Raw genomic sequence first — 57,671 nt, forward strand, 5'->3', positions numbered from 1 at the left:
CATCAGTAAATGATATTGAACGTGCAATTATGAAGTCTGATGTAGGTATGACACCTTCTAATGACGGTGGTACTATTCGTTTGTCAGTACCTATGCTAACTGAAGAACGTCGTATGGAACTTGTGAAAACAGCGAAAAAAATAGCTGAAGAAGCAAAAGTTGCCATTCGTAATATTCGTCGTGATGCTAATGATAGTATTAAGAAACTTGAGAAATCTGAGATTTCAGAGGACGAATCAAAGCGTTATCAAGATGATGTTCAAAAACTTACAGATAAATTTATCTCTGAAAGTGATAAAGTATTAGCTACAAAAGAAAAAGAAATATTAGAAGTTTGATGTTAGTGCCCCTCCATAAGGTGGGGTTCTTTCAATAAATGGACAAAATTCTTTGATTTTGTTGGAGGGGAACTATTTGATTAAGCGTCTTTGGTCCAGAAAAGAAGAGAAATCTTCTATTTCAGAAGATGCCCTGAAATCCGATAATATTCCAGTTCACATTGCTATTATTATGGATGGTAACGGACGATGGGCTAAGAAAAAGGGACTTCCTCGAATTGCGGGACATCGTTCCGGTATGAAGACAGTGAAGCGTATTACGATGGCAGCTAGCAGTCTAGGTGTGAAATATTTAACGTTGTATGCTTTTTCTACTGAAAATTGGAAGCGCCCAAAAGAAGAAGTTGAATTTTTGATGAAGTTACCTCAACAATTTCTCGAAAGTGAAATCGAAGAGTTAATGGAAAATAATGTTCAAGTGCGTATGATGGGTGACGGAGAAAACCTTCCTATTCATACAAGAACAGCTGTAGAAGAAGCGATGCGAAAAACGGCTAATAATACTGGACTAGTGTTAAACTTTGCACTTAATTACGGCGGAAGACTTGAAATTATTGAAGCTGTAAAACAGGTAGCTGCTCAAGTAGTGAATAAGGAAATTAAACTTGATGATATTGACGAGGAAATTTTCTCCTCATATATGCAATCACAGCTAATGCCAGATCCAGATTTGCTAATTCGTACTAGTGGTGAAGTTAGATTAAGTAACTTTATGCTATGGCAATTGGCTTACAGCGAATTTTACTTCACAGATGTATATTGGCCTGCGTTTACTGAAGAGCATTTCACTGCAGCAATACAAGAATATCAACGGCGCGCTCGTCGTTTTGGCGGTGTGTAGCCTCATCATTCGAGGTGGAATTTTGTAATGAAGCAAAGAATTGTTACTGGTCTATTATTTGGTGCTTTTTTTATTGGTTTATTAATTGTAGGTGGTCCATTATATTCATCATTAGTTCTACTCATGGCTATAATCGGATTATTTGAATTCAGTCGAATGAATAAAATCAGCTGGAGTAACCCCATACATCTCATATCAATAATAGCTCTCTTGGCATTTGTATTCCCATTTGAACATTATGGAGTGAAATGGATTAGTGAACAAACGATCATATGGTTACTGATGTTTATTTTATTTGCGTTTACGGTATTATCTAAAAATAAGTATACGATTGATGAAGTAGCCGTAGGTTTTTTAGGTACAGTTTACATAGGCTTCGGCTTTGCGTCGATGATCGAAGTTCGTCTGCTTGAATTTAATGGCTTGTGGTGGAGTATTCTAGCGTTTTGTGTAATATGGGCTTCAGATATTGGAGCGTATTTCTTTGGACGTGCATTAGGGAAACATAAATTATGGCCATTAATTAGTCCTAACAAGACAGTCGAAGGAGCAATAGGCGGTGTAATTAGTTCCGTTATTGTTGCTGTCATTTTTGCTGCTTTTGCTCCTGAATTAATTGAAATATGGCGTGCTGTACTGATTGGTATTGTCGCTGCCGTAACCGGACAATTCGGTGATTTGATCCAATCAGCGTACAAGCGTGTTCGAGGAATTAAGGATATGGGAAATATTATGCCAGGTCATGGCGGGATAATTGATCGCACGGATAGCTGGATTATTGTTTTTCCGATATTAGTGTTAACACAACTTATTCCTGTCTAATGTGGAGGTAATGTCTTGAAAAAAATTTCACTACTAGGATCGACAGGATCAATTGGTACGCAAACTTTAGATGTTGTAGAACAGCATCCAGATAAATTTGAAATTATTGCACTTTCTGCTGGTAGCAATATTGAAAGATTAATTACACAAGCACAAAAGTTTCAACCGAAAGTAATAAGCGTTGCAACGAAAGAACTTGCAGAGCAATTGAAATTACATATTCCTCCTCATATTAAAGTTGTGTATGGAGAAGAAGGCTTAATAGAGGTGGCGACAGTTTCGGATGCTGAAATCGTTGTTACTGCTATTCTAGGAAGCCGTGGGTTGCCTGCTACTTTAGCAGCGATAGAAGAAGGTAAGACAATCGGACTTGCTAACAAAGAAACGCTTGTAACGGCAGGACACATCGTTATGGAGCGTGCTAAAGAAAAAGGGGTTTCGATTTTACCGATTGATAGCGAACATTCTGCTATTTTTCAATGCCTTAACGGTGAATCGATAAGTAGCATTGATCATATTACACTTACAGCTTCAGGCGGCTCTTTCCGTGATTTCACTAGAGAGCAACTAGCGAATGTAACAGTGGAACAAGCATTGAATCATCCGAATTGGTCAATGGGTGCAAAGATAACGATTGATTCCGCTACTATGGCTAATAAAGGTCTTGAAGTCATTGAAGCTCACTGGTTATTCAATCTTAGCTACGATCAGATTAAAGTCATTATACATCCAGAAAGTATTATTCATTCTTATGTTGAATTCAATGATCGGAGTGTCATTGCTCAACTAGGAATGCCTGATATGAGAGTGCCGATTCAGTATGCATTAACTTATCCAGATCGGATTCCGACTCGTACTGAACGATTGGATTTAGCCTCTATAAGTAGACTTAATTTCCGCCAAATGGATTTTGAGCGATATCCAATGTTAAGATTAGCTTTTGAATGTGGAAGAGCTGGTTTATCTGCTCCTACTGTTTATAATGCTGCGAATGAAATTGCAGTTGAGCGCTTCTTACGTGGGGAAATATCGTTTATTGCCATTGAACATGTTGTTGAGTCTGTTCTCTCACAACATCATAGCTGCAAAGTTGATAGTATTGAGGCCATCATTGCTGTCGATCAAGAAGCAAGATTAATTGCCGCGCGAATTTAATTGTGATTGGTAGTTCTCTTGTATCTCGCAGTAGAATAATGATAATCTATGTACAGGCCGTAACAACGGGAGGCTATGATAAAGTATGCAAATGATTCAAACGGTGCTATTAACGGTATTAGTGTTTTTCGTAATTGTAACGATTCATGAATGGGGCCATTATTATTTTGCAAAGCGTGCGGGGATTTTAGTAAGAGAATTCGCGATTGGCTTTGGTCCTAAATTGTTCTCGTTCAAACGTGGTGAGACGAAGTTTACGCTTCGTTTAGTTCCTGCTGGTGGCTATGTTCGTATGGCTGGTGAAGATCCTGAAATCGTTGAAGTACAGACGGGGCAGACGATAGCTGTAAGGTTAAAAGATGGAGTAGTACATCGTATCTACCTTGATCGTCTAGATGAACGTAGTGAAGCCATTCGTGGAGAAGTACTTTCAGTGGATTTAGAGCGCCAACTTCATATTGATCTTGATATTGATGGTGAAGTAGAGAAATATAGCATTCATCCACAAGCATTAGTTATTGCCAGAGGTAATGAAACGCAGATTGCCCCAATAGATCGTCATTTTTCTAGTAAAACAGTAGGCAAACGTGCTATGGCTATATTTGCTGGGCCGATGATGAACTTTATACTAGCATTCGTTTTATTTCTAGTTTATGTTCAGATGGCTGGAATTAAGGATAGCATTTTAGTTGGCGATATTCCTATACAAGAATCGCCAGCTGCTAAGGCAAATTTGCATGTTGGAGATAAAATAATTTCCGTAAATGGTGAAGTTATTGGCGCTGATTTTAGTAAAATGATTGATATTATTGCTGTGAATTCTAATAAACCATTAGATATTCAAATTGAACGTGATGGTGTAGCACAAAATATTCAAGTGACTCCACTTCCTGATGAAGCTGGTGATGGTAAAATCGGTGTTATTCCAAGCTATGGCACACGTTCTGCTGGTTTTAGTGAAACATTTACAGAAGCAGGCACAATAATGAAAGATATGACCGTTATGATCTTTGATGGTTTAAAGATGCTGGTCACTCTTCAATTTGATTTAGATGATCTAGGTGGCCCAGTCCGAACAGCTGAATTTACGGCTGAAGTTGCTCAACAAGGAATTGTGCAGTTGACGAGTTGGACTGCAGTTCTTAGTTTATACTTAGGGATATTTAATTTGTTACCGGTCCCAGCATTAGACGGTAGCAGATTGTTATTTATAGGATTAGAAGCTATTCGTCGTAAACCAATTAATCCGAATAAAGAGGCTTTTGTTCACTTTATCGGATTTGCGATGTTAATGTTATTAATGCTAGTCGTAACATATAATGATATTTTGAGATTAATTCGAGGGGAGTAATTCTAGCTCATGGCTAAGGATAAACAATTTGTAACAGAGATTACACCTCAATCTGAGGACTTTTCTAAGTGGTATATTGATGTAATTAAAAAAGCTGAACTAATGGATTATTCTCCAGTACGTGGTTGTATCATTTTCAGACCTGAGGGTTATGAACTATGGGAGAATATTCAGAAGGATCTTGATCGTAGGTTCAAAGAAACAGGACATAGAAATGCTTACTTCCCATTGTTCATTCCGGAAAGTTTCTTCCAAAAGGAGAAAGAACATGTCGAAGGTTTCAACCCTGAATTGCCATGGGTAACAGAAGCTGCAGGTGAAGTGCTTGAGGAACGTCTAGCGATTCGTCCTACTTCTGAAACGATGTTTGGACATATGTATTCTAAATGGATTCAATCTTATCGCGATCTTCCGGTTCTAATTAATCAATGGGCAAACGTAGTTCGTTGGGAGAAAAGAACACTTCCATTCCTTCGTACAAGTGAATTCTTATGGCAAGAAGGTCATACTGCGCATGAGAATGAAGAAGAAGCACGTCAAGAAACTCGTCAAATGCTTGATATTTATACGGAATTTGTAGAAGAATTCCTTGCGATTCCCGTTATAAAAGGCGAAAAAACACCATCTGAGCGTTTTGCTGGTGCAGTAGATACGTACTCTATCGAAGCAATGATGAAAGATGGTAAAGCAGTGCAAGCAGGTACATCTCATTATCTAGGTAGCAAGTTCGCTGTTGCATTTGATATTAAATATTTGGATCGTAACAATGAATTGCAATTCTGTCATACGACATCTTGGGGTGTAAGTACAAGGTTGATCGGAGCGTTAATTATGGTTCATGGTGATGATCGTGGTCTTGCATTACCGCCAAAGATTGCACCTACACAAGTGATTATGCTTCCTATTGGTCCTGCCAAAACTAGAGATGCTGTCGTTGGACGAGTAGATGAGTTATATGCTGAATTGAAAAAAGCAGGAATTCGTGTTCGCGTTGACGATCGTTCCGATGTTAGTCCCGGCTGGAAATTTAATGAATATGAAATGCGTGGTATCCCTGTTCGTCTAGAACTAGGACCTCGCGATATGGATAATGGACAAGTAATGCTTGTTTCTCGTATTACAGGTGAGAAGCGTGCTGTTCTTCAAGTAGATTTAGTTGCTGAAGTTGAGAAATTACTTGCAGAAACACAACAAGCGATGTTCGATCGTGCACTTGCATTCCGTCAAGAAAATTCTTATTCTGTGGATACACTTGATGAGATGAAAGCAGCGATGGAGAAAAAACGTGGCTTTGTTGAAGCTGGTTGGTGTGGTTCTGCTGCTTGTGAGAAAACAGTAAAAGATGAGACTGGTGCGACAAGTCGTAACATTCCTTTCGAGCCTGATACTCATAAAACTACGTGCTTGGTTTGTGGTGACAAAGCGAAACATACAGTTATTTTTGCAAGAGCATATTAATACAAGTTCAAAAAGCGGGCTTTCGCAAGCCGAGCAGGTGAAGCGCTACTTGAGAAAGGCGGAAGCGCAAGTGTACTTTATTGGTACACGCGAACCGTACTTTCCAAGTTCGCTTTTTGAACAACCTCTATAATGATCTAACGTCAGGAGTGGATAATGATGAACCATGCCGACGGTAAGCGTCAGCGCTTTGAGATGTTGTTAGAACAGTCAGGGCTGCCGCAGGAACTCATTCAAGCTTATTTCGAAGATGGGTACATTGATCAAGTCATCGTGAATAAGCACAACAATGATTGGACGTTTTGCATTCGCAAAACGTCCTTAGTTCCTTTACAGGCATATAATGGCTTAACACATCAAGTTCGCAAAAAGTTTGCTCATATTGCGAGTACTTCTTTTCAGTTTAACTATGATTCGATTGTTGAGACTGAAAATATTGTGATGCAATATTGGCCAGTATTTCTTGAGTGGGCTCAAAAAAATGTAGCCTCCGTTAATGGGTGGTTACAGAGAGCTGATATTGTAGCAGCGGATAAGTTGCTAACGATTGGATTAATGGATCATACAGGTTTAGAGCTGGCTAAAAAGAAGAAGATTGATGAAGAAGTGAGTAACTTCTATCAGTCCTATTTCGCACGAGAAATCGTTGTGAAGCTTAGTTTATCTGAAAGTAAGCAAGAAATCTATGAGCAATTCCGTGATGAAATTCAGCAAGAAGATAGTGAAGAGATATCACGTCTTATGGCTGAGGTGCCTGTTGTAGTTGAAGAAGAAGAGACAACAAGCAACGCAAGTGAAGAGGTCATACGTCTTGCAATTGGCTATGATATTCGTGATGAAGCTATTCCACTTATGAATATTGTAGATGAAGAAAAGAAAATTGCCGTGCAAGGTTCTGTTTTTGCATTAGATATGAAAGAGCTTCGTAATGGAAGTACATTATTTACATTTAATCTAACTGATTTCACCGACTCTTTGGCAATGAAAGTTTTTGCTAAGACGAAGGAAGATGTCAAGATTTTAAGCAAACTTAAAAATGGTAAATGGATTAAAGCGCGAGGAAAAGTAGAGTACGATCGCTTTATGCAAGAACCAGAATTAGTCATGATTCCTAACGATCTTCATGAAGTGAACGCACCACCTACTCGCATGGATTACGCGAAAGAAAAACGCGTGGAATTCCATCTTCATACAACAATGAGTACGATGGATGCCGTAACACATATTAGTGATTATGTAGCTATGGCAGCAAAATGGGGACATAAAGCGATCGCTGTAACGGATCATAGTAATATACAATGTTATCCAGACGCAGTGAAAGCTGCTAAGAAACATGATATGAAAGTAATGTTTGGTGTGGAAGCAAATTTAGTTAATGATGCTGTTCCAATCGTTCTAAATGCGCAAGAATTATCATTAGCAGATACAACTTATGTCGTATTCGATCTCGAGACTACTGGATTATCTGTTATTAACAACAAAATCATTGAAATTGCTGGTGTACGAATGAAAGGCGGAGAAGAAATTGACCGTTTTGCTTCATTTATTAATCCTCATCAAAGAATTCCGTACAATATTCAGCAATTAACGAATATAACAGATGATATGGTAGCTGATGCACCTGAGCTTGAGCCGACTTTAAAGGCGTTTATTGAATATATCGGTGATGATGTACTGGTTGCTCATAATGCTCGCTTTGACATTGGCTTTATTCAAGCTAATTGTAAAACATTAGGTTTCCCAGAAGTGAAAAATCCAGTGCTTGATACGCTAGAACTAGCCCGTTTAATTTACCCAACTATGAAAAATCATCGTTTGAATACGTTAGCAGATAAATATAAGGTTAGTCTTGACAACCATCACCGCGCCATCGATGATACGATTGCTTTAGGTGGCATATTGAATGGATTAATTAAAGATGCATTAGAAAGAAATATTGTTAAACTTACTCAGCTTAATGATTATGTGGGACTTGATCTTTCTAATGTGAGACCATTCCATTCATCTGTCTATGCACTAAATGCAGTAGGTAAGAAGAATTTGTTCAAATTGATTTCTCTTTCACACACAGAACATTTCAAAAAAGTAGCTACTATCCCTAAAAGTAAGTTACTTGCACATCGAGAAGGACTACTCGTAATGTCCGGCTGCGAAAAGGGTGAATTTTTCGAGACGGTGCTTAATAAGTCCCAAGAGGAAGCTGAAGAAGTTGCTCAATTCTACGACGTTCTAGAAATTCAGCCATTAGATTTCTACATGCATCTTGTAGAAAAAGGCCTTGTAGGCTCACGAGCTGATATAGAACAAGCGTTAAGACGCATCTATCAAATCGGAATTAAACTGAACAAACCAGTGATTGCTACCGGTAATGTTCATTACCTTAATCCAATGGATAAAATATATCGAGACATAACAATTCTTGGTATTACAGGCTTTAGCCCACTGAAGAGTATGCGTAAGCCAGATGCCCATTTCCGGACAACAGATGAAATGTTGAAGGAATTTTCATTCCTAGGTGATGAGATTGCTTACGAAGTGGTCGTAACGAATACAAATGAATTGGCTGATCGTTTTGAATCGTACAGCATGTTCCCAAGTGAGTTATTTACTCCAAATATAGATGGCGCAGATGATGATATACGCAATATATGTTATGATACGGCCAAATCAATGTATAGCGATCAACTCCCACAAGTTGTTATTGATCGCCTAGAGAAAGAGCTTGTTCCGATTATTAAGTACAAGTTTTCTGCCAACTATTTGATATCGATGAAACTTGTTAAAAAGTCGAATGCAGACGGTTATCTTGTAGGCTCACGGGGTTCAGTAGGTTCTTCAGTCGTAGCGATGTTTCTCGGTATTTCTGAAGTTAACCCATTACCAGCGCATTATTTATGTCTCAATTCTGATTGTAGACATAGCGAGTGGTTTTTAGATGGTAGTATACCTAGTGGTTTTGATTTGGTTAATAAGGATTGTCCTCATTGTGGAAAACCAATGAAAGGTGAAGGGCAAGATATTCCTTTCGAAACTTTCTTAGGATTTAAGGGAGATAAGGTTCCCGATATCGATCTCAACTTCTCAGGTGATTACCAGCCGATTGCTCATAACTATACGAAAGAATTGTTTGGCGAAAAAAATGTATTCCGTGCCGGTACGATAGGTACAGTTGCGGAAAAAACGGCCTATGGTTTTGCTAAGAAATACGAGGAAGAGCATGGGAAGAAATGGCGTGGAGCTGAAGTTGTTCGTTTAGCAAGTGGTTGTACTGGTGTGAAAAGAAGTACAGGTCAGCATCCAGGGGGAATTGTAGTTGTTCCTGATTATATTGAAGTTGAGGACGTTACTCCTGTTCAATTCCCAGCTGATGATGTAAATGCTGAATGGAAAACAACACATTTTGACTATCACGCATTTGATGAAAACTTACTAAAACTTGATATACTTGGTCATGATGATCCAACGATGATGCGTATGTTACAGGATCTTACAGGTGTAGATCCTACAACGATTCCGATGAATGACCAGAAAGTTATGAGTTTGTTCAACTCAACAGATGCTATTGATGTTACCTCTCATCAAATTCGATCACAAGTGGCCACGTACGGGGTACCAGAGATGGGAACGAAGTTTGTTAGACAAATGCTTCATGAAACGCAGCCTTCAAGTTTTGCCGATCTACTCCAAATCTCAGGACTATCACATGGTACTGGCGTTTGGCTAGGGAATGCTCAAGAATTAATTAAAAATGGGACATGTAACATTAAGACAGTTATCGGCTGTCGTGATGATATTATGTTGTTCTTGATTTATAAAGCTGGTATGGATGCTTCGCTTGCCTTCAAAATTACAGAGAGTGTACGTAAAGGTAAAGGATTAACACCTGAATGGATTCAAGATATGAAAGATTGTAATGTACCTCAATGGTATATTGATTCTTGTCTACGAATCGAGTACATGTTCCCGAAAGCCCATGCGGCAGCGTATGTTATATCGGCAGTACGCACGGCATATTTCAAGATTTATTATCCTATTGAATTTTATGCTACTTACTTCACGGTTCGTGCTGATGATTTTGATCTTGAGTTGTTATGTCAAGGTTATGATGCCATTTTCAAGAAGATTGAAGAGATCGAAGGTAAAGGTTTTAGTGCAACACCGAAAGAGAAAAGTATGCTTTCGCAACTTGAAATGTCTCTTGAAATGACTGCACGTGGTTTTACGTACAAACCGATTGATATTTATCGTTCAGACGCGGAGAAATTCCAAATTGAAGGTAATTCACTAATTCCTCCTTTTGCAGCAGTTGGTGGTATTGGTATTAATGCTGCACGAAATATTGCTGCGGCAAAAGCTGATGGTGAGTACCTTTCAATTGAAGATTTCCAGATGAGAACAAAAGCTTCCAAGACGATTATTGAGTTATTAACGACGATGGGATGTTTTAGAGGGTTGCCTGAGTCAAACCAACTATCACTATTCTAACCTTGAATCCTCATTGTAATAGATAGTTAAAAGGATTACCTAGATAACGATGTTCTAGAGACATCTTATTCGGTGTCGAATAGTAAATGGGCTTGAGAAGTTGAGTACTTTCGAGCTATACTAAGTATAAATGAACGTTCTTATTCGATATGTAGCGCTTCATCTACTCGACTTTTACAAGTCCACTTGTGTACTTACACTGTAAGCAACTAGAAATCATTTCTTGTCACTAGTATACGATTATGATATAATTTTTGTGGCAATGATGTTGATAAGACATTTGTGATCAAAGAGTGGGGAAACCCACTCTTTATGTGTTGTTTAACCCAAAAATCATTTATTCGAGTAATTGAGGTATAGCTTCCAACAACATTATGTTTGTGGAAGTAATATTAGATTATAGATGAATATTTTTAGATTTCACATTAGATATGATAAGTTTTAGGAGGAACAATATTTGAGTACATCAGCGATCAACACCGCAATTGAGGCTATGGTATCACCTTTTCTCAATGAAAATGGATTTGAATTGGTCGATATTGAATACATAAAGGAAGGTGGCAATTGGTTTCTACGCATATTTGTAGATAAAGAAGGCGGCATCGACATCGATGAGTGCGTTCGTATTAGCGAATATGTGAGTGAGCAACTTGATACTCATGAACCAATATCAGGCGCTTATTTCCTTGAAGTCTCCTCACCTGGTGTGGAGAGACCACTTAAAAAACCTAAAGATGTTGAAAAATCAATAGGTAAAAATGTCTTTGTTACCACTTATGAACCTGTAGATGGTATGAAGGAATTTGAAGGTCAACTTATTGCATTTGATGGTGAAGAGCTTACAGTTCGTGTAGGCAAGAAAGAGTATACAGTACCATATGCGAAAGTTGCGAGCGCTCGCCTTGCAATTATTTTCTAATGGTTTATTAGATGAAAGGGGGAACAAGGTTCCAATGAGTATGGATTTTATTGAGGCGCTACAAGAGATTGCGAAAGACAAAGGGATCTCCCAAGAAGTGCTTTTAGATGCGATTGAAGCTGCACTTATTTCAAGTTATAAGAGAAACTTCAATACAGCACAGAATGTTAGAGTAGAGATTAACCGTCATAACGGAATCATTAAAGTATATGCACGTAAAAATGTTGTAGAGGATGTACTTGATTCCAGATTAGAAATTGCAGTAGATGCAGCACGTGAAGTTAACCCACATTATCAACTAGATGATGTTGCGGAGATTGAGGTTACCCCTCGTGATTTTGGTCGTATCGCTGCACAAACAGCTAAGCAAGTCGTTACACAACGTATTCGTGAAGCTGAGCGTGGACTAATCTATAATGCATTTATCGATAAAGAGGAAGACATCGTAACTGGCCTTGTACAGAGACAAGATACACGTAATTTATTTGTTGATTTAGGTAAAGTTGAGGCAGTATTGCCGCTGACAGAATTAATGCCGACAGATAAATTCAAGCATCTTGATCGTGTGAAGGCTTTTATTACGAAGGTGGAAAATACGACTAAGGGTCCGCAAATTATTCTTTCTCGTACACATCCTGGTCTTTTGAAACGTCTATTCGAACTCGAAGTGCCTGAAATTTATGATGGCGTCGTTGAAATTCGTTCTGTAGCGCGTGAAGCAGGCTTCAGATCTAAAATTGCTGTATACTCACGTAACGGTGAAGTAGATCCAGTAGGATCTTGTGTAGGCCCCAAAGGTTTACGTGTTCAAACGATCGTAAACGAGCTGAAAGGCGAGAAAATCGACATTGTACGTTGGTCAGATGATGTTGCGGAATATGTTGCTAACGCACTTAGTCCTTCTAAAGTCATTGAAGTGAACGTATTTGAACAAGAAAAAATGGCTCGTGTCATTGTTCCTGATTATCAATTATCATTGGCAATCGGAATTAAAGGTCAAAACGCTCGTCTTGCTGCAAAATTAACTGGTTGGAAAATTGACATTAAGTCAGAGACACAAGCAGAGCAAGAATATGGACGTCCAAAAACGACTCAAGATGTTATGCATCAAGATTCCGTTTCCATCGACTAATTGAATCAGAATGAATGGAGGGTGTGCGATGAGACCAAGAAAAGTACCGCTTCGCAAATGCGTTGCTTGTCAAGAAATGATGTCGAAGAAGGAACTGATTCGGGTCGTGCGGACACCGAATGATGAAGTTCTGATTGACCTAAGTGGAAAAAAATCCGGACGAGGTGCTTATCTGTGTGGAAAAGTAACTTGCTTCAAGTTAGCTAAAAAGAGCAAAGCACTTGACCGTGCATTAAAGCAACCGGTTGGAGAAGAAATATACGATCAATTAGAACAAGATTTTATTAAGCTAGAAGATGAGTTCATCGCGAATAAGGAGCTAACAATCGAATGAAAATAAATAAAGCCTTGTCTGCGCTAGGAATGGCGATGAGAGCCGGAAAGTTAGCTACTGGTGATGAAATTGTTCTGAAAGCTGTTCGTGCTGGAAAAGCAAAATTAGTTATAGTTGCTGGAGATGCTTCAGAAAACACGAAAAAGAAATTTTCAGATAAATGTGGCAGTTACGGTGTGAAGCTGGTTGAAGCTTACGATAGAGAAAGCTTAGGTAGAGCAATCGGAAAGCCTGATCGTGTTATTATTGCAGTTACTGACGTGCAATTTGCTCAATTGATTGCAGGTCATTTAAGCCAAAAAACGGAGGTGGATCTTACTTGAGTAATAAACTAGAGGGTAAGGAAAATAAAGACAAGCTGCGCGTATACGAGTATGCAAAATCCGTTGATATGAGCAGTAAGGAAATTATCACCATTCTTAAAAGGCTAGATTTACCTGTAAACAACCATATGAGTGTCATGGAAAACCAAATGGTATCTAAAGTTGAAGGTTTTTTCCGTGAAATCAAAGAAAATGCAGCAGTGAAACGATCGAATGCTGAGTCATCAGCAGCGAAGGTAAAATCGGCAAAAACAACAACAGAATCTACACAAGACAAAAAGGAATTCTCGCAAGAGAACAGACAGGGGACAATGAATTCTATTAATACTAACGATAATCAGAAACGTGAGGAAAAACCAGAAGTAACGAATACTCCTTCACGTCCAACACAATCAACACCATCAAATAGCCAAGGGGCTAGAGAGCAACAACCAAGAAGTCAAAGTTCAAGCCAAAGTAGACCACAAAGCAGCCAAAGTGGTAGTCGTCCACAAGGTAGCGGACAAAGCCGTCCACAAGGTCAAGGAAGTAGCCAATCTCGTCCACAAGGACAAGGTCGTCCACAAGGTAGCGGTCAATCTCGCCCTCAAGGACAAGGTAGCAATCAAAGTCGTCCACAAGGACAATCTGGTGGCGGAAATCGTCCACAAGGTAGTGGCCAAGGTGGTCAATCCCGTCCTTATAATAACAACGGAGGTCAATCCTCTGGTAATCGTCCACAAGGCGGAGGTCAATCTTCATCAAACCGTCCTACTAGTGGTGGCCAAAATCGTTCAAGCTCGAGTTCACCTGCACCATCTCGTGCATTTGAGTCTCGTTTTGATAGTTCTCGTACAACTACTGATCGTAACTCGAACTCAAATTCAAATTACAAGGGTAGAAATAGCAATAATCGTTTTGAAGATGGTAAATCAGGTTCTAACTTCAGAAACGGTCGTAATAACAAAGGTCGCGGTGGTAGAAATAATCATCAAAACCAACCTCCTCGTGAGAAAATTGATAACACACCTAAGAAAATTATCGTTCGCGGTACATTAACAGTTGGTGAACTGGCAAAACTATTGCATAAGGATGCTTCAGAAGTTATTAAAAAACTTCTATTCTTGGGCGTAATGGCTACCATTAACCAAGAAGTTGATATGGATGCAATTATGTTGATCGCTACAGAATATGGTGTAGAAGTAGAAGTGAAAATTCCGGTTGAGGAAGATAACTTCGAAACGTTTGAAGAAGTAGATGATGATGCTGATCTAGTATCTCGTCCACCAGTTGTTACAATTATGGGTCACGTTGACCATGGTAAAACAACTTTACTTGACTCTATCCGTAAAACGAATGTAACGACTGGCGAAGCAGGCGGTATCACGCAACACATCGGTGCTTATCAAGTTGAGATTAATAACAAAAAGATTACATTCTTAGATACTCCAGGTCACGAAGCGTTCACATTGATGCGTGCTCGTGGAGCTCAAGTAACAGATATTACAATTATCGTTGTTGCTGCTGATGACGGCATTATGCCTCAAACAATTGAAGCAATAAGCCATGCGAAAGCTGCTGGAGTTCCAATTATCGTTGCGGTTAACAAAATTGATAAACCAGATGCGAATATAGATAAAATTAAACAAGAGATGACTGAATATGAACTAGTTCCAGAAGAATGGGGCGGAGATACAATCTTCGTAGAAGTTTCTGCGAAACAACGTATCGGTATTGAAAATCTTCTTGAAATGATTTTGCTAGTTGCAGAAATGAATGAATTTAAAGCAAATCCTAACAAACGTGCTCGTGGTACTGTAATTGAGGCCGAACTTGATAAAGGTAAAGGTCCAGTCGCACGTATTCTAGTTCAATCTGGTACGTTAAAAGTTGGAGATGCATTTGTTGCAGGTAACTGCTTCGGTCGTGTAAGAGCAATGGTGAATGATAAAGGTCGTCGCTTAAAAGAAGCAGGTCCTTCGACTCCTGTTGAAATTACAGGTCTTACAGAGGTTCCTCTTGCTGGTGATCCATTCATGGTGTTCGAAGATGAGCGTAAAGCCCGTGCAATTGCTGATCGTCGTGCTATCAAACATCGTCAATCTGAAATTGGTGCAAACACTCGTGTTACACTTGAGGACTTGTATACACAAATTAAAGAGGGCGAGATGAAAGATCTTCACGTTATCATTAAATCCGATGTTCAAGGTTCTGCAGAGGCGCTGAAAGGTTCTCTTGCGAAAATTGATGTTGAGGGCGTTCGCGTGAAAATCATTCATAGTGGTGCAGGTGCGATCACTGAATCTGATGTTAACTTGGCATCTGCTTCTAATGCTATCGTTATTGGATTTAACGTTCGTCCAGAGCCACAAGCTGAATATGCAATTGAACAAGAAAAAGTTGATGTTCGTCTTCACACAATTATCTATAAGATTATTGATGAAATCGAGCAAGCAATGAAGGGTCTTCTAGATCCAATATACAAAGAAGTTATTACAGGTCACGCTGAAGTTCGTAATATCTTCAAAGTGACAAAAGTTGGTTCAATCGCTGGTTGTATGGTTACTGATGGTAAAATGGTTCGTAACGGAGAAGCACGCGTTATCCGTGATGGCATCGTAGTCTATACAGGTAAAATTGAGTCCTTGAAACGTTTCAAAGATGATGCTAAAGAAGTTACAACAGGTTTCGAATGCGGTATAACACTTGATCGCTTTAACGATGTTAAAGAATCAGATATTATCGAGTCATTTGTTATGGAGACAGTTGAGAGGTGATTAAGCAATGGCTAAAATTCGTGTAGGTCGCGTAAGTGAGCAAATCAAGAAAGAAATTAGTCAATTAATCCAGACTGAATTAAAAGACCCTCGTATTGGCTTTATTACAGTAACTGGTGTTGAAACGACAAATGATCTTTCACAAGCTAAAATCTACTTGAGTGTCCTTGGTAACGATGAACAGAAAGCAGAAACTCTAAAAGCACTTTCTAAAGCTACTGGCTATCTTCGCTCTGAGCTAGGTAAGCGAATTAAGTTCCGACATACTCCAGAATTGCATTTTAAGTTTGATAGCAGTATTGAGTATGGAAGTCGTATAGAGAATCTTCTTACAGAAATCAATCAGGATTCAGGAGAGAGATGAGTACATCTCTTTCCTATCATGAGCAATTAGATGGAGCTATAGCGTTTATACAGCGCTATAATTCCTTTCTAGTTGTTGCTCATGAACAACCAGATGGTGATGCGATTAGTTCTTGTTCTGCAATGAGTTGGTTGCTTGAACAATACAACAAGCAGGTAATTATTATTAATGAGAGCGAATTACCTGGTCGCCTTAGCTATCTTTATCAATACGATAATATTAAGCGATTCAATCGTGAAGCTTCATTGCAATTTGATGCGGTTATTGCGCTTGATTGTGCGGATTATTCTCGTCTTGGGGAAGTAAGAACTTTGTTTACTGCTGAAGTTACTCCGCTTCTCAATATCGATCATCATCCAACTAATAATGAATTCGGTACTTTAAACATCATTCGTCCACATGCAGCAGCAACTGTTGAAATTATATATGAACTTATTAAATACGCTAACCTAACTCCGAATTTACCTTGCGCTATTGCACTGTATACGGGGTTATTGACGGATACTGGCGGTTTTCGATATTCGAATACATCACCCGAAGTGATGGCGATGGCTTCTGAGTTACTTGCCCTTGGTGTTTCTGCATATGAGCTTGCAGATCATTTACTTGAAAAAATGACTTATGCAAGACTTAAACTACTTCAAACATTGTTAGCTCGTATTTCTTTCAGTGAAGATCAGCGTATTGGGTGGGTTTCTGTTATGCATGATGACTTAGCTATATGCGGTGCTGTTCCAGAAGATCTTGAAGGCATTGTAAACTATGTTTTGAATGTAGACAGTGTTGAAGTTGGAATATTATTCAAGCAAAATCAGTCGGGAATTGTGAAAGCAAGCATTCGTTCAGCTGGTAAAGTAGATGTGGCTACTATAGCACATAGCTTTGGCGGTGGTGGTCATGTTAGAGCTGCTGGTTGTAAAATGGATGAAGATATGAACAAGAGTATTGAAACTTTAGTTGGAGCCATACGAAAGGCGTTGACATAAGATGGACGGCGTACTAGCCATTTGGAAGGCTGAAGGTTGGACATCACATGATGTAGTGGCGAAAGCTCGCCGCCTACTCGGAATGAAACGAATAGGGCATGCAGGTACACTTGATCCGATGGTGACAGGTGTACTTCCGCTATGTCTTGGTAGAAGCACTCGAGTTGTTGAATATATTCAGGAGCGTCCGAAAGCTTATGAAGCAACAATACGTTTGGGAGTAGCAACAGATACAGAAGATATTTCAGGTGAAGTTATTGAAACTTCGGAAGTATCTAACATTAGAGAACAACAAATACGTGAAGTTCTCCATAGTTTTATTGGTGAAATAGATCAAATTCCACCCATGTTTTCTGCTATAAAAATCGATGGCAAACGATTGTATGAACTTGCACGCGAAGGGAAAACAGTGGAGCGTAAGTCTCGTAAAGTGACGATCTATTCTATAGAACTATTAAATCTTGATCTAGATGGGGAACATCCACAATTTAGCTTCTCCGTACAATGCTCTAAAGGTACATATATTCGTACATTATGTGTTGATATTGGAAAGGCATTAGGTGTACCTGCTACGATGGCATCATTAATTCGTACGATGTCAGGAGGCATAACGAAGTCGCAATGCTTAACATTAGAACAAGTAGAAGAATATATGAACAATGGTACTCTTGAGCAGATGCTAGTTGCTCCAGAACTTGCTATCGATCATCTGCCCGCTACTACAGTGCAAAGCATTAAACGGAGATATGCAATCCAAGGTCAAAAGCTTTATTGGACGGATATAACAGGACATCAATTGTTAGCGGATCATTCTTTGGTTCGTGTCTTTGATGAAGAAGATGTTTTCTTGGGTGTTTTCGAACTTGATAAACAAAATCATCTTGTGAAACCAATTAAAGTATTTTCTTGATCAAAAATGTTAATGATGAAATGTAGGTGTGTCAACTTTGAAAATCATAACTTTGACTTACCCTATATCACTTAGTGAGATAGAGTTGAATGATCAATCATTATCGATTGCAATAGGACATTTTGATGGTGTTCACAAAGGACATCAACAAGTTATTTCTAAAGCAGTTTCTACTGCAAGAGCAAATGGACACGCTTCTGCAGTCATGACATTTGATCCTCATCCAAAAGCGATTTTAGGTCAAGGCGAACAATATGTTCAATGTATTACTCCACTATCTACTAAAACTAATCTTTTTGAACAACTTGGTGTTGATTATGTGTTCATCGTCAAATTTGACAGTAATTTTTCGAAAATTACTCCAAATGAATTCGTAACTAATATTTTGCAAACACTTCGAGTAGTCAATGTAGTTGTAGGGTTTGACTTCCGTTTTGGTGTAGGTGGTTCAGGAAATGCTGAAATTATGAAGCAATTATGTGAACCGTCCATCCAAGTGGAAGTCATTGAAGCATATATCATTGACGGAGTAAAAGTAAGTAGCACTGTCATTAGAGAATGTATGGAAAGTGGAGATATAGAGCGAGCTAACCATTTATTAGGTCGTTATTTTGAAGTAGAAGGAACAGTTGTTCAAGGTGATCAGCGTGGACGTACGATCGGTTTTCCTACAGCAAATCTCAGACTTCATGCTCCGTATGTTACTATTCGCTTAGGTGTATATGCGATTATCGCATATCTAGGCAACAAAAAGTACTATGGGGTTATGAATCACGGTATGAAGCCAACCTTCTATGAGAAAGATATTATTCCAGTAATGGAAGCACATTTATTCGATTTCTCTGAAGATATTTACGGAGAAAAGATGACAATTGAAGTTGTCCAGTTTTTACGCTCTGAACGTAAATTTGATGGGATTACTGCATTGATTGAACAATTACATTTTGATTCAGATCAAGCTATGAAATTGTTACAACAAACATAATCTCGACAAACTTAATTCAACTATGCTATACTATGTACTGTTATTGCACTGTAGGTCTAGTATGTACAAGCAGCGATAACTGAACCTTGGCATGGTTATCGAGCTCACCGCCGATAACGAGGCTAATGGCGATTATGATAAGGAGGTGAAATCGGATGGCAATTACACAAGAACGCAAAAATGAAATTATCGAGGCTCACAAAACTCACGCAAGTGATACAGGGTCTCCAGAAGTACAAGTAGCTATCCTAACGGAAAACATCGTGACTTTGACAGATCATCTTCGTACTCACAAGAAAGATCATCATTCACGTCGTGGATTGTTGAAAATGGTAGGTCAACGTCGTAAATTACTTGCTTACCTTAAAAACAAAGATGTTAGACGTTATAGCGCATTGATTGAAAAATTAGGCTTACGCCGTTAAGATCAGTGTAATGAAAAGCAACCTGACAGTCCTTTAGCGGGTCCATTATTGGATCATGGAGGCTAAGGGTTGCTTTTTGTAATAGAAAAGGAGGGTTTGAATGCAACATCGTGTTGAAACGACGCTAGGTGGAAGAACACTTGTGTTAGAAACAGGTCGTTTGGCGAAGCAAGCTAATGCTGCCGTAATGGTAACATACGGAGAGACTGCAGTACTTTGTACTGTAACTGCTTCGACTGGACCAAAGGATTTGGATTTCTTCCCACTAACGGTAAACTATGAAGAACGTATGTACGCTGTAGGTAAAATCCCTGGAGGATTTATTAAACGTGAAGGTAGACCAAGCGAGAAAGCAATTCTATCTAGCCGTCTAACTGACCGTCCAATTCGTCCATTATTCCCAGAAGGTTTCCGTAATGATGTTCAAGTTGCTAACATCGTTATGTCAGTAGACCAAGATAATGCACCAGAGATTGCGGCTATGATTGGTACTTCAGCGGCATTAACAATTTCTGATGTACCTTTTGATGGTCCTATTGGTGGAGTAATTGTTGGTAGAATTAATGGCGAGTTCATTATTAACCCGACAATCGCTCAAACTGAAGAATCTGATATCTACCTTGTCGTATCTGGTACAAAAGATGCGATTATGATGGTAGAAGCTGAAGCTAATGAAGTTTCTGAGCAAGTTGTACTTGAAGCGATTATGTTTGGTCATGATGCGATCAAGGAACTTATCAAAGCAATCGAAGAGCTTCGCGTACTTGCTGGTAAAGAAAAAATGCAAGTTATTCTTCATTCTGTTGATGAAAAAGCTAACGAAGCTGTTCGTGCATATGCAAGTGCTCGTCTTGTTGAAGCAGTGAAAATCGCTGAGAAGCATGCTCGTCAAGAAGCAATCGATCTAGTTAACAGTGAAACTGTTGCTCATTTTGAAGAAGTATATGCAGAAACTCCTGAGTTAATTGCTGACGTGAAAGAAATTCTTTACGATATTGTAAAAGAAGAAGTTCGTCGTTTAATTACTCATGATAAAGTTCGTCCAGATGGTCGTGCATTAGGCGAAATTCGTCCAATTGAATGTGACGTTGCAATATTACCTCGTACGCACGGTACAGGACTATTTACTCGTGGACAAACTCAAGCATTAAGTATTTGTACACTAGGTGCAATGGGTGACATTCAGATCTTGGATGGTGTCTCTTCTGAAACTACGAAACGTTTCATGCATCATTATAACTTCCCTCCATTTAGCGTTGGTGAAGCTAGACCACTTCGTCCTCCAGGACGTCGCGAAATTGGTCACGGTGCATTAGGTGAGAGAGCATTATCTAAAGTTATTCCTTCAGAAGCTGATTTCCCTTACACAATTCGTCTTGTATCAGAAGTACTTGAATCTAATGGTTCAACTTCTCAAGCAAGTATTTGTGCAAGTACGTTAGCTATGATGGATGCTGGTGTACCGATTAAAGCTCCAGTTGCAGGTATCGCAATGGGTCTGATCAAAGACGGAGATCACTTCTCAGTTCTTTCTGATATTCAAGGTATGGAAGATCATCTTGGAGATATGGACTTTAAAGTTGCTGGTACTGCTGAGGGAATTACTGCTATCCAAATGGATATCAAAATTTCTGGTATCGACCGTGATATCTTAACTCAAGCTCTTGACCAAGCAAAAGAAGGTCGTCTACATATTTTGGGTAAAATGATGGAAGTTATGACGACTTCTCGTCCTAAATTATCTAAATATGCACCGAAAATTGTAAGTATGAAAATCAACCCTGACAAAATTCGTGATGTTATTGGTGCTGGTGGTAAAATCATCAACAAGATCATTGAAGATACTGGTGTGAAAATCGATATTGAGCAAGATGGTACAGTATTCATCGCTTCATCTGATGAAGAAATGATTCAAAAAGCGAGAGAGATTATCGAAGGTATTGTAAAAGTTGTTGTTGTTGGTGAAATTTACTTAGGTACTGTAAAACGTATCGAGAAATTTGGTTGCTTTGTAGAAATTCTTCCTGGTAAAGATGGATTAGTTCATATTTCACAACTGTCAACTGATCGTGTAGCCAAATGCGAAGATGTTGTTGCTATCGGTGATCAAATCACTGTTAAAGTAACTGAAATCGATCAACAAGGTCGTATTAACCTATCTCGTAAAGCGGTACTCGTTGCGGAAGAAGCTCCAAAAGCTTAGTTGAATGATATTTGAATATCAATACGATGAAGAGTCAGATTAGATCTGTCTCTTTTTTTGTGTTATGTACATATTTGCAGCATCTCACTCATAACATGTACTACAGATACGCTTGTACAAGTGTATGCAGTAAATGGTGCAGGAGTGAGAAAAGTGAAAATTCAGTGGTGGAAAAAGGCCTCTTTTATCGTAGCGAGTACGTTGGCGCTTGTCATTTTTATAAAAATTAATGGGAATCTGTCTAGTTTCATAAATCATGTACAGGAACAAGATGCGGTCTATACCTTCATGCAAGTGAACCGTTCTGAAGCAGAAAAGAAAGAACTATATGCTCAGATCGTGGCAGAAGCAGGCAATCATAAGGAAGAGCCGATTGATGCACGGATAGATCGAGTATTTCATGCCATTCCTGGTTACAACGGTGTTGAGGTAGATATTGAAAAAACATATGAGTACAATTTACAAATGGTACGTGGAGAAAAAATAAGATTTATATACAAAAATACGGTACCATCTATTAATCTTGAAGATTTAGGAAACCATCAAATATACAAAGGGAATCCTAATAAAAAAATGATTGGTTTTATGATTAATGTTGCGTGGGGTAATGAGTATATAGATTCTATATTAAGTTCACTAGAAGCAGAGCGAGTACATGCAACATTTTTTTTAGATGGGTCATGGCTTAGTAAAAACAAAGATATTGCTATAAAGATTCAAAATGCGGGTCATGAGCTGTCTAATCATGCTTATTCTCATCCGGATATGGCTAATTTATCTCGTTCAGAGCAAGAGAAACAAATTACTCGTACTGAGGAATTATTGAAAGAAATAAATGTTGATAATAAATGGTTTGCACCACCATCGGGATCATTTAATCAAGCAACGATACAAGTTGCAAGAGATCAAGGATTATTAACAGTACTATGGACGATTGACACCATTGACTGGAAAAAACCACCAGCATCGTTGATTGTATCTCGTGTCACATCGAAATTAGAACCAGGCGCATTAATATTGATGCATCCTACGGACTCTACGGCTACAGCATTACCTGAAATGATTAAAAGTATTAAGGCTCAAGGATACTCAATAGGTACTGTAAGTGATACGCTATCTTCTGAACGACTGCAGGATACAGTTGAGGGAGTAGATATATTCTGATATAGTTGAATCATTGATTATTTTTGTTTATGCTTACGAAGTAACTTTTCGTTACTAGTAGTCATTCAAGAAGAAACGAAAATTTTGCATATGCTTACGAAGTAACTTTTCGTTACTAGAAGTCATTAAAGAATAAACGAAAAGTTTTAGGAGGTTGCTTGGTGGAAAAGTACAAGCTTAGCAATGGCATGCGTGTCGTTGTCGAAAAAATTCCTACTGTTAGATCCGTCTCAATTGGTATATGGGTAAAAAATGGCTCGCGTAATGAGACAGAACTTAATAATGGGATTTCACATTTTATTGAACATATGATGTTCAAAGGTACAGAGCAACGAAGTGCGCGCGATATTGCTGATTTATTTGATGGTATTGGTGGTAACGTTAATGCGTTCACTTCGCGAGAGTATACTTGCTATTTTGCAAAAGTATTAGATCAACATCTACCTCTAGCTGTAGATGCGCTTTCAGATATGTTCTTTAATTCACAAATGGATGAAGAAGAACTTGCTAAAGAACGCAATGTAATATTAGAAGAAATCTCGATGTATGAAGATACTCCAGATGATCGTGTCCATGATGAAGCTGCTAAAGCTGCCTATGGTAATGATCCTTTAGCTTATTCAATACTTGGTACAGAAAAAACTTTGGCAAGTATGAATTCCAACACATTACTAGATTTTATGAAGGATCGATATACGATTGACAATATCGTCCTTAGTGTTGCTGGTAATGTTGAAGAAAACTCACTTTTAGATTTATTAGAAACTTACTTTGGTCATTACAAAAATAATGCACCAATCACAGATAGCATAGTAGTACCTACATTTGTTGGTGACTATTCTTTCTTTCAAAAGAAAACAGAACAGAATCATATTTGTATGTCATTCCCTGGCTGTGCATTAGGTGATCGATTGCAAAATGCGATGATCCTACTGAATAATGCATTAGGTGGTGGGATGAGTTCGAGGTTGTTCCAAGTCATTCGTGAAGAAAGAGGATTAGCATACTCTGTCTATTCCTATCATAGTTCTGCAGCTGATTCTGGTCTATTCACGATCTATGCAGGAACAGCACCTAAGCAAACAAAGGATGTTGTTGATCTAACAATGGAACTTATGTATGAGGTTGGTCAAAAAGGATTGACTGATGCAGAAGTTGCTAGGGGTAAAGAACAATTAAAAGGTTCATTAATTTTGAATCTTGAAAGTACTAGTAGTCGTATGAACCGCAACGGGAAACATGAGCTGATGCTAGGAAAGCATAATTCTGTAGACACTTTATTAACTCGCATTGATAGCATTACAATGGATGAGATCAAAGAAGTAACTAAAATGATGTTGTCGACTCCGTTTGCGATGTCAATGGTGGGGACTAATGATAAAGCAGTTGCTAAACTTAGGAGGGATCAGCTTGTTTCAAGTATTATTTAAGCGTCTAGAAGGTAATGAAGATTTGGCTATTCCAAAACGTATGACAGAAGGTTCAGCAGGATTTGATCTTCAAGCTTCAGTTGCAGAACCAGTTGTTCTTGCTCCAGGGGAACGCAAACTTATCCCGACAGGCTTTGCGATGGCAATGCCAATTGAATTAGAAGCGCAAATTCGTCCACGCAGTGGACTAGCTTATAAGCATGGGATTACATGTCTGAATTCACCTGGTACAATCGATGCTGATTACCGTGGTGAGGTTAAAGTATTGCTGATCAACCATGGCCAAGAGCCATTTACGATTGAACGTGGCGAGCGAATTGCTCAGATGCTATTCCAAATTGTTCCAAGCGTAACGATCGTTGAAGCAGATGAGCTTCCTGATACATTGCGCGGAGCTGGCGGTTTCGGACATACTGGCGTCTAAAGCTTAAATCGGACTTATTAGTCAAAACTTTCAAAGCATCTCTTTGTTACTTAATCAGTAGCGATGAGATGCTTTTTTATACTGAAGTATGATCGTAAATGTATAGTTTTGGCTTCGCTGCGAAAAATCATGAAGAGTGAAGTATCGAAGCGTTCGATAGATAATTTTTTATCGGACAAGATAGACCTTATTTCCCTCTGTGTATCTACTTTGTCTTTTTCGCAGACACCACAGCTCTTAATCGCTATTTTTCTGGCTGAAATGGTGCGCAAATGTACTAATAAGATCTATGGTGTCCGCTTAATTTACATAAGCCTTGAAAGTGGACTAGTAGCTGCATCTGTGTCCGCTGAAAGATTACTAGCTGTAAAATGCTCTACATTAATTAACATCAAACCATTGCAAGTATCACATTATGATTGCTCATTACATATAGAGGGGACTGCATCTGGAATATGAGTAACAATAACATTTATCTAAAACATTTTGAATTAATGGATGCGAGAGCTCTACTTGACTTAACACTCAGAAACCGAGAGTTTTTGCAACCATTTGATCCGCTTAGGGACGAATCCCACTTTACACTTGAAGGGAAAGAGATTGAAATAACAAATAGTATACAAGGGTCAAAAACTGACCAATCATACATTTTTGGCATATTTCTTGAAGGGACGAATGAACTTATTGGCAGAATAGCCTTAACTGGCGTAGCTCGAGGACCTTTTCAAAATGCATATTTGGGATATTACATTGATCAGAAACATAATGGGAAGGGCTATGCAACAGCAGCAGTTAAGTTATGCGTGGCATATGCATTTAGTAAATTAGGCTTGCATCGTATTCAAGCAGGGGTTATGCCTAGAAACTTGCCATCAATCCGAGTGCTAGAAAAGGTAGGATTTAGATATGAAGGACTAGCAAAAGCATATCTTAAAATAAACAATGTATGGGAAGACCATAATTTATATGCAATCACTGCAGCGGCAGACTAGGACACTATTTTTCGTCCTAATCTGCCGCTGTCTCTTTTATTAGGAGTATTCGAAATTACAAGTAGTAACAAAAAACCATCATGCATGGATATTCACCCATTAGCTAATAGACGCATACAATACCTTATATTTTTGAGCCAGAAAGGAGTGTGCCTAATGTTAACAGGCGTAAAAGTACTTCTACTTGGCGGCGATGCAAGGCAACTTGAAGTTATTCATAAGCTTTGTGAGCTGAATGCTCAAGTCACCGTATGTGGGTTTGATCAGAGAAAAGAGCTGAATCCACGCGCAGTAGCTGTAGATTTAGAGGTTAGTTCATTAGAGGACCTTGATGCATTGATCCTGCCAGCAGTTGGTCCTGATGATGATGGCTTTATTCAAACCGTTTTCAGCAGTGAAAGCTTACAATTAACAAAAGAATATTTGCTTGCCTTACCTAAGCATTGCACCATCTATACCGGAATTGCAAAATCGTACTTGAAACAATTATGTAATGATGGTGGCTATCAGCTTGTTGAGTTGTTTGAACGTGATGACGTAGCAATCTACAACTCTATTCCTACAGCTGAAGGTGCCTTGATGATGGCGATTCAGCATACAGACATTACGATACATCGATCCAACTCTATGGTGTTAGGTTTTGGGCGAACAGGAATTACAATGGCGAGAACACTGCAAGCATTGGGGTCAAATGTTTATTTTGGAGTTAGACGTTCTGAGCAATATGCAAGAGCGTATGAAATGGGCTTCAATCCTTTTTATACAAAGGATCTTGAGCAATTTGTAGGTAATATTGACTTGCTTTTTAATACAATTCCGACTATGATAATCACAGCGCAAATAATCGAAAAACTACAAAAAAGTACGGTAATTATTGATCTCGCAACAAAGCCAGGTGGAACAGACTTCCATTTTGCAGAGGAACGAGGCATGAAAGCTTTACTTGCTCCAGGCTTACCTGGCATCGTAGCCCCCAGAACTGCAGGTTTACTACTAGCAGATTGCTTAAGTCAATTGATACACACTGAATTGACGATGCGGAGGGATTTACGATGAATTGGGATGGATTAACAGTAGGTTATGCTTTATCCGGGTCACATTGTACATTGGAAGAAATAATGCCTCAAATACAGCGATTTATTGATGCTGGAGCTAACGTAATTCCTATTGTTTCTAATACTTTATTAACAATAGATACACGTTTTGGTACAGCAGAAAAATGGCGTAGTGAATTAACTCGTATTACTGGCAATGAGATTATTTCAACTATTGTTCAGGCAGAACCGCTGGGACCATCGAAAAAAATCGATGTGTTAACAATTGCGCCTTGTACAGGTAATACAACAAGTCGTTTAGCAAATGCAATTACTGATAGTGCAGTGCTTATGGCAGCCAAATCGCAAATGCGTAATGGTCGCCCAATCGTAATTGCTATATCAACTAATGATGGCCTTGGATTGAATATGGCCAACATTGCGAAACTTCTTGTTACGAAAAACATTTATTTTGTGCCGTTCGGTCAAGACGATCCTATCAATAAGCCTAATTCATTAGTTGCTAGAATGGATCTTATTATGGAAGCCTGTGAGTCTGCCCTAAAAGGTCAGCAATTGCAACCAATGCTAATCGAACGGCATTAATATATTAGCCATAGTATAGAGGGGAGAAGACATCATATGTCAAACCAAAAATTGTATAATTTAGCAGTAGTCGGAGCAACAGGAGCAGTAGGGGAACAAATTACTAAGTTGTTAGAGACAAGAGACTTCCCTATTAATGAAATTAAATTTCTATCTTCAGCTCGTTCCGCTGGTAAGAAACTAACATTCAAAGGTGCTGAATATATTATTGAAGAGGCAACACCAGATAGTTTTGATGGTGTAGAAATCGCTTTGTTCAGTGCTGGTGGCGATGTATCTAAAGTATTAGCTCCAGAAGCTGCAAAACGTGGCGCTGTATGTATCGATAATACGAGTGCATTCCGTATGGATCCTAATACGCCGCTTGTTGTTCCAGAGGTTAACCCTGAACATATTGCTGCTCATAAAGGTATTATTGCTAATCCTAACTGTTCTACTATTCAAATGGTTGCTGCATTGAAACCATTACATGATCGCTATAGTATTAAACGCGTAATTGTATCTACTTACCAAGCGGTTTCAGGTGCTGGAGCAAGCGCGATTCGCGAAACACTTCGTCAAACAAGAGCAGTTCTTGACCAAGAAGAAGTTAATCCAGATGTACTACCTGTAGGTGGATTACCAGTTAAGCATCAAATTGCTTTTAATGCGATTCCGCAAATTGATAAATTTACTGAAAATGGCTACACATATGAAGAAATGAAAATGACGAATGAAACGAAAAAAATTATGGGCGACGATTCTATTGAAGTTTCTGCTACTTGCGTTCGTATACCTGTAATTTATGGTCACTCAGAGTCTGTTTATGTAGAATTCAACAATCAATTTGAAGTTGAAGAAGTGAAGTCTTTACTTGAAAATGCTCCTGGTATTACTCTAGTAGATGACCCAACGAATCAACTTTACCCACTTGCTACAGAAGCAGCTGGTAAACCAGATGTATTTGTAGGTCGTATCAGACGTGATATTACAAGTGAAAAAGGTCTAAATATGTGGATTGTTTCTGATAATCTATTAAAAGGTGCTGCATGGAATGCAGTGCAAATTGCTGAGTATATTGCAAAAGGTTAAGCTACATCTTTCATCATCTTAGTCAGGCTTAATGTATTACGGAGGCGAAGTTATGCGAATCTTAGTTCAAAAATTCGGCGGCACTTCATTAGCAACAACTGAAGCAACAGCACGTGTGATTCATCATATCGAGCGCGAACGAGACAACGGCTATGCCGTTGTCATCGTTGTATCTGCGATAGGTAGACGTGGTGAATCATATGCAACAGATACATTGCTAGAATTGTTAGACCCTCATCAAGGCGGCGTAGACGCTCGTGAGACGGATTTGTTAATAAGTTGTGGTGAAATAATCTCTGCGACACTGCTAGGCGCTCAGATTCGCGCTGCAGGTATCGAAGCGGTTGTATATACAGGTGGGGAAGCAGGAATAGAGACGGATGAAGAATTTGGTGCTGCGAAGATAACTTCGATTAAACCAGAGAAACTGATCCAAGCATTAAAGCAGAATAAAGTGGTCGTTGTAACTGGTTTTCAAGGTAGAACAAGAGATAACGATGTAACTACTTTAGGAAGAGGTGGCAGTGATACGACAGCAACAGCACTTGGCGCTGCGCTACATGCCGAGTATGTTGATATCTATACAGATGTCAATGGTGTCCTAACTGCTGATCCTAGATTTGTTACTGATGCTAAACCTATCGCTAAATTGAGCTATGCAGAGATCTGTCATATGGCAAGAGAAGGTGCAAAAGTTGTACATCCTCGTGCAGTAGAGATCGCACAACAAGCTCGAATTCCCGTTCGAGTGCGTTCTACTTTTTCTGATGATGAAGGCACTCTTGTACAGGATGCGGCATGGGATCATAACGAACATGCAGTACTTGATCGACATGTAACGGGTATAGCTCATGTATCAGGTATTACTCAACTAACGGTACAAAGTGATTACGGTGATCATCGTGCTCCACAATTGTTATTTCAAACGTTAGCCCGCAATGGGATTAGTGTAGACTTTATTAATGTTACATTAAACGGTGCTGTTTTTACTGTTCAGACAGTTCAAGCAGAACAAGCGAAACAACTACTCGAAGCCGAGAAATTAACGGTGAAGCTTGAACCAAATTGCGCTAAGATATCAATCATCGGTGGTGGCATGAACGGTCAACCTGGAGTTATGGCTAATATCATTACGGCATTATCTGATATTGATGTCCCGATCCTTCAATCAGCGGACTCTAATGCTGCAATTTGGGTATTGGTGAAGGAACAACATATGGTTGTTTCACTTATGGCGCTACATTCAACGTTTGACCTTAATCGTTAAACGCTTTACAATAATAAAGTATTAAATTATTTATATAAATCATAATAGAACTTTTGATTTTGACTGAAATAGTAGGAGGAATTTCTGATGGAATTCGGAAGAATGATTACCGCAATGGTAACCCCTTTCGATACAGAAGGCACTATTGATTGGGCTACAGCTGAGCAACTTATCGAGTATTTAATTGTTGATCAGCAAAGTGATAGCATTGTTATTGCTGGGACGACAGGGGAGTCACCAACATTATCAGAAGATGAGAAAGTAGAGTTATTTGCTTTTGCTGTAGAAAAAGCTGCTGGAAGAGTGCGAATTATCGCAGGAACAGGCAGTAATAATACGAAATCTTCAATTAGCTTATCACAACGAGCGCAGCAATGCGGAGTAGACGGCTTATTGCTTGTTGTACCGTATTACAACAAACCAAGTCAAGAAGGTCTATATTTGCATTTCAAAGCGATTGCAGAAAATACCTCACTTCCTGTATTCTTATACAACGTTGAAGGTCGGACAGGAACTAACCTGTCGGTAGATACGACACTTAGACTTGCACAAATTCCAAATGTTGTTGCGACCAAGGATTGTGCTAACCTAGATCAACTTACATCTATTATTAGTGGAGCACCCGAAGGTTTCAGAGTTTACTCCGGTGATGATGCTGCAACACTACCTGCACTTTCAGTAGGTGCTTACGGTATTATAAGCGTTTCTGCTCATATCGTTGGACAAGAAATGAAATCAATGATTCAATCCTATGTAGCTGGCGACGTAACAAAAGCAGCTAAGCTTCATGGTCAATTACTGCCATTCTTTAAAGGTATGTTTGCTTGCCCTCATCCTATGTCTAATCCAGTTCCAGTGAAATATGCACTAGAAGTAATGGGAATCCCTGTTGGTTCAGTTCGTTTACCGTTGGCACCAATTACGGAATCAGAAGCTGAGTTTGTACGTAATTTACTTCAAATTAAAAATGAAATTTCTAAATAGAAATCCTTAAAAAGCCGGTGCTGAGAGGCATCGGCTTTTGTCGTTATTACATATATTTTGAAATCAGAACGAAAATGTTGCCTTTGACTTGTGTAATCGCTTTTTAATCATGTATAATGGAATTAAGTGAATGGGTGCGGCAATTAAATATTGAATTTGAACATTCCGTCAGAGCGGCATCTGACGTTTTTTGTTAATAGATAATTTTAGTACAACAAATTAAAGAAGGTATAACCTTTAGGAGGTATAGATTCACTTGTCAAAAAAGAATAACCAAGATAAGTTACTTGTCTTTGCACTAGGCGGAGTCGGCGAAATCGGTAAAAATATGTACGTCGTTCAATATAACGATGACATTGTAGTAGTAGATGCAGGATTGAAATTCCCTGAGGAGGACATGCTCGGTATTGATATCGTAATTCCAGATGTTGGATACTTAGTAGAACATCAGGATAAAGTACGCGGTATCATTATTACTCACGGACATGAAGACCACATCGGTGGTTTGTCATATGTATTGAAAAGCTTAAATGTTCCTGTGTATGCAACAAAATTAACACTAGGATTAATCGAAGTGAAATTAAAAGAAGCTGGAATACTAGGAGATACAAAACGTATTCTTATTAGTGCAGATAGTGAAATCCAACTTGGAACGATCACTGCAAGCTTCTTCAAAACGAATCACAGTATTCCTGATTCAGTCGGAGTATGTTTAGATACACCAGAAGGTACGATTGTACATACAGGTGATTTCAAATTTGATCACACACCTGTTAATGATCAATTTGCAGATTTGCAGCGTATTGCAGCGATCGGTAGCAAAGGCGTATTAGCTCTACTATCTGATTCTACAAATGCTGAACGTCCAGGATATACACCTTCTGAAAGCAATGTAGGTAATGAACTAGAAGATATATTCCGTAAATCAACGCAACGTGTTGTTGTAGCTACGTTTGCTTCAAATGTACATCGCATTCAGCAAGTAATTAATGCTTCGATTGCAACACGCCGCAAAATTGCAGTCGTAGGTCGTAGTATGGTAAATGTCGTTACGATTGCTAGTGAGCTAGGCTACTTGAATATTCCTGAAGGAATGATTATTGAGCCTGAAGAAGTAAATCGTATGGCAGCTGATCGTGTTGTAATCTTGTGTACTGGTAGTCAAGGCGAACCAATGTCTGCGCTTACTCGTATGGCACGTTCAACACATCGCAAAGTAGATATTTTACCTGGAGATACGGTGATCATTGCCGCGACGCCTATCCCTGGTAATGAACGTTATGTAGGTAGAACGGTAGATGAATTGTTCCGTCTTGGAGCACATGTTATCTACGGACCGGGATCTGTATCAGGTGTTCACGTATCTGGTCACGGTAGTCAAGAAGAATTAAAACTAATGCTTAATCTTGTTAAGCCTAAATACTTTATTCCTGTTCACGGTGAATATCGTATGCTTCGTCTTCATGCTGATCTTGGTGAAGAAGTTGGAATCCCTCCAGAAAACATTTTCGTATTAGATAATGGTGAAACTGTTGAGTTCCAAGGTGGCCAAGCTGCACGTGGACCTAAAGTTCAAGCAGGTCGTGTACTTATCGACGGATTAGGTGTAGGTGACGTAGGTAATATCGTATTACGTGACCGTAAACTACTATCTCAAGATGGTATTCTAGTCGTTGTTGTAACACTAAGCAAAGCAGATGGAACAATTCTATCTGGTCCAGATATTATTTCACGTGGTTTTGTTTACGTTCGTGAGTCCGAAGGACTTCTTGACGAGGCAAACCGTATCGTAACTTCTACACTTACTAAATTAATGAACGATAAAGTTAATGAGTGGGCTTCATTAAAAACAAACGTAAAAGATTCTCTAGGTAGATTCCTATATGAGCAAACACGTCGTCGCCCGATGATTTTACCAATTATTATGGAAGTATAATTTTATATTCCATTCACCTAAATTTACTAGCTAATATTACTCATTACTGAGTAGACATTAGCTAGTTTTTTTATGTCTTACGACCTATTTGTTGGAAATTCAATTGAATAACTGCTTGTATTGCATATAATAGAATAATAATCAGGTATTATTATCCAAATGTTAGTTTATTAACTCAAAATTATAACAAACGAGGTGGAGACAATGAGAGGAAATAAACTGCTTATAATTATCGCAGTAATTGTTTTTTTGAGTGGTGTCATTCCAATAAGTACACAACATGTCAATGCTGCAATGACAAATAAGGTAGATAACATCTTTAAAGATCTGCCTAACAACCATTGGGCAATGGACGCTATTAATTGGGGCTACAATGCAGGTATTGTTAAAGGCGATGCTAATGGCAATTTTAATCCGAATAGTAATGTTACTGAACCAGAATTTTTAGCGATGATTGCACGTGCGTATAGTGAAGATTTCACAGTTCGAAAAGCAGAGTCTGGAGAAAAGTGGTATATTCCATACTTTGACCTTGCTACGGATAATTTCTGGCACTTTAGTGGTCAAAATTCGGTATATCAACGTTATCAAGTGGCGAATATTGTTTATTCAATGCTACAAGGCAGTTACAAAAATGACGCAGCATCGATTCAATTTTTATTAGATACCAAGTTATCAACAGGTAAAATTAGCGCTACAGTTGAAGGATATTCACCTTATGAAAATTTGAATAGAGCGGAAGCTATCGTATTTATTAAACGGATGAAGCAATTGTATCCTTCGGTGAAAGAATATGTAGGAGCTAGTGTAAGCTATTCTTCCGGATTACGTGATATATCTATCGGTGATACAGAGGCAACATTAACTAGCAAGCTGGGCACGCCAAATCGTAAAGACTCGTCTGAATTTAACTTTACTTGGTATGTATATAATAAAGACTATAATAGATTCGTTATGTATGGAGTTTCTAGTGAAAAGAAAGTAGTAGCGCTCTATTCTAACTCAAGAAATGTTTGGGGTAAGGATAATGCAATATTAGTAGGTTCAAGTATTCAAAGATTGAAAAAATTTGTCGGTAATGAAGTTAAAGTAAATACCATTGGTTACTATCAAAATAAACAAAATGGAATTACTACTAATTATTACTTGGACAAGTTTTCAGATAATGTTGTAGATGGAATATTACAATATGATGCAATTTATAGTAAAAAAGGTACGGCAACACAAGAACTTATTGATAAAAGTTATGAACTACAAATATTAGATGTTACGAATGTTTTCCGTAACAAAAATAATGTTCAAACCATGTTAACTTGGAATGAAAAAGCTGCAAAAGCTGCATACTTGCACAGTAAAGAAATGTATACGAACAAATATCTTGATCATACAAATTTAGCAGGATTAGATCCTCAAGCTCGTTTGAAAGCTGCAGGGTTGACTAATTTTGGTGGTGGAGAAAATATCGCTTCAGGCTATGAAAATGCATTTGCTGTTTACACCGGATGGATTAATTCGTGGAATCATAGAGATAACATGTTATATTCTGAATATAAGGAACTTGGAGTAGGCGCATATCGGAATTACTATACACAAGACTTTATTATGCCTTACTAATAGTAAACTATAGTTATGTGATAGAGTGTGAGACTCCAATAGAGGGAAAGAGCGATATTGTTCTTTTCCTTTTTTGTTGTTTAAAAGATTTAGCATAAATTGTGCATAATTCTCCATACTAAGTATATAAATAATAAAGTTATGCTTTCAAAGTGACTTATTGTCCACCTAAGAAGTTACAGCACGGCATTACAAAAAGTTAGTTTATAGCTTTCGGAATGACTTTTTGTTTACATCAGAGGTTATTACACGAAGCAACAAAAAGTTTAGGAGGCATATGATGTATTCTTTTCCGAATCTGACTGGGGATCAATTACCTAATGAACCGAACAAGCTAGAGGAAACAAAGCCAACTGTGGATCAAACGATACAAGCCATACAACAATTAGGATCGGCAAATGTACCAAGCGTGCAAGAAAGTAACATTCATTGTATAACGATTATTGGTCAAATCGAAGGTCATATGATTTTACCACCTAATAATAAAACGACGAAGTACGAGCATATCATTCCTCAACTTGTCGCTGCTGAGCAAAATAGCAAAATTGAAGGTTTGCTAATAATACTTAATACAGTAGGCGGAGATGTTGAGGCTGGACTTGCTATTGCGGAAATGATTAGTACAATGTCAAAGCCAACAGTTACTCTTGTTCTTGGTGGAGGACATTCCATAGGTGTTCCAATAGCAGTATCTGGAGATGTAAGCTTTATTGCTGCGACAGCTACGATGACAATACATCCGATTCGTATGAATGGACTAGTTATTGGTGTTCCGCAGTCATTTGAATATTTAGATAAGATGCAGGAGAGAGTAACGCGTTTCGTCATTTCGCACTCACAAATAACTGAAGAGACATTCAAGGCTTTGATGTTTAAGACCGGAGAATTGGCTAGAGATATTGGTACGACAGTCATTGGTGGGGATGCAGTAACTAACGGTCTTATTGATAAAGTAGGTGGAATAGGAGATGCCCTAGCACAACTTCGTATGTTAATTAATAGTAATAAGGAGGAGCAAGTGTAATGTTATATTCTGTTGTACCTGTTGAATATGTGTATGGGGAACAAAAACCTAATGATCATCGATTAGATTATGTATACCAAGGAATGTTAATGGAAGTAAAGCCCTTAACAACAGGTAATGCCATGATCGTTCGCCTAATAAATCCACCGCTTGATTGTTATCTGGATGAGAAGTATGCCCCCGGAAGCATAATCCCTTATAGGTAGTTCAAAACATCCACTCGTGATCACGCTGAATAAGCTAACGTAGTTTATTCAGCGTCGAAGATGCCCCCATCGAAAGCCTGCGTGTGCTCGCGTACCAATAACGTACGCTGTGCTACTCGTTTTCGCTGTGGGGCATCTTCTTGGTGCTGACAAGCGAATGTTTTGAACCTTCATTTTAAGAGGTAGTTCAAAACATCCACTCGTGATCACGAGGAATATGCTAACGTAGCTTATTCGACATACTGTAAAAGACTGAGCAAATTCGTTGCTCAGTCTTTTTGTGCCTCCTTTATTACCTAATAAAATACAGCTAAATACTAACTGCTCATCTTTATTCGTAGATCACAATATTTTGATGTGATATAATGGAAGTTGGAGGGGAGCTTATTGGCCAAGAAAAGGAAAAAGAAGAGATCGTTTGGATCTCAACTGAAATATGAAGTATACGGTATTCTTATTATTACAATATCGATGATAGCTCTCTCAGGGGAAGCGACGGTTGGTCAAGCATTATCGAAATTGTTTGGTGTTTTTCTAGGGAAATTTTACTTCGCACTTGCAATTACAGGTGTAGTCTTTGGATTAGCAGTAATGGTTAAGCGTGCATGGCCTAGTGGTTGGAGTACGAGGAAAACAGGTATTGTCGTATTGCTATTAGCACTAACTTTAAGTAGTTCGATTTCTCATATTAATGCAAGGTATATGGGATTGGACAATAGTTCAATTACTGGATCAATGATTATGAAATCATTGGATCAGGAGATTCGTTCTCAGTTATTTGACACAGAAATGGCCCAAGGTACTTCCATTCGTGATTTATCTATAAGTGGTGGTTACGTCGGGGCGATTCAATACTCGCTATTATTTATGTTATTTGGCTATTACGGCGCTCTAATTATTAATATTGTAATGTATCTTATTTCTATTTTACTAATTACTGGTAGATCATATGTAGAGATGCTTCGTTTTATTAGAGTGAAGTTAACTCGTTTTATTAAATTAGTAGTAGCAAAAATCGGAGTAGTTCGGGCTAGACAAAAAGCTTTATCAAAAGTAAGCAAAGATGTGCATTACATAGACGATGATGATGATGAGCAAGAAGAAATTCAAGTTGAGATTACGAAACCGAAGCGTAAATCTTATTTCTTCCAGTGGAATCAAGATCAAACAGAAGTGCATGACGATGAATGGGAATTGAATCATCAAGAGAAGCTTGAAGCGAATGATCATGTACTTGAGCAATATGAAGAGATAGTTGAAGAGCAAGAAGAAATTTTCGCTGAGCATTCCAATGCGGCGCTACTTGGAAGAACTAGCAGTGAGTCTAACCGTCACCTACTAGATCAAGAAATTGATCATGATGTAGATTGGCAAGTGAATGAACACTCTGAGCTACAAGTCCCTCTTGATGAGTATCCTCAAGTTGATCAATTTGAAGATAGATCAGCAAGATTAGATCAACAAGATGAGCTGGTCGCACAAGAGGACGAATTACATCCTATGAACAGTGACGATAGTAATGACACTATCGATAGCAGTGATGATTATGATTATCCTGAGGGACAAGCAGTTACCTCTGATGTATTCATAACGGAGAACAATAATGGAGACAACGCGGGGAAAATAGAGGCAATTGCCGAGCCAGCAGCTATCCCTTATCAGATGCCACCATTTACCATACTCAATAAACCAGTTAATATGCAAAAGGGTTCAGATGGAGTAGAGATGTATGACTCGCGTCGTAAGCTAGAAGCAACATTAGAGAGTTTTGGTGTACGTGCGAAGGTGTTAGACGTTGTAAGAGGTCCCGCAGTCACGAGATATGAAGTCCAGCCTGCTACAGGAGTAAAGGTTAGTCGCATTGTTGGTTTAACAGATGATATAGCACTTGCACTAGCGGCTAAAGATGTCAGAATGGAAGCACCGATTCCAGGGAAATCTGCTATAGGTATTGAAGTTCCTAATGGTGAAATTTCCGTAGTCACTATGCGTGAGGTTATGGAAACTCCAGTATTCATGAATGCAGCATCTAAACTATCTATTGCATTTGGTCGTGATATTTCAGGACAAAGTATTGTTGGTAATCTAGCAAAAATGCCGCATCTACTTGTTGCAGGTGCAACAGGTTCTGGTAAATCAGTTTGTATTAATGGGATTATTGCTAGTATTCTATATAAAGCTAATCCTGATGAAGTGAAATTTTTGATGATTGATCCGAAAATGGTTGAATTAAATATGTACAATGGAATACCACATCTACTTGCACCTGTAGTAACGAACCCTAAACGTGCTTCACTTGCGTTAAAGAAAATCGTTGTGGAAATGGAAAAGCGTTATGAATTATTCTCCAAATCAGGTACTCGTAATATCGAAGGATACAATCAACATGTTAAAGATGATGCGTCATTATTTTTACCTTATATCGTCGTAATTGTTGATGAGTTAGCTGACTTAATGATGGTTGCTTCCAATGACGTAGAGGATGCCATTGCTAGACTTGCCCAGATGGCGCGTGCAGCGGGAATTCATTTAATAATCGCAACCCAGAGACCTTCAGTAGATGTTATTACAGGTGTTATTAAAGCAAATATCCCTTCAAGAATAGCGTTTGGTGTATCATCCCAAGTGGACTCACGTACTATTCTTGACGTAGCGGGTGCGGAGAAGTTACTTGGTCGAGGAGATATGCTCTTCTTGCCAATGGGGATGAACAAACCGATTCGTGTACAAGGGGCATTTTTATCTGATGAAGAAGTGGAAGCTCTCGTTTCCTATGTAAGTAGTCAAGGTGAAGTGAAATATAACGAAGAGATTGTTCCAGAACTTGATGATGAACTAGATGATTATGATGAAGTATATGATGATCTGTTCGATGATGCTGCCAAAATTGTTATTGAGAGTGGACAAGCATCTGTTTCATTGTTGCAACGTCGTATGCGAATTGGATACACTCGTGCAGCCAGAATAATTGATCAGCTAGAAGCCAAGTCAATTGTAGGGCCATATGAAGGAAGTAAGCCACGTTCTGTACTCGTTTCTCTAGAGCAATGGAATGCCAAGTAACCAAATAAATGTTAAATGTGTATATTAATTAGCTCCTTTTCTCATACTATGTGCAAGTCAAAAATGACTATTGATTATGCAATAGGAGAAAGGCGCAATGAACATGAAATTACGTAAAATAACTGTTTTCGTTATTGTAACAATGCTATTTACGACGCTATTCATGTACAACAAGCATAGTGAACAAGGTGTTATTCCGACTTTTAGTTCTGCAATATTGAAGGTTGGTTCATATGGTTCTGATGTGAGTGAACTACAGGGTAGATTGAAGTATTTAGGCTATTTTAACGGAACAGTTGATGGAGCATTCGGCTCACAGACGAAAAATGCTGTGACATGGTTTCAATGGGAGTTCGGTCTAACATCCGATGGTGTAGTGGGTAAGAGTACTAAGCAAAAGTTAGTCAAAGCAACTCCGAAGTGGAATGCCTCAATGACTGCTGGATCAGGTTCAAACTCAGGATCTAGCTCAGGTAACAGTGGAAATTCTAGTTCGACTAGTACTGGTCAATCAAATTTATTAGGATTATCAGAAAATGATATTCAGCTAATGGCGAATGCTGTTTACGGTGAAGCTCGTGGTGAATCTTATGAAGGTCAAGTAGCAGTAGCTGCAGTTATTTTGAACCGAGTGAAGCATCCTGATTTTCCAAATACGGTATACGGAGTAATTTTCGAACCAAGAGCATTTACTGCGGTAGCTGATGGTCAGATTTATCTGACACCTAATGAAACTGCGAAGAAAGCTGTTAGGGATGCCATTAATGGCAATGACCCTACATATGGCTGCATTTATTATTTTAACCCTGATACTGCAACTTCAGGTTGGATTTGGACTAGACAGCAGATTATGACAATTGGTAAACATATTTTCTGTAAATAATTATGCTGCAAAGAAGCAATCATTCAGAGCTTGTCTGGTGGTTGCTTCTTCCATTTCGCATAAGTTAGAATAATAAGGAAGGCTACTATAGAAAGGAGCCATAATAATAATGAATTTTGAAAAAGGAACTGTACAAAGTTTAAATGTACATGTATTACCTACAAATCGTTTCAAAACATTTACTATTACTTTATTCGCAGGTACACAATTGCAGGAGGAGACGGTAACTTCCACTGCTCTAATTCCATATGTTTTACGTAGAGGAACTGCTAATAAACCTGAGACAATTGCCTTGCGTGAACAATTAGATGAACTATATGGCGCTGGCTTTGGGTTTAATATTACGAAGCGTGGCAATACACAATTTGTACAATTTCGTATGGATGTTATTAATGATCGCTTTGTGAAAAGTGAGGTTTCCTTGCTATCAGAAGCAATAAAGTACATTGGACAAATGGTTACACATCCACTCGTGGAAAATGGGCAGTTTAGACCGGCTTATGTAGATGCAGAAAAACAGACTCTGCAAAAACAATTAGAATCCGTTATTAATGATAAAATTCGCTATGCATCTGAACGTTGTATGGAAGAGATGTGTGCGAATGAGCCATATCGCCTTAATGCAGCAGGTCGCTTAGAAGATTTACCACATGTTGATGCACGAACACTATTTGAACGTTATCAACAGTGGTTATCAGAAGCTCAACTAGACATTTATGTCGTAGGGGACACAACACTTGAGGAAGTTGTCGGCTATATTGAACAATATTTTACTCTGCCAGATCGTTCTCCTAAACCATATGAACGTGCAGATGTACAACATAACGTTGAAGAAGTGAAAACTGTTGTTGAACAGCTAGATGTGAATCAAGGGAAATTAAATCTAGGACTTCGAATGAATACTGGATATGCTTCGCCTAATTATGCCGCTGCATTAGTATATAATGGAATTTTAGGTGGTTATCCTCATTCTAAACTATTTGTTAACGTTCGTGAGAAGGAAAGCTTGGCGTATTACTGTGCTTCCAGATTAGATGGGCACAAAGGTATATTATCCATTCAATCTGGAATTGAATTTGCTAATTATGAGAAAGCATTGAACATTATCGAGCAGCAAATTTCCGAGATGAAAGCTGGTAATATCTCAGACGTTGAATTGTCTCAGACGATTGCAATGTTATCTAATTCATTACGTGAAATGTTTGATAGTGCGAATGATATGCTTGGTTTTGACTTTAATAATCGATATGCAAACACTAATCGTACGATCGAACAATTACTGACAGAAGTTCAAGCGATCTCGATTAGTGATGTGCAGACTGTAGCGCAACAAGTTGAACTGGATACGATCTATTTCTTAAGAGATCGTCAGGGGGTATAAAGATGGATATTTTGCAATATGATGCAGTAGAGGAAACATTATATCGTGAAGTTCTGCCTAATGGATTAGAAGTCGTTGTATTGCCTAAACCGGGATTTCAGAAAACATATGCCACCTTTGCGACGAAATATGGTTCTATTGATAATCATTTTTCAGTTGGTAACAATCCACCAATTAAAGTGCCAGATGGGATTGCCCATTTCTTAGAGCATAAAATGTTTGAAGAACCCGAAGGTGATATTTTTGCGACCTTTGCTAAGCAAGGAGCAGCTGCTAATGCCTTTACTTCATTCGATAGAACGGTTTATTTGTTTTCGGCGACAGAACAAATTAATGAGAATTTAATGACATTAATTGATTTTGTGCAAAATCCGTATTTTACGGAGCAAAATGTAGAAAAAGAAAAAGGAATTATTGAACAAGAAATTAATATGTATAGTGATAACGCAGATTGGCGTGTCTATTATGGATTATTTGAAGCCATGTATCAAAAACATCCAATTTCAATAGATATTGCTGGAACGGTTGAATCCATTTACAAAATTGATAAAGATACACTATATCGTTGTTACAACACATTTTACCATCCATCTAATATGTTGTTATTTATTGTTGGTGGAGTAGATGCTGAGCAAATGCTGGAATTAGTTCGAGCTAATCAAGCTGGTAAAAGTTTTACTCCAATTGAAAATATTAATCGTTTCTTTGAGCCTGAACCAGGTCCAATTAAAGAACCTAAAAAAATTATTCAATTGCCGGTTTCTTTACCTAAAGTCATGTTAGGCTTCAAAGAACCAGAAGTTACCTTGTCAGGTGAAGAACTTGTCAAGCAAGAAGTTGTTAGCAAAGTGATGCTTGATGTGCTTTTTGGTAGCAGTTCAGCATTTTATCAGCGTCTATACGATCAACAGTTGATTTATGATTCTTTTGGTTATGAATATAATTGCTCTGAACAATACGCATTTTCAGTAATTGGCGGAGACACACCTCAGCCAGATACATTAATTGAAGAGATTTCGCAATATGTGAAGCAAACGTTGAAAACGGGTATTAATGAACAGAACTTCAATCGTATTAAACGTAAAAAAATTGGTAGCTATCTAAGAATGCTCAATTCCCCTGAAGCGATCGCGAGTGAATTTACTAAATTCCGATTCCGTAATTGTGATATGTTCAATGTGCTTAAATATTATGAGGAGTGCACGTTAGCAGACGTTAATCAACGTTTGGTAGATCATTTCAATTTTGATCAACTTGCTATCTCTATCGTGGAATCACCAAAAGCTTAATGAATCGATCGTTTCAAGAAATGACGGTATTGATAACTGGGGGAAGCCGTGGTATTGGTGCTGCAATTGCTAAGCGCTTTGCTAAGGAAGGTTATCAGATCGTTATTCATTATCTAAACTCACACGAACAAGCGAATGAAACTGCTCGTGAATGTATGTCGTTTGGAGCGAAAGTTATAACGATTTCAGCTGATCTTAGCTCCAGAGAGCAGCTACATCGCATGAAAGAAAAATTAGATAGCATGAATGTCAAGCCTGATATTATTGTTAATAATGGCGGTATATCGCATTATGGAATGTTGATGGATGTGACAGAAGAGCAATGGGATTACGTAATGAATGTCAACTTAAAGGGTATGTTCCTTTGCACGCAACTCTTTATGCCACACATGACTTCGCAAAAGTACGGTCGCGTTATTAATGTTTCTTCTGTATGGGGGATGACAGGTGCTGCTTGTGAAGTGTTATATTCAACAACAAAAGGTGGAATGAACGCATTTACAAAAGCGTTAGCGAAAGAACTTGCTCCATCAGGTATTACTGTAAATGCAGTTGCACCAGGAGTTGTAGAGACGGAAATGATGAATGATTTCAATACAGAGGAAAAAGAAGCTTTGGAACAAGAGATTCCTGTCGGCCGTTTTGGATCGACAGATGAAATTGCTTCGCTCGTGTACTTCCTTTCCTTGCCGGAATCGTCTTATATTACGGGTCAAATTATTAGTCCTAATGGTGGCTGGTTAACTTAGTTACACAAAACTTCCTATGTTGGCATTATTGTCTCAGCATACTTATTGTGCAATTACACACAATAATATCTGTTGAGAACAATCAACAAATAAGTTTAGCATTCCTCTTTCGTTCATTGAAAAATAATTGTGCGGGAAGCTAAACAAAATTCTAGGAGGCGATTTGAATGTCATCAGTTCTAGATCAGTTTGAGTCTTGGAAAGATTTTTTGAAGGATCGTGTAGCGCAAGGGAAAACTTTAGGTTTATCTGAAGAAACGATTGCTAACCTTGCTTATGAGATTGGTTCATTTCTAGATGAACGAGTTGACCCAAAAAATAATGAACAAGCCGTTCTGAAGCAATTATGGGATGTTGGTGACGATTCTGATCGTCATGCCATCGCAAAATTGATGGTGAAATTGGCAGAAAAGTCGTAACTAGAACTCATTATTCACTTCAACAATTAAGAACTGCAGAAAGCCTCCTGAATTGGAGGCTTTTCTGTGATGTTTAACCACAATAGAATTTATTATTTTCCGACGTACCGATGGACAAATTCTATTTGGCGATAAATTCTACCTTATAAACGCGGTCGCTCATCCTTGAATGACTTCGATAAAGGTTTTCTCATAAAGTTTGCAGGAAAGTGTTGAATTTTGTAGAATAAATAATAGGTTATAAATATTTTTTTCTTAATGGCATAGGATGGTGACAGTTTTGGAACACAAACAATGGTATATGGAGTATACAATACATAAGAACAGACCAGGATTACTCGGTGATATTGCTTCTTTGTTAGGGATGCTCGAAGTAAATATTTTAACAATTAATGGTGTAGATCATCATACTCGTGGCTTACTTTTACAAACAGATGATGATGAAAAAATCGATCTTTTGGGCAAGCTATTAACGAAGGTCGATGACATTACTGTTAATAAATTAAGAACTCCAACCATTGTTGACATTTTGGCAGTTCGTCATGGTCGCTATATTGAACGCGACTCAGATGATCGTAAGACGTTCAGATTTACTCGGAATGAATTGGGTTTATTAGTAGATTTTCTAGGAGAAGTATTTAAGCGAGATGGTAATTACGTCATTGGGCTTCGTGGTATGCCTCGAGTCGGGAAAACAGAATCAATTATTGCAGGAAGTGTATGCTCTAATAAACGATGGACATTTGTTTCTTCTACATTATTAAGGCAAACAGTAAGAAGCCAACTTTCCGATCAAGAAATGGATCCTAACAATATCTTTATTATTGATGGGATCGTTAGTACCATTCGATCTAATGAACGGCACTACTCTTTAATTCAGGAAATTATGTCGATGCCTTCCACGAAAGTGATAGAACATCCAGACATTTTTATACGGGAATCAAATTATGATTACAGTCATTTTGATATTATTGTTGAATTGCGAAATACACCAGATGAAGAAATAACTTATGAAACTTTCACTACACACTATACTGAAGAATTCTAAAATTGAAAGGAGGATATAATGTGTCTGAATTAGGTGAAGTATTAAAAAAGGCTAGATTAGAAAAAAATATGTCTTTAGATGAGATACAGGATGTAACCAAAATTAGAAAACGTTATTTAGAAGCATTAGAATCTGGAGATTACAATGTATTGCCAGGTAAATTCTATATTCGTGCTTTTATTAAAAATTATGCCGAAGTAGTTGGGTTAGATTCTGAGGAAGTATTGAAATATTATCACGATGAAGTGCCTGCTACTGAAGCAGTGATTAATGAACCAATTCCCGCACGTAAACCGAAGAGAATGCGTTCTGCTTCATCTGAAAAGTTCGGAAAAATAGGATTTACAGTGCTCATGTGGTGTTTTATTGCATTAATAGCTTTTGCTATATGGTATTATTTCGCTAATAAGGAAGATGCACCTGAACCCGGTGGGAATGGTAAGCAGATTACCGATAATTCGGATATTTCTAAAATAACTCCATCACCGACTCCAACTCCAACTATAACGCCTACACCTACGCCTACTATTGCACCATTATCTATTTCGTTTGTAGAAAAAAGTGGTAGAGATGATGTGTTTTTAGTTAGTCCTAAGAAAGACACATACTCCTTAAAGTTAGTTGCATCGGGTGGTGCTAGTTGGATCGAAATATATGAAGGCGGTAAAAACGGAACGCGACTTCATTATGCTAGTATGCAAGATGGAGACACAATTAGCTATGATGTAACGAAAGATGTTTATATTGTTATGCGATATGCGGGTTATATTGAGGCAACTTTGGATGGTGTCGTTATTGAAGATAACGATATTGAAAAAGCAAGAATACTATTAAAACTAGACACAGCTGGTGTAGAAAATACGACGACAGCTGAATAGCTGTCGTCTTGTTTGTTAATGAGAGGGGATTATTATGAGTAACGAAAATTCATTTGATATTGTATCAAAAGTTGATCTTCAAGAATTAAATAACGCAGTAACACAAGCGGAACGTGAGATTGGAACACGCTTTGATTTCAAAGGAAGCAAAACGAAAATTACAGTCGAAAAAGAAGAGCTAACTATTTTAAGTGATGACGATAACAAACTTAAAAATACGATTGATATTCTAATCGATAAAATGGTGAAACGTAGTGTGCCTACGAAAAATTTAGACTATGGAAAAGTAGAAGGTGCATCTGGTGGAGCAGTTCGCCAAAAAATTAAAATTCGTCAAGGGATTGAACAAGATATTTCTAAAAAAATCAATAATCTAATTAAAGATTCTAAACTAAAAGTGAAGAGTCAAATTCAAGGTGATCAATTACGAATTACTGGAAAGAGCAAAAATGATTTGCAAGCCGTAATGAATTTATTACGTGGAGCTGAATTACCTATAGATTTGCAATTTACCAATTTTCGATAGATAATAAGATTACATACATACTGGTCGTCATGGAGTCTGGCCTACGATATTAGAAATAAGTGGGGCTGATTGGAGGGTTTTTTTTGAATTTAGCTAATAAAATTACAATAGCTAGAATATTTTTGGTGCCTGTTATTATGTTTTTCTTGCTTGTTAATGTGAACTTAGGCTCGTTCACTGTATCTGATTTCACGATTTCTTATACTCAACTAATTGCTTTGTTAATTTTTATTATTGCTGCTAGTACGGATGGCGTAGATGGTTATATTGCCCGCAAAAACAATTTAGTTACTAATCTAGGTAAGTTACTTGACCCATTAGCTGATAAATTATTAGTTGCTGCAGTATTGATCGCATTGGTTGAAATGGATAAGTTAAGTGCTTTAATAGCTATCATTATTATTAGTCGTGAATTTGCGGTAACTGGTTTAAGACAAATCGCTTTACTTGAAGGTAAAGTTGTTGCTGCGAGTACTTGGGGGAAATGGAAAACGGCTATTCAAATAACGATGATTATTGCTATTCTTTTGAATAATTTTCCCTTTGCGTTTATCGACTTCCCATTTGATGTTATTTGTTCTTGGGTTGCGGCTGCAATTACGCTCTATTCAGGTATCGACTATTTCTTGAAAAACAAATCATTAATTCCAGTGGAATAATGTAATGCACCTCTTCTGAACATAGAAGGGGTGCATTATTAGATTTTTTTACAACTATTTTACAACTATTAGAATAAACAGTTGATGAGGTGTATTGATGAAGGCTGAAATTATTGCAGTTGGTACAGAAATGTTAATGGGTCAAATTGTAAATACAAATGCGCGAGACATTTCTTTGAAATTAGCTGAATTGGGAATAGATGTGTACTTTCAAACGGTTGTAGGTGATAATGCCGAGAGAATTCGTTCAGCTATTGAAATCGGACGTACACGTGCAGATCTCCTGCTGTTTACTGGCGGCCTTGGACCTACTCAGGATGATATTACGAAGGACGTTCTTGCACAATATTTGGGTAGAGAACTTGAAATACATGCCCCATCAATGGCAACAATTGAACATCTATTTTCCTCACGAGGTTTAGAGATGGTACAAAGTAATGTGCGGCAAGCCCATTCGATTGTCGGAGCAACGCCACTTCATAACGCAGCAGGTCTGGCTGTTGGTAATGCTTTAATTGAAGATGGGACGATGTACGTCCTTCTACCTGGTCCACCTAAAGAAATGCGTACTATGTTGAATGGTCCAGTTGTTGAGTGGTTACGTACCGTATTGACAGATGAAAAGCCCTTATACAGCCGTCTTCTTAAATTTGCAGGTATTGGTGAATCTAATCTCGAGGCAAAGTTACTACCATTAATTGAGGTGCAGGATGATCCAACGATCGCTCCTTATGCTAAAGAAGGTGAAGTTTCTATTCGTGTCTCAACAAAAGCTGATAGTCTTGCTGAAGCAAACCGTAAGATCGATGAGACCGTTACTGAAATTGATAAACTCGTAGGAGAGTATTTATACGCTCAGGAAGATATTCCAATGGAAGTAGAAATTGTACACCTTCTTCAATCAAAAAAACTGACAATTGCCTCAGCTGAAAGTTGTACAGGTGGTTTATTCTCTTTATTAATGACGAAAGTGCCAACAAGCTCTGATTGTTTCGATGGCGGTATTGTAACGTATACGAATGATATGAAACAGAAATTGCTAGGGATACCAATGGAACACTTAGAAGGAGAGTCTGCGCCTGGAGCGGTTAGCACCTCGACTGCTGGGCTTATGGCAGAGCGCGTGCGCGAACTACTGGATAGTGATTACGGAGTGTCTACAACAGGCGTAGCGGGCCCTGGAACTACAGAAGGCAAGCCTGTCGGTATGGTTTTCATCGGAATAGCTGCACGCGGCAGGGAAACAAAAGTATTTCAATTATCTTTAAGTGGAGATCGAGATTCCATTCAATTGAAAACAGTGAAAAATTTGCAATATCGATTATGGCAAGCGATTAAGGAACATGTGTAATAATTGAAATTAAATAGCTTGTTCCAAAAACTGTAAACGTATATAATAGAGATAGTTATGGAAGAACCGTAGCAAAGATCATTCTTTGCCACGGTTCTTTTTCGTTCTAGGGAGCTTAAAGAAGTGGCTATGAGGAACGAGGTGAAAAAAATACGAATGTGTGTTCGAAAAAAAGTGTTGGCAAGTGGGCAGAAAAAGGTTATCATGAAGATATAAATATTGAAGGATGTGAATCTAGTGAGTGATCGTCGTGCAGCATTAGATAACGCTTTACGTCAAATTGAAAAGCAATTTGGTAAAGGCTCTATTATGAAGTTGGGTGAATCTACACATATGCAAGTGGAAACCATATCAAGTGGTGCGCTTGCTCTTGATATTGCATTAGGAATTGGTGGTTATCCACGCGGACGTATTATTGAAGTTTACGGACCAGAGTCTTCTGGTAAAACAACAGTAGCGCTACATGCGATTGCAGAAGTTCAAAAAAAGGGTGGACAAGCCGCATTTATTGATGCTGAGCATGCACTTGATCCTTTGTACGCTAGCAAACTTGGCGTTAACATTGATGAACTATTACTTTCTCAACCAGACACTGGTGAGCAAGCGTTAGAAATTGCTGAAGCACTTGTACGTAGTGGTGCAGTTGATATTATCGTAATTGACTCGGTAGCAGCGCTTGTACCGAAAGCAGAAATCGAGGGTGATATGGGTGATTCTCATATCGGTTTGCAAGCTCGTCTAATGTCGCAAGCTCTTCGTAAACTTTCTGGTGCGATTTCAAAATCGAAAACTATCGCTATTTTCATTAACCAACTTCGTGAAAAAGTTGGCGTAATGTTCGGTAACCCAGAGACTACACCAGGTGGACGTGCTTTGAAATTCTACTCTAGCGTTCGTCTAGATGTTCGTCGTATTGAATCGTTGAAACAAGGTAACGATATCGTTGGTAACCGTACTCGTATTAAAGTTGTTAAAAATAAAGTTGCTCCTCCATTCAAACAAGCAGAAATTGATATTATGTATGGTGAAGGTATTTCTAAAGTAGGAAGTATTATCGATATCGGTGTTGAAATGGATATTGTTCAAAAGAGTGGAGCATGGTTCTCGTTCAGTGGTGAGCGCTTAGGACAAGGTCGTGAAAATGCTAAACAGTATTTGAAGGATCACCCTGAAATCTCTCAAACCATTGAAACTCAAATTCGTTCAACTTATGATTTGAATGGAGATACTGGGACAGACTTGGCACATTCAGAAGATGATGACGACGATTTTGAAGAAGAATTTTAAGCATAATTGATGAAATCGCCGTTCTATTGTAGAACGGCGATTTTTATATACTATGAGTTAAGTTGTAAATGAAAAGTTTTAGGAGGATATGTTAGCGATGAGCGAATTACATTCTGCTCACAATCAATTGGAGCATTGTATTACTGCTGTGAAAGTAGATCGGAAAAACAATAAAGAATACATTTTGTTCGTCGAACATATCGAAGAACCTATTGTTGTGCACGAAGATATGTTCATAAAGTATAGATTAATGAAGGGGGAATGTTTAACTTCTTCATTAATTGCCGAGATTATAGAAGTGAATGGCAAATATATGGCATATATTAAAGCTATTCGTTACCTTGGAACAAAAGCTAGATCGAGTAGACAAATTGCAGATTATTTAAAAAGACATGAATTCAACGAGGAGCATATTTCACATGCGCTGGAACGTTTGCAAAGTGATGGCTATGTCAATGATGAGCAATATGCGATTGCTTTTGTACAATCGAAAACTAGAATTCAGGGTAAAGGTCGAGTGAGAATTGCTCAGGATTTGAAAAATAGAGGGATTTCACAGAACGCTATTGATATGGCATTGCTACAACTTGATGAGGAAGATGAGTTTGAAGCTGCATGTCGCGAAGCAATGAAGAAACTTCGAAATTTGTCGGGTGAGGATCGCGAAATAAGAAGAAAGCTGCAACTTTTTCTTCTTCGCAAGGGATATACTAGTGGATTAATAAGAAAAGTCATGCATTTTGTAGAAAATGAGCGAAAAAGTAATATAGATGAGTAGATTAATAGGGAATTGCTTGACAATTGAATTTGTGAACAGATAAAATGAAATAGTATTCCTTCAAATTTTGTTTCAATTTAACTTCCAAGAATTGATACAAAATGTTTATTTATTCGTCAAATGACGTAATTGAGACGGTATGGAACCGGTTTAAAACACAATAACATCCCAAGCAATGCCTTGGTGTATGCAACAAGGAGGTGAACAAGATGAATGATTTAATCTGGATCTTGATTTGTATCCTTGTTGGCGCAATTTTCTTTGGGATTGGTTACATGATACGAAAGTCGATTGCTGAGGCTAAAATTTCTAGTGCAGAGCAAGCCGCAGTTCAAATCGTTGAACAAGCTAAAAAAGACGCGGAAGCTGTTAAAAAAGAAACGGTGCTAGAAGCAAAAGACGAAGTCCATAGAGTACGTACTGAGGCTGATAAGGACATTCGTGAACGTCGTAACGAAACACAACGTTTAGAAAGAAGATTGCTTCAAAAAGAAGAATCTCTTGATAAAAAGTTAGAAGCACTTGAACGCAAAGAAGAGACTGTAGCCAGCAAGGAGAAACGAATTGAGGAAACACAGGAACAGATCGATTCGCTTTACAAGCAACAGCTCAGTGAATTAGAACGTATTTCCAACTTAACGATGGAAGATGCAAAAGCAATTATTCTATCTAATGTTGAACAAGAGGTACGACATGAAACAGCACAAATGATTAAGGATATTGAACAACAAGCCAAAGAAGAAGCTGATAAGAAAGCTCGTAATATCATTTCTCTTGCTATTCAACGTTGTGCTGCGGATCATGTCGCTGAAACGACAGTATCTGTAGTAACACTTCCGAATGAGGAAATGAAAGGGCGTATTATCGGTCGTGAGGGCCGTAATATCCGTGCTTTAGAAACATTGACTGGTATCGATCTAATTATCGACGATACACCGGAAGCGGTCATTTTGTCTGGCTTTGACCCGATCAGACGTGAGATTGCTCGCACATCACTTGAAAAACTTGTCGCAGATGGTCGTATCCATCCTGCTCGTATCGAAGAAATGGTCGAAAAATCTCGTAAAGAAATTGACGATCGTGTTCGCGAATATGGTGAACAAGCTACATTTGAAGTTGGTGTACACGGATTACACCCTGATTTGATCAAAATTCTTGGTCGCTTGAAATATCGTACAAGCTATGGTCAAAACGTATTGAAACATTCAATGGAAGTTGCTTATTTGGCTGGCTTAATGGCTGCTGAACTAGGTGAAGACGTTACTCTTGCGAAACGTTCTGGACTATTACATGATATTGGTAAAGCACTTGACCATGAAGTAGAAGGCTCACACGTTGAAATTGGTGTTGAGTTAGCTAAGAAATACAAAGAACATCCAGTCGTAATTAACAGTATTGCTTCGCATCATGGTGATACAGAAGCCACTTCAGTTATAGCAATGTTAGTCGGCGCTGCTGATGCTTTATCAGCTGCAAGACCAGGTGCACGACGTGAAACGTTAGAAACTTACATTAAACGTTTGGAAAAACTAGAAGATATTACTGAATCCTTTGAAGGTGTTGAAAAATCTTATGCCATTCAAGCTGGACGTGAAGTTCGCGTCATGGTACAGCCTGAAAAGATTGATGACACAGAAGCATTCCGTCTTGCTCGCGATATAACGAAAAAAATCGAGAGTGAGCTAGACTATCCAGGACATATTAAAGTAACGGTTATTCGTGAAACACGTGCCGTAGAATATGCAAAATAACGATGAATGTTAATAGAGAAGTGGCTGATTTCAGCCACTTCTCTATTTTTCAGCTTATAAATGAAAGTTGTTAACATACGCTTCATACTCGATGTCGATTAAGCTACGTAAGCATCACATCATTATCACAAGCGTTGAAAAAAAGCCTAGCAACGTGTACGATACTTGTACACAAGCGGTCAAATTCTCGAAACTTCAAATAAAGGTTCAAAACATTCAGTTGTCAGCACCAAGAAGATGGCTCACAGCGGAAACGAGTAGTACAGCGTACGTATTGTGTACGTGAGCACACGCAGGCTTTTGATGGGGGACATCTTCGCCGCCGAGTATGCTACGTTAGCATACGCATCGTGATCACAAGCGGATGTTTTGAACAACAAAGGAAGGTACACAATGAAAGTCTTATTTATCGGTGACATCGTAGGCAGTGTAGGCAGAGAAGCAGTTCGTCAAGTATTGCCAGCACTAAGAGACAAGTATAATCCACATATTATAATTGCTAATGGTGAAAATGCAGCAGCAGGTAGAGGGATTACTAGAGCTATTGCGAATGACTTCTTTAATTGGGGAATTCATGGCATTACGATGGGGAATCACACTTGGGATAATAAAAATATTTTTGAGTGGATTGATGATGAACCTCGAATCGTTCGACCAGCGAACTTCTCAGAAGTAGCTCCAGGTAGAGGTATGGCAATTATAAATGTACATGGTAAAAAGCTTGCTATAATCAATATACAAGGACGTACATTCTTGCCTCCGATCGATTGCCCGTTCCGTACGGCAGAAGCATTGATTGAAGAGGCTAAACAAATTACTCCACATATACTTGTTGATTTCCATGCAGAAGTAACATCTGAAAAAATAGCAATGGGTTGGTATTTAGATGGTCAAGCTTCTATCGTCGTTGGTACGCACACGCATGTACAAACAAACGATGATACAATCTTACCGCAAGGAACTGCATATTTAACTGATGTAGGTATGGTAGGGTCCAAAGAAGGGGTACTAGGTATGGAGAAGGAAGCAGTCTTGCATCGCTTCTTAACTCAAATGCCTACTCGTTTTGTCGTTGATGAAGGCAAGTGGCATCTTCACGGAATCATCGCTGATCTTGATGATCAAACGGGTCGAGCTACAAAGATTGAGAAAATCCGCTTAACAGAAGAATCATGGCTACTTATGCAATAAGTAGCTTTTTCTTTACATTGAAAAGTCTGAATCTTTAGAATAATTAAAATACAATTTGCAGGAATTAATCTTCTTAACTCGAATAGTATTAGTAAAGTAGAGTCTATCAAACATTCTAGGGGAGGTACTTATCATGGATGTATTAAAAGTATCAGCGAAATCTAATCCTAATTCAGTAGCAGGTGCACTTGCTGGTGTTTTAAGAGAACGTGGTGCAGCCGAGTTACAAGCGATTGGTGCTGGTGCGTTGAACCAAGCCGTAAAGGCTGTTGCTATTGCAAGAGGGTTCGTAGCTCCAAGTGGTGTAGACTTAATTTGTATACCTGCTTTTACAGATATTGTAATTGATGGCGAAGACCGTACTGCTATTAAACTAATTGTTGAACCGAGATAGTTTGCTTCTGACGGTCCATACGAAAAATACTTATGAGCTATTATTGGACCTGTTTACTACGTAAACAGGTTATTTGCTATTATAGATGCGATTTGTATATGAAAAGTTTGGCGTATGCTTTCGAAGTAACTTTTCATAATCGAGAAGTCACTTCATGATGTATATGAAAAGTTTTTAGGAGGGTGCGATGTGAGGAAGATTGATTTTCATTGTGATGTACTTAGTAAGATGTTGGTAGATCATACGATTGAGTTTAATGAGGCGGAATTTTCCACTAAGTTAGATGTAACGTTGAATCGTTTACTGCAATCAGACTATATGCTCCAAGTTTTCGCGATTTACATCCCATCTGAACGAAGCAAAGACATTTTAACTATTCTCAAATGTGTAGAAATATTTTATGAGAAAATAATTAATCATCCCAATGTTATATTTGTTGATTCAGCGATTGATGTAGAAAGGTGTAAAGCTACGAATAAAGTAGGCGCTATACTGTCGATAGAAGGCGTAGATGGGTTGCAAGGGCATGTGTATCTAGCTTCTATTCTACATCGCCTTGGTGTGCGCTTTGCAGGTCTTACGTGGAATGCTATGAACTGGGCAGCTGACGGTGTATTGGAGCCTCAAGGGTCTGGTCTTTCAAGTTTGGGTCATGATTTTGTTCGCAAATGCAATCAGTTGGGAATTACGATAGATGTATCGCATCTGTCTGAGAAAAGTTTTTGGGATGTTTATCATACGAGCACAGAACCAATCATTGCATCTCACTCTAATGTAAGAGCAATATGTAATCATCCACGCAATCTGACAGATGAACAAATTAAAGCAATTATTGAACGGGGCGGCCTCATAGGCCTAACATTTGTGCCGTGGTTTGTTATAGAGGAAGAGATGGCTACTATTGATGACCTCATTCCACATATTGATCATATATTAAACCTTGGTGGAGAAAATCACCTTATGTTTGGCTCTGATTTCGATGGGATTGATAAGTACATAGATGGGCTAACGAATCCATCACATTTGGTACATCTGGAAGAAATACTCCATCAGCATTATGATCATGAATGTGTTGAAAAGTTGATGTGGAGAAATGCTTATCAATTTTTAATGAAACAATGGTAAACAGAATGACTAAATATTTACAAATTTATAACAGATTCCTTCTATAGCTTGTTCCATTAAAGCGATAAGTGTTATGATAAAGACATGCGATAATAGTCGTATGTCTTTCTTCATGATTTAATCATAAGAGAGAAAAACATAATATTGGAGTGTGCAAGAGAAATGGAAAAAAAAGTACCTGTAGGCGTATCAGCAAGACATATTCATCTATCCCAAGAACACGTAGAGGTGTTATTCGGTAAAGGTTATCAACTGACTGAGTTTAAGCCATTATCTCAACCTGGACAATTTGCTGCTAATGAGACTGTAGCAGTAGTTGGAGCAAAAGGATCATTTCCAAAAGTAAGAATTTTAGGACCTGCTCGTAAAGCAACTCAATTGGAAGTTTCTCGTACAGATTCTTTCGCACTAGGAGTTAAAGCTCCACTACGTGAATCAGGAGATACTGCTGGTTCTGCAGGAATTACAATTCAAGGACCTGCTGGAGAAGTAACTATTGAAGAAGGCGTGATCATTGCAGCACGTCATATTCACTTCCATACATCAGATGCTGAGAAATGGGGCATTGCTGACAAACAAAAATTACGTGTTCGTGTTGGTGGCGATCGTGGCGTTGTTTTTGAAAACGTCATTGCACGCGTTTCACCTGACTTTGCACTAGATATGCATATTGATACAGATGAAGCAAATGCAGCAGCTGTTAATAATGGAGACATTGCTGAGATTATTGACTAAATTCTTTGCATTTGATTCAATCATGTTCAATAAGTCTGCTTTTTGAACAATCTGTATTAAGCGAAATATGTTGTTATACTATATCGTTAGAATTACACCTTCAAGTGGAGATGCGAGCAATTATACTCGTCTAGCTTGAAGGTGTTTTTATTTGCTAGATCAGATTTTTTTCTACTCAGAAGACATCATAGGCTCAAACAAAATAGATTACTGAACCCTAAAGTGATATAATTGTATAATTAAGGTTTTATACCCATTTATATTTTTGTTGCAGAAGAGGGAGTGATTGTTAATGTCTAATGAACCGAAAGATTACTCGCAATATTTTAACTTTTCTAATGCTAAACTTATCAGTGAAAAAGACGGTACACAAACGATTCGTATGAATGGACGTAATATTCAATTACATGCAGCTCCAATCTATACTGATGGTAAAAAACGTGGTAAAGAAGATATAAAAGTTCATTATGATTTCGATATTCCAGAAGAGCTGAAGACGGTAGGTATTGGTAGGCACTATCTCATTTATACATACGGATGCCAAATGAACGAACATGATACAGAAGTAATGAAGGGTATATTCGAGCAAATGGGGTATACTGCTACTGAAAGTCGCTCAGAAGCTGATGTTATTTTACTTAATACTTGTGCTATTCGAGAGAATGCAGAAGATAAAGTATTCGGTGAACTTGGTCATTTGAAATCATTGAAGGCTAAAAACCCGAATCTAATTTTAGGTGTTTGTGGTTGTATGTCGCAAGAGGAATCTGTTGTTAATCGTATATTACAAAAGCACTCATTCGTTGATATCGTATTTGGAACTCATAATATTCATCGTCTACCACAACTATTGCAAGAAGCTTATTTCAGCAAAGAGTTGGTTGTAGAAGTATGGTCCAAAGAGGGCGATATAATTGAGAATATGCCTAAAAAACGAGATGGTTTACGAGCTTGGGTAAACATAATGTATGGGTGTGATAAATTCTGTACATATTGCATCGTACCATTTACAAGAGGGAAAGAACGTAGTAGACGTCCTGAAGATGTTATCGCTGAAGTTCGTCAACTAGCTGCTGAAGGCTATAAAGAAGTTACGTTGTTAGGGCAAAATGTAAACGCTTATGGTAAAGATTTTGATGATCTAGATTATCGCTTTGGCAACTTAATGGAGGATATATCTCGAATAGATATTCCAAGAATCCGATTTACTACAAGTCATCCGAGAGATTTTGATGATCATCTCATATCTGTTCTCGCTAAAGGTGGAAATCTCGTAGAACATATTCATTTGCCTGTGCAATCCGGTAGTACAGATATGTTAAAACGAATGAGCCGCAAATATAGTCGAGAACATTACTTAGCTTTAGTCGCTAAAATAAAACAAGCGATACCTAACGTCGTATTAACAACCGATATTATTGTTGGTTTCCCAGGAGAAACAGAAGAACAATTTCAAGATACATATTCGCTAGTGAAAGAAGTAGGATTTGATTTCGCATATAGCTTTATCTATTCCCCGAGAGTAGGCACTCCTGCTGCAGCGATGGAAGATAATGTTGCATTAGAAGTGAAAAAACGTCGATTATATGAGTTAAATGAGTTATTGGGATTGATCTCAAGGGAACGACATGAGCAGTTATTAGGACAAGAAATTGAGGTTTTAATCGAAGGTGTTAGTAAAAATAATGAAAATGTCTTGTCTGGTCGAACAAGATCGAATAAGCTAGTACATATAGAAGGTCCGAAGGAATGGATTGGATCACTTCTTAAAGCAAAAGTTACAGTAGCTCAAACGTATTATATTAAGGCAGAACCAATAGTTGAACCGCAATTAATACATTAACCGATAGGAGAGAATTTACACAATGAAACTTGATAAGCAGTTAGATGATAAATTATTCCAACATGGCGGGGATGCAGCTGGATCGTGTAGTCATACAGGAATTAAGGCAGATATCCCATCTCATACAATTACGGAGTTACGTGTGAAGGAAGATATTCAAGAAAAAGCTAGAGAACTTGCAGATTTATTAGCACAATCTGAAGAAGTTAAGCAATATCGTCAAGCTGAATCGAAAATTCAAAATCACGAACGTGTGCAACAATTAATTACGACAGTTAAGAAAAAGCAAAAAGAAGCGGTTGCATTTGAGTCGTTTAATAATCCAGATATGGTGGCGAAAATTGAAGCTGAAATAGCTAGTATACAAGATGAATTAGATGGTATACCTGTAGTAAATACATTCCAACAAAGCCAATCAGATATCAACTACTTACTGCAACTTGTTATCTCAATTGTAAGAGATACATTAACAGACAAAATAAATATGGAAGATGCAAAGCCAGCAGAAGATTCTGACGATTGCATGGATTAATATATAAATAAAAAGAGCACATAGAGGACTGACTGTAGAAGTCAACTTTATGTGCTCTTTTTGTTGCAAAGTAACATATGATACGTTACTACTCAGGACATTGTTTGAAATTGCATCACAATAGTAAATTAATCATTCTCACATTTATTTCAACTGTTTAGGGGAATAATAGGAAAACTACAAACATATTTAGCATAAGTGAGGAGGCGGAAATATGGATATTTTCAGTGAGGCACACCATCGTGAACAA

Annotated in this window: 52 protein-coding genes (2 of these 52 running past the window's edge); all 52 read left to right on the forward strand. The window is 38.2% G+C overall.

The genetic code is table 11. The features are described from left to right. Positions 1-338, forward strand: partial view of a ribosome recycling factor gene (gene frr / locus NAG76_16605; protein URN93441.1) — the 3' portion only. The gene continues 217 nt to the left of window position 1, outside the view; 338 of the gene's 555 nt are visible here — the last part of the coding sequence; the start codon falls outside the window, past its left edge; its stop codon occupies positions 336-338. A 118-nt stretch (positions 339-456) separates the two neighbouring features. Then, positions 457-1,179 (forward strand): isoprenyl transferase, encoded by a 723-nt coding sequence (locus NAG76_16610; GenBank protein URN96865.1) that lies wholly within the window; start codon positions 457-459, stop codon positions 1,177-1,179. A 27-nt stretch (positions 1,180-1,206) separates the two neighbouring features. Then, complete coding sequence (locus NAG76_16615; protein ID URN93442.1) at positions 1,207-2,001, forward strand: phosphatidate cytidylyltransferase; 795 nt, start codon at positions 1,207-1,209, stop codon at positions 1,999-2,001. Positions 2,002-2,016: 15 nt separating this feature from the next. Beyond that, a complete protein-coding gene (locus tag NAG76_16620) occupies positions 2,017-3,156 on the forward strand; it encodes a 1-deoxy-D-xylulose-5-phosphate reductoisomerase (protein URN93443.1) in 1,140 nt (379 codons plus the stop codon). Positions 3,157-3,241: 85 nt separating this feature from the next. Further along, complete coding sequence (gene rseP / locus NAG76_16625; GenBank protein URN93444.1) at positions 3,242-4,507, forward strand: RIP metalloprotease RseP; 1,266 nt, start codon at positions 3,242-3,244, stop codon at positions 4,505-4,507. A 9-nt stretch (positions 4,508-4,516) separates the two neighbouring features. Further along, a complete protein-coding gene (gene proS / locus NAG76_16630; protein URN93445.1) occupies positions 4,517-5,965 on the forward strand; it encodes a proline--tRNA ligase in 1,449 nt (482 codons plus the stop codon). Positions 5,966-6,124: 159 nt separating this feature from the next. Beyond that, on the forward strand, positions 6,125-10,450 hold the full coding sequence (locus NAG76_16635; GenBank protein ID URN93446.1) for a PolC-type DNA polymerase III: 4,326 nt from the start codon (positions 6,125-6,127) through the stop codon (positions 10,448-10,450). Positions 10,451-10,907: 457 nt separating this feature from the next. After that, positions 10,908-11,369: a ribosome maturation factor RimP gene (gene rimP, locus NAG76_16640; GenBank protein URN93447.1), complete on the forward strand. Its 462-nt coding sequence runs from the start codon at positions 10,908-10,910 to the stop codon at positions 11,367-11,369. 34 nt (positions 11,370-11,403) lie between these two features. Further along, positions 11,404-12,501 (forward strand): transcription termination factor NusA, encoded by a 1,098-nt coding sequence (gene nusA / locus NAG76_16645; GenBank protein ID URN93448.1) that lies wholly within the window; start codon positions 11,404-11,406, stop codon positions 12,499-12,501. A 28-nt stretch (positions 12,502-12,529) separates the two neighbouring features. Beyond that, on the forward strand, positions 12,530-12,835 hold the full coding sequence (locus NAG76_16650) for a YlxR family protein (GenBank protein URN93449.1): 306 nt from the start codon (positions 12,530-12,532) through the stop codon (positions 12,833-12,835). After that, a complete protein-coding gene (locus NAG76_16655) occupies positions 12,832-13,158 on the forward strand; it encodes a ribosomal L7Ae/L30e/S12e/Gadd45 family protein (protein URN93450.1) in 327 nt (108 codons plus the stop codon). The genes NAG76_16650 and NAG76_16655 overlap by 4 nt, the downstream gene beginning before the upstream one ends. A 68-nt stretch (positions 13,159-13,226) precedes the next feature. Next, complete coding sequence (infB, locus tag NAG76_16660) at positions 13,227-15,914, forward strand: translation initiation factor IF-2 (protein URN96866.1); 2,688 nt, start codon at positions 13,227-13,229, stop codon at positions 15,912-15,914. Positions 15,915-15,921: 7 nt separating this feature from the next. After that, a complete protein-coding gene (rbfA, locus tag NAG76_16665; GenBank protein URN93451.1) occupies positions 15,922-16,278 on the forward strand; it encodes a 30S ribosome-binding factor RbfA in 357 nt (118 codons plus the stop codon). Next, on the forward strand, positions 16,275-17,264 hold the full coding sequence (locus NAG76_16670; GenBank protein ID URN93452.1) for a bifunctional oligoribonuclease/PAP phosphatase NrnA: 990 nt from the start codon (positions 16,275-16,277) through the stop codon (positions 17,262-17,264). Before rbfA ends, NAG76_16670 begins: the two co-directional genes overlap by 4 nt. 1 nt (position 17,265) lies before the next feature. Further along, on the forward strand, positions 17,266-18,174 hold the full coding sequence (gene truB, locus NAG76_16675; protein URN93453.1) for a tRNA pseudouridine(55) synthase TruB: 909 nt from the start codon (positions 17,266-17,268) through the stop codon (positions 18,172-18,174). Positions 18,175-18,211: 37 nt separating this feature from the next. Continuing rightward, positions 18,212-19,159, forward strand: coding sequence for a bifunctional riboflavin kinase/FAD synthetase (locus tag NAG76_16680; GenBank protein ID URN93454.1), 948 nt, complete (start codon positions 18,212-18,214; stop codon positions 19,157-19,159). 155 nt (positions 19,160-19,314) lie between these two features. Next, positions 19,315-19,584, forward strand: coding sequence for a 30S ribosomal protein S15 (gene rpsO, locus NAG76_16685; protein ID URN93455.1), 270 nt, complete (start codon positions 19,315-19,317; stop codon positions 19,582-19,584). Between the two features lie 100 nt (positions 19,585-19,684). Then, positions 19,685-21,787: a polyribonucleotide nucleotidyltransferase gene (gene pnp / locus NAG76_16690; protein ID URN93456.1), complete on the forward strand. Its 2,103-nt coding sequence runs from the start codon at positions 19,685-19,687 to the stop codon at positions 21,785-21,787. 153 nt (positions 21,788-21,940) lie between these two features. Next, positions 21,941-22,951: a polysaccharide deacetylase family protein gene (locus NAG76_16695; GenBank protein URN93457.1), complete on the forward strand. Its 1,011-nt coding sequence runs from the start codon at positions 21,941-21,943 to the stop codon at positions 22,949-22,951. A gap of 161 nt (positions 22,952-23,112) precedes the next feature. Continuing rightward, positions 23,113-24,381 carry an insulinase family protein gene (locus NAG76_16700; protein URN93458.1) on the forward strand — a complete coding sequence of 423 codons (1,269 nt, stop codon included), beginning with the start codon at positions 23,113-23,115 and terminating at the stop codon, positions 24,379-24,381. Further along, positions 24,326-24,805: a dUTP diphosphatase gene (gene dut, locus NAG76_16705; protein ID URN93459.1), complete on the forward strand. Its 480-nt coding sequence runs from the start codon at positions 24,326-24,328 to the stop codon at positions 24,803-24,805. Before NAG76_16700 ends, dut begins: the two co-directional genes overlap by 56 nt. A gap of 455 nt (positions 24,806-25,260) precedes the next feature. Then, positions 25,261-25,797 carry a GNAT family N-acetyltransferase gene (locus tag NAG76_16710; GenBank protein URN93460.1) on the forward strand — a complete coding sequence of 179 codons (537 nt, stop codon included), beginning with the start codon at positions 25,261-25,263 and terminating at the stop codon, positions 25,795-25,797. Positions 25,798-25,953: 156 nt separating this feature from the next. Further along, positions 25,954-26,853: a dipicolinate synthase subunit DpsA gene (dpsA, locus tag NAG76_16715; GenBank protein ID URN93461.1), complete on the forward strand. Its 900-nt coding sequence runs from the start codon at positions 25,954-25,956 to the stop codon at positions 26,851-26,853. Beyond that, positions 26,850-27,437: a dipicolinate synthase subunit B gene (locus NAG76_16720; GenBank protein URN93462.1), complete on the forward strand. Its 588-nt coding sequence runs from the start codon at positions 26,850-26,852 to the stop codon at positions 27,435-27,437. Before dpsA ends, NAG76_16720 begins: the two co-directional genes overlap by 4 nt. Before the next feature lie 36 nt (positions 27,438-27,473). Continuing rightward, positions 27,474-28,508 (forward strand): aspartate-semialdehyde dehydrogenase, encoded by a 1,035-nt coding sequence (locus tag NAG76_16725; GenBank protein URN93463.1) that lies wholly within the window; start codon positions 27,474-27,476, stop codon positions 28,506-28,508. A 52-nt stretch (positions 28,509-28,560) separates the two neighbouring features. Next, positions 28,561-29,775 (forward strand): aspartate kinase, encoded by a 1,215-nt coding sequence (dapG, locus tag NAG76_16730; protein ID URN93464.1) that lies wholly within the window; start codon positions 28,561-28,563, stop codon positions 29,773-29,775. Between the two features lie 87 nt (positions 29,776-29,862). Next, a complete protein-coding gene (gene dapA / locus NAG76_16735; protein ID URN93465.1) occupies positions 29,863-30,759 on the forward strand; it encodes a 4-hydroxy-tetrahydrodipicolinate synthase in 897 nt (298 codons plus the stop codon). A gap of 256 nt (positions 30,760-31,015) precedes the next feature. Continuing rightward, a complete protein-coding gene (locus NAG76_16740) occupies positions 31,016-32,695 on the forward strand; it encodes a ribonuclease J (protein URN93466.1) in 1,680 nt (559 codons plus the stop codon). A gap of 204 nt (positions 32,696-32,899) precedes the next feature. After that, a complete protein-coding gene (locus tag NAG76_16745; GenBank protein URN93467.1) occupies positions 32,900-34,309 on the forward strand; it encodes a CAP-associated domain-containing protein in 1,410 nt (469 codons plus the stop codon). Between the two features lie 355 nt (positions 34,310-34,664). Continuing rightward, on the forward strand, positions 34,665-35,333 hold the full coding sequence (locus NAG76_16750) for an ATP-dependent Clp protease proteolytic subunit (protein URN96867.1): 669 nt from the start codon (positions 34,665-34,667) through the stop codon (positions 35,331-35,333). Continuing rightward, positions 35,333-35,539, forward strand: a complete 207-nt coding sequence (locus NAG76_16755) for a YlzJ-like family protein (protein ID URN93468.1) — start codon at positions 35,333-35,335, stop codon at positions 35,537-35,539. The genes NAG76_16750 and NAG76_16755 overlap by 1 nt, the downstream gene beginning before the upstream one ends. A gap of 387 nt (positions 35,540-35,926) precedes the next feature. After that, on the forward strand, positions 35,927-38,602 hold the full coding sequence (locus NAG76_16760; GenBank protein URN93469.1) for a DNA translocase FtsK: 2,676 nt from the start codon (positions 35,927-35,929) through the stop codon (positions 38,600-38,602). A gap of 97 nt (positions 38,603-38,699) precedes the next feature. After that, positions 38,700-39,485 carry a spore cortex-lytic enzyme gene (gene sleB / locus NAG76_16765; GenBank protein URN93470.1) on the forward strand — a complete coding sequence of 262 codons (786 nt, stop codon included), beginning with the start codon at positions 38,700-38,702 and terminating at the stop codon, positions 39,483-39,485. Between the two features lie 109 nt (positions 39,486-39,594). Further along, positions 39,595-40,866, forward strand: a complete 1,272-nt coding sequence (locus tag NAG76_16770) for an insulinase family protein (GenBank protein ID URN93471.1) — start codon at positions 39,595-39,597, stop codon at positions 40,864-40,866. A gap of 2 nt (positions 40,867-40,868) precedes the next feature. After that, positions 40,869-42,155: an insulinase family protein gene (locus NAG76_16775; GenBank protein URN93472.1), complete on the forward strand. Its 1,287-nt coding sequence runs from the start codon at positions 40,869-40,871 to the stop codon at positions 42,153-42,155. Further along, positions 42,155-42,904 (forward strand): SDR family oxidoreductase, encoded by a 750-nt coding sequence (locus NAG76_16780; protein ID URN93473.1) that lies wholly within the window; start codon positions 42,155-42,157, stop codon positions 42,902-42,904. Before NAG76_16775 ends, NAG76_16780 begins: the two co-directional genes overlap by 1 nt. 167 nt (positions 42,905-43,071) lie before the next feature. Further along, the gene (locus NAG76_16785; protein URN93474.1) at positions 43,072-43,323 is read left to right on the forward strand and encodes a DUF3243 domain-containing protein; all 252 of its coding nucleotides are present in this window, start codon (positions 43,072-43,074) and stop codon (positions 43,321-43,323) included. A gap of 280 nt (positions 43,324-43,603) precedes the next feature. Beyond that, on the forward strand, positions 43,604-44,371 hold the full coding sequence (locus NAG76_16790) for a DUF3388 domain-containing protein (protein ID URN93475.1): 768 nt from the start codon (positions 43,604-43,606) through the stop codon (positions 44,369-44,371). 20 nt (positions 44,372-44,391) lie between these two features. Next, positions 44,392-45,249 (forward strand): helix-turn-helix domain-containing protein, encoded by an 858-nt coding sequence (locus NAG76_16795; GenBank protein URN93476.1) that lies wholly within the window; start codon positions 44,392-44,394, stop codon positions 45,247-45,249. A gap of 34 nt (positions 45,250-45,283) precedes the next feature. After that, on the forward strand, positions 45,284-45,775 hold the full coding sequence (locus NAG76_16800; protein ID URN93477.1) for a YajQ family cyclic di-GMP-binding protein: 492 nt from the start codon (positions 45,284-45,286) through the stop codon (positions 45,773-45,775). Between the two features lie 83 nt (positions 45,776-45,858). After that, positions 45,859-46,434, forward strand: a complete 576-nt coding sequence (gene pgsA / locus NAG76_16805; protein URN93478.1) for a CDP-diacylglycerol--glycerol-3-phosphate 3-phosphatidyltransferase — start codon at positions 45,859-45,861, stop codon at positions 46,432-46,434. 97 nt (positions 46,435-46,531) lie between these two features. Then, entirely contained in the window at positions 46,532-47,785 is a 1,254-nt protein-coding gene (locus tag NAG76_16810; GenBank protein URN93479.1) for a competence/damage-inducible protein A, read from the forward strand. Between the two features lie 237 nt (positions 47,786-48,022). Then, positions 48,023-49,072 carry a recombinase RecA gene (gene recA / locus NAG76_16815; GenBank protein ID URN93480.1) on the forward strand — a complete coding sequence of 350 codons (1,050 nt, stop codon included), beginning with the start codon at positions 48,023-48,025 and terminating at the stop codon, positions 49,070-49,072. Between the two features lie 97 nt (positions 49,073-49,169). Continuing rightward, on the forward strand, positions 49,170-49,850 hold the full coding sequence (locus NAG76_16820; GenBank protein URN93481.1) for a RecX family transcriptional regulator: 681 nt from the start codon (positions 49,170-49,172) through the stop codon (positions 49,848-49,850). A gap of 209 nt (positions 49,851-50,059) precedes the next feature. Continuing rightward, the gene (gene rny / locus NAG76_16825) at positions 50,060-51,601 is read left to right on the forward strand and encodes a ribonuclease Y (protein URN93482.1); all 1,542 of its coding nucleotides are present in this window, start codon (positions 50,060-50,062) and stop codon (positions 51,599-51,601) included. Between the two features lie 393 nt (positions 51,602-51,994). Continuing rightward, positions 51,995-52,792: a TIGR00282 family metallophosphoesterase gene (locus NAG76_16830; GenBank protein URN93483.1), complete on the forward strand. Its 798-nt coding sequence runs from the start codon at positions 51,995-51,997 to the stop codon at positions 52,790-52,792. Between the two features lie 133 nt (positions 52,793-52,925). After that, positions 52,926-53,186 (forward strand): stage V sporulation protein S, encoded by a 261-nt coding sequence (locus NAG76_16835; protein ID URN93484.1) that lies wholly within the window; start codon positions 52,926-52,928, stop codon positions 53,184-53,186. Positions 53,187-53,375: 189 nt separating this feature from the next. Then, positions 53,376-54,311 (forward strand): dipeptidase, encoded by a 936-nt coding sequence (locus NAG76_16840; protein URN93485.1) that lies wholly within the window; start codon positions 53,376-53,378, stop codon positions 54,309-54,311. Positions 54,312-54,473: 162 nt separating this feature from the next. Further along, positions 54,474-55,046, forward strand: a complete 573-nt coding sequence (locus NAG76_16845) for a phosphate propanoyltransferase (GenBank protein URN93486.1) — start codon at positions 54,474-54,476, stop codon at positions 55,044-55,046. A gap of 292 nt (positions 55,047-55,338) precedes the next feature. Next, on the forward strand, positions 55,339-56,889 hold the full coding sequence (miaB, locus tag NAG76_16850) for a tRNA (N6-isopentenyl adenosine(37)-C2)-methylthiotransferase MiaB (GenBank protein ID URN93487.1): 1,551 nt from the start codon (positions 55,339-55,341) through the stop codon (positions 56,887-56,889). Between the two features lie 22 nt (positions 56,890-56,911). Continuing rightward, complete coding sequence (locus tag NAG76_16855) at positions 56,912-57,421, forward strand: YlbF family regulator (GenBank protein URN93488.1); 510 nt, start codon at positions 56,912-56,914, stop codon at positions 57,419-57,421. 214 nt (positions 57,422-57,635) lie between these two features. Next, on the forward strand, positions 57,636-57,671 hold the 5' end (the start) of the coding sequence (locus NAG76_16860; protein URN93489.1) for an alpha/beta hydrolase. Its footprint extends 828 nt past the window's final position; the window shows 36 of its 864 coding nt (coding positions 1-36); the start codon lies at positions 57,636-57,638; its stop codon lies beyond the right edge, outside the window.

It is taken from the genome of Candidatus Pristimantibacillus lignocellulolyticus (genome assembly GCA_023639215.1).
GTDB classification, from domain to species: Bacteria; Bacillota; Bacilli; order Paenibacillales; family Paenibacillaceae; genus Pristimantibacillus; species Pristimantibacillus lignocellulolyticus.

Excerpts from the sequence above, each read along its gene's own strand:
- NAG76_16615 (URN93442.1), top strand. The coding sequence starts at position 1,207 with ATGAAGCAAAGAATTGTTACTGGTCTATTATTTGGTGCTTTTTTTATT.
- rseP (URN93444.1), top strand. The coding sequence starts at position 3,242 with ATGCAAATGATTCAAACGGTGCTATTAACGGTATTAGTGTTTTTCGTA.
- proS (URN93445.1), top strand. The coding sequence starts at position 4,517 with ATGGCTAAGGATAAACAATTTGTAACAGAGATTACACCTCAATCTGAG.
- NAG76_16635 (URN93446.1), top strand. The coding sequence starts at position 6,125 with ATGAACCATGCCGACGGTAAGCGTCAGCGCTTTGAGATGTTGTTAGAA.
- nusA (URN93448.1), top strand. The coding sequence starts at position 11,404 with ATGAGTATGGATTTTATTGAGGCGCTACAAGAGATTGCGAAAGACAAA.
- NAG76_16650 (URN93449.1), top strand. The coding sequence starts at position 12,530 with ATGAGACCAAGAAAAGTACCGCTTCGCAAATGCGTTGCTTGTCAAGAA.
- NAG76_16655 (URN93450.1), top strand. The coding sequence starts at position 12,832 with ATGAAAATAAATAAAGCCTTGTCTGCGCTAGGAATGGCGATGAGAGCC.
- infB (URN96866.1), top strand. The coding sequence starts at position 13,227 with ATGAGCAGTAAGGAAATTATCACCATTCTTAAAAGGCTAGATTTACCT.
- rbfA (URN93451.1), top strand. The coding sequence starts at position 15,922 with ATGGCTAAAATTCGTGTAGGTCGCGTAAGTGAGCAAATCAAGAAAGAA.
- NAG76_16670 (URN93452.1), top strand. The coding sequence starts at position 16,275 with ATGAGTACATCTCTTTCCTATCATGAGCAATTAGATGGAGCTATAGCG.
- truB (URN93453.1), top strand. The coding sequence starts at position 17,266 with ATGGACGGCGTACTAGCCATTTGGAAGGCTGAAGGTTGGACATCACAT.
- rpsO (URN93455.1), top strand. The coding sequence starts at position 19,315 with ATGGCAATTACACAAGAACGCAAAAATGAAATTATCGAGGCTCACAAA.
- pnp (URN93456.1), top strand. The coding sequence starts at position 19,685 with ATGCAACATCGTGTTGAAACGACGCTAGGTGGAAGAACACTTGTGTTA.
- dut (URN93459.1), top strand. The coding sequence starts at position 24,326 with ATGATAAAGCAGTTGCTAAACTTAGGAGGGATCAGCTTGTTTCAAGTA.
- NAG76_16710 (URN93460.1), top strand. The coding sequence starts at position 25,261 with ATGAGTAACAATAACATTTATCTAAAACATTTTGAATTAATGGATGCG.
- dpsA (URN93461.1), top strand. The coding sequence starts at position 25,954 with ATGTTAACAGGCGTAAAAGTACTTCTACTTGGCGGCGATGCAAGGCAA.
- NAG76_16720 (URN93462.1), top strand. The coding sequence starts at position 26,850 with ATGAATTGGGATGGATTAACAGTAGGTTATGCTTTATCCGGGTCACAT.
- NAG76_16725 (URN93463.1), top strand. The coding sequence starts at position 27,474 with ATGTCAAACCAAAAATTGTATAATTTAGCAGTAGTCGGAGCAACAGGA.
- dapG (URN93464.1), top strand. The coding sequence starts at position 28,561 with ATGCGAATCTTAGTTCAAAAATTCGGCGGCACTTCATTAGCAACAACT.
- dapA (URN93465.1), top strand. The coding sequence starts at position 29,863 with ATGGAATTCGGAAGAATGATTACCGCAATGGTAACCCCTTTCGATACA.
- NAG76_16745 (URN93467.1), top strand. The coding sequence starts at position 32,900 with ATGAGAGGAAATAAACTGCTTATAATTATCGCAGTAATTGTTTTTTTG.
- NAG76_16755 (URN93468.1), top strand. The coding sequence starts at position 35,333 with ATGTTATATTCTGTTGTACCTGTTGAATATGTGTATGGGGAACAAAAA.
- sleB (URN93470.1), top strand. The coding sequence starts at position 38,700 with ATGAACATGAAATTACGTAAAATAACTGTTTTCGTTATTGTAACAATG.
- NAG76_16770 (URN93471.1), top strand. The coding sequence starts at position 39,595 with ATGAATTTTGAAAAAGGAACTGTACAAAGTTTAAATGTACATGTATTA.
- NAG76_16775 (URN93472.1), top strand. The coding sequence starts at position 40,869 with ATGGATATTTTGCAATATGATGCAGTAGAGGAAACATTATATCGTGAA.
- NAG76_16780 (URN93473.1), top strand. The coding sequence starts at position 42,155 with ATGAATCGATCGTTTCAAGAAATGACGGTATTGATAACTGGGGGAAGC.
- NAG76_16785 (URN93474.1), top strand. The coding sequence starts at position 43,072 with ATGTCATCAGTTCTAGATCAGTTTGAGTCTTGGAAAGATTTTTTGAAG.
- NAG76_16800 (URN93477.1), top strand. The coding sequence starts at position 45,284 with ATGAGTAACGAAAATTCATTTGATATTGTATCAAAAGTTGATCTTCAA.
- NAG76_16810 (URN93479.1), top strand. The coding sequence starts at position 46,532 with ATGAAGGCTGAAATTATTGCAGTTGGTACAGAAATGTTAATGGGTCAA.
- NAG76_16820 (URN93481.1), top strand. The coding sequence starts at position 49,170 with ATGAGCGAATTACATTCTGCTCACAATCAATTGGAGCATTGTATTACT.
- rny (URN93482.1), top strand. The coding sequence starts at position 50,060 with ATGAATGATTTAATCTGGATCTTGATTTGTATCCTTGTTGGCGCAATT.
- NAG76_16830 (URN93483.1), top strand. The coding sequence starts at position 51,995 with ATGAAAGTCTTATTTATCGGTGACATCGTAGGCAGTGTAGGCAGAGAA.
- NAG76_16835 (URN93484.1), top strand. The coding sequence starts at position 52,926 with ATGGATGTATTAAAAGTATCAGCGAAATCTAATCCTAATTCAGTAGCA.
- NAG76_16845 (URN93486.1), top strand. The coding sequence starts at position 54,474 with ATGGAAAAAAAAGTACCTGTAGGCGTATCAGCAAGACATATTCATCTA.
- miaB (URN93487.1), top strand. The coding sequence starts at position 55,339 with ATGTCTAATGAACCGAAAGATTACTCGCAATATTTTAACTTTTCTAAT.
- NAG76_16855 (URN93488.1), top strand. The coding sequence starts at position 56,912 with ATGAAACTTGATAAGCAGTTAGATGATAAATTATTCCAACATGGCGGG.